This is a genomic window from Streptomyces sp. NPDC006450 (genome assembly GCF_040612195.1).
Lineage (GTDB): Bacteria > Actinomycetota > Actinomycetes > Streptomycetales > Streptomycetaceae > Streptomyces.
In genome coordinates this window covers 1-44576 of the sequence record NZ_JBEXPT010000048.1, presented here as the reverse complement: position 1 = coordinate 44576, position 44576 = coordinate 1, and the positions used below count along the sequence as shown (strand labels likewise).

Annotated in this window: 42 protein-coding genes; 33 read left to right on the top strand and 9 right to left on the bottom strand. The window is 71.6% G+C overall.

All coding sequences use genetic code 11. The features are described 5' to 3' along the window. Window positions 1–306: 306 nt before the first annotated feature. Window positions 307–1431 (top strand): ABC transporter substrate-binding protein, encoded by a 1125-nt coding sequence (locus ABZY57_RS17010; RefSeq protein ID WP_356512604.1) that lies wholly within the window; start codon window positions 307–309, stop codon window positions 1429–1431. Window positions 1432–1453: 22 nt separating this feature from the next. Here ABZY57_RS17010 and ABZY57_RS17005 read toward each other — a convergent pair whose 3' ends face one another. The 4 genes from ABZY57_RS17005 to ABZY57_RS16990 form a co-directional block, all read right to left on the bottom strand. Then, a complete protein-coding gene (locus tag ABZY57_RS17005) occupies window positions 1454–2395 on the bottom strand; it encodes an NAD-dependent epimerase/dehydratase family protein (RefSeq protein ID WP_356512602.1) in 942 nt (313 codons plus the stop codon). A gap of 151 nt (window positions 2396–2546) precedes the next feature. Further along, complete coding sequence (locus ABZY57_RS17000) at window positions 2547–3311, bottom strand: SDR family oxidoreductase (RefSeq protein ID WP_356512600.1); 765 nt, start codon at window positions 3309–3311, stop codon at window positions 2547–2549. Window positions 3312–3402: 91 nt separating this feature from the next. Beyond that, the gene (locus ABZY57_RS16995) at window positions 3403–4665 is read right to left on the bottom strand and encodes a cytochrome P450 (RefSeq protein WP_356512598.1); all 1263 of its coding nucleotides are present in this window, start codon (window positions 4663–4665) and stop codon (window positions 3403–3405) included. A 150-nt stretch (window positions 4666–4815) separates the two neighbouring features. Then, window positions 4816–5760 (bottom strand): ScbA/BarX family gamma-butyrolactone biosynthesis protein, encoded by a 945-nt coding sequence (locus ABZY57_RS16990; protein WP_356512596.1) that lies wholly within the window; start codon window positions 5758–5760, stop codon window positions 4816–4818. A 167-nt stretch (window positions 5761–5927) separates the two neighbouring features. On the opposite strand from ABZY57_RS16990, the gene ABZY57_RS16985 reads away from it, so the two are divergent. The 18 genes from ABZY57_RS16985 (at window position 5928) to aroA (ending at window position 26718) form a co-directional block, all read left to right on the top strand. After that, the gene (locus tag ABZY57_RS16985) at window positions 5928–6623 is read left to right on the top strand and encodes a ScbR family autoregulator-binding transcription factor (protein WP_356512594.1); all 696 of its coding nucleotides are present in this window, start codon (window positions 5928–5930) and stop codon (window positions 6621–6623) included. 224 nt (window positions 6624–6847) lie between these two features. After that, window positions 6848–8461 carry a class I adenylate-forming enzyme family protein gene (locus tag ABZY57_RS16980; RefSeq protein ID WP_356512592.1) on the top strand — a complete coding sequence of 538 codons (1614 nt, stop codon included), beginning with the start codon at window positions 6848–6850 and terminating at the stop codon, window positions 8459–8461. Further along, window positions 8458–8841 (top strand): hypothetical protein, encoded by a 384-nt coding sequence (locus ABZY57_RS16975; RefSeq protein WP_356512590.1) that lies wholly within the window; start codon window positions 8458–8460, stop codon window positions 8839–8841. Before ABZY57_RS16980 ends, ABZY57_RS16975 begins: the two co-directional genes overlap by 4 nt. 196 nt (window positions 8842–9037) lie before the next feature. Then, window positions 9038–9316 (top strand): LysR family transcriptional regulator, encoded by a 279-nt coding sequence (locus ABZY57_RS16970; protein WP_356512588.1) that lies wholly within the window; start codon window positions 9038–9040, stop codon window positions 9314–9316. 342 nt (window positions 9317–9658) lie between these two features. Further along, window positions 9659–11197, top strand: coding sequence for a 4-hydroxyphenylacetate 3-hydroxylase family protein (locus ABZY57_RS16965; RefSeq protein ID WP_356512586.1), 1539 nt, complete (start codon window positions 9659–9661; stop codon window positions 11195–11197). Between the two features lie 77 nt (window positions 11198–11274). Then, entirely contained in the window at window positions 11275–11772 is a 498-nt protein-coding gene (locus ABZY57_RS16960; RefSeq protein ID WP_356512584.1) for a flavin reductase family protein, read from the top strand. Between the two features lies 1 nt (window position 11773). Beyond that, complete coding sequence (locus ABZY57_RS16955; protein WP_356512582.1) at window positions 11774–12817, top strand: hypothetical protein; 1044 nt, start codon at window positions 11774–11776, stop codon at window positions 12815–12817. A 213-nt stretch (window positions 12818–13030) separates the two neighbouring features. Then, entirely contained in the window at window positions 13031–14575 is a 1545-nt protein-coding gene (locus tag ABZY57_RS16950) for an FAD/NAD(P)-binding protein (RefSeq protein ID WP_356512580.1), read from the top strand. A 91-nt stretch (window positions 14576–14666) separates the two neighbouring features. Then, window positions 14667–15479: a class II aldolase/adducin family protein gene (locus tag ABZY57_RS16945; protein ID WP_356512578.1), complete on the top strand. Its 813-nt coding sequence runs from the start codon at window positions 14667–14669 to the stop codon at window positions 15477–15479. Between the two features lie 66 nt (window positions 15480–15545). After that, window positions 15546–16193: an NAD(P)H-binding protein gene (locus ABZY57_RS16940; RefSeq protein ID WP_356512576.1), complete on the top strand. Its 648-nt coding sequence runs from the start codon at window positions 15546–15548 to the stop codon at window positions 16191–16193. 28 nt (window positions 16194–16221) lie between these two features. Next, window positions 16222–17484 carry a multidrug effflux MFS transporter gene (locus tag ABZY57_RS16935; RefSeq protein WP_356512574.1) on the top strand — a complete coding sequence of 421 codons (1263 nt, stop codon included), beginning with the start codon at window positions 16222–16224 and terminating at the stop codon, window positions 17482–17484. 157 nt (window positions 17485–17641) lie between these two features. Then, window positions 17642–19033 carry a class II 3-deoxy-7-phosphoheptulonate synthase gene (locus tag ABZY57_RS16930; protein ID WP_356512572.1) on the top strand — a complete coding sequence of 464 codons (1392 nt, stop codon included), beginning with the start codon at window positions 17642–17644 and terminating at the stop codon, window positions 19031–19033. A 48-nt stretch (window positions 19034–19081) separates the two neighbouring features. Continuing rightward, window positions 19082–19459 carry a chorismate mutase gene (aroH, locus tag ABZY57_RS16925; protein WP_356512570.1) on the top strand — a complete coding sequence of 126 codons (378 nt, stop codon included), beginning with the start codon at window positions 19082–19084 and terminating at the stop codon, window positions 19457–19459. After that, window positions 19459–20583: a prephenate dehydrogenase gene (locus tag ABZY57_RS16920; protein WP_356512606.1), complete on the top strand. Its 1125-nt coding sequence runs from the start codon at window positions 19459–19461 to the stop codon at window positions 20581–20583. The genes aroH and ABZY57_RS16920 overlap by 1 nt, the downstream gene beginning before the upstream one ends. Window positions 20584–20704: 121 nt before the next feature. Beyond that, window positions 20705–21892 (top strand): chorismate synthase, encoded by a 1188-nt coding sequence (gene aroC, locus ABZY57_RS16915; RefSeq protein WP_356512568.1) that lies wholly within the window; start codon window positions 20705–20707, stop codon window positions 21890–21892. Continuing rightward, a complete protein-coding gene (gene aroB / locus ABZY57_RS16910) occupies window positions 21889–22980 on the top strand; it encodes a 3-dehydroquinate synthase (RefSeq protein WP_356512566.1) in 1092 nt (363 codons plus the stop codon). The genes aroC and aroB overlap by 4 nt, the downstream gene beginning before the upstream one ends. Before the next feature lie 307 nt (window positions 22981–23287). Continuing rightward, on the top strand, window positions 23288–25423 hold the full coding sequence (gene tkt, locus ABZY57_RS16905; RefSeq protein ID WP_356512564.1) for a transketolase: 2136 nt from the start codon (window positions 23288–23290) through the stop codon (window positions 25421–25423). Between the two features lie 5 nt (window positions 25424–25428). Further along, window positions 25429–26718, top strand: a complete 1290-nt coding sequence (gene aroA / locus ABZY57_RS16900; protein WP_356512562.1) for a 3-phosphoshikimate 1-carboxyvinyltransferase — start codon at window positions 25429–25431, stop codon at window positions 26716–26718. Window positions 26719–26791: 73 nt separating this feature from the next. On the opposite strand, the gene ABZY57_RS16895 is transcribed toward aroA, so the two are convergent. Both ABZY57_RS16895 and ABZY57_RS16890 read right to left on the bottom strand, forming a co-directional pair. Next, window positions 26792–27364: a dihydrofolate reductase family protein gene (locus ABZY57_RS16895; RefSeq protein ID WP_356512560.1), complete on the bottom strand. Its 573-nt coding sequence runs from the start codon at window positions 27362–27364 to the stop codon at window positions 26792–26794. A gap of 95 nt (window positions 27365–27459) precedes the next feature. After that, a complete protein-coding gene (locus tag ABZY57_RS16890) occupies window positions 27460–28242 on the bottom strand; it encodes a helix-turn-helix domain-containing protein (RefSeq protein ID WP_356512558.1) in 783 nt (260 codons plus the stop codon). 221 nt (window positions 28243–28463) lie between these two features. On the opposite strand from ABZY57_RS16890, the gene ABZY57_RS16885 reads away from it, so the two are divergent. The 5 genes from ABZY57_RS16885 (at window position 28464) to ABZY57_RS16865 (ending at window position 32471) form a co-directional block, all read left to right on the top strand. Beyond that, window positions 28464–29132 (top strand): DUF4097 family beta strand repeat-containing protein, encoded by a 669-nt coding sequence (locus ABZY57_RS16885; RefSeq protein ID WP_356512556.1) that lies wholly within the window; start codon window positions 28464–28466, stop codon window positions 29130–29132. A gap of 26 nt (window positions 29133–29158) precedes the next feature. Beyond that, a complete protein-coding gene (locus ABZY57_RS16880; RefSeq protein ID WP_356512554.1) occupies window positions 29159–30139 on the top strand; it encodes an ATP-binding cassette domain-containing protein in 981 nt (326 codons plus the stop codon). After that, window positions 30136–30921: an ABC transporter permease gene (locus ABZY57_RS16875; RefSeq protein WP_356512552.1), complete on the top strand. Its 786-nt coding sequence runs from the start codon at window positions 30136–30138 to the stop codon at window positions 30919–30921. Before ABZY57_RS16880 ends, ABZY57_RS16875 begins: the two co-directional genes overlap by 4 nt. Window positions 30922–31662: 741 nt before the next feature. Continuing rightward, a complete protein-coding gene (locus ABZY57_RS16870; protein ID WP_356512550.1) occupies window positions 31663–32151 on the top strand; it encodes a MarR family transcriptional regulator in 489 nt (162 codons plus the stop codon). Beyond that, a complete protein-coding gene (locus ABZY57_RS16865) occupies window positions 32148–32471 on the top strand; it encodes a replication initiation protein, RepL2 (RefSeq protein ID WP_356512548.1) in 324 nt (107 codons plus the stop codon). Before ABZY57_RS16870 ends, ABZY57_RS16865 begins: the two co-directional genes overlap by 4 nt. 24 nt (window positions 32472–32495) lie before the next feature. On the opposite strand, the gene hisC is transcribed toward ABZY57_RS16865, so the two are convergent. The 3 genes from hisC to gap all read right to left on the bottom strand — a co-directional run bounded on the left by hisC (window position 32496) and on the right by gap (window position 35735). Next, entirely contained in the window at window positions 32496–33578 is a 1083-nt protein-coding gene (gene hisC / locus ABZY57_RS16860) for a histidinol-phosphate transaminase (protein ID WP_356512546.1), read from the bottom strand. Between the two features lie 160 nt (window positions 33579–33738). After that, window positions 33739–34653: a pyridoxamine 5'-phosphate oxidase family protein gene (locus tag ABZY57_RS16855; RefSeq protein ID WP_356512544.1), complete on the bottom strand. Its 915-nt coding sequence runs from the start codon at window positions 34651–34653 to the stop codon at window positions 33739–33741. 74 nt (window positions 34654–34727) lie between these two features. Then, entirely contained in the window at window positions 34728–35735 is a 1008-nt protein-coding gene (gene gap, locus ABZY57_RS16850; RefSeq protein WP_356512542.1) for a type I glyceraldehyde-3-phosphate dehydrogenase, read from the bottom strand. A gap of 260 nt (window positions 35736–35995) precedes the next feature. Here gap and ABZY57_RS16845 point away from each other — a divergent pair, with 260 nt between their 5' ends. From ABZY57_RS16845 to ABZY57_RS16805, 9 genes are all read left to right on the top strand, one after another. Beyond that, complete coding sequence (locus ABZY57_RS16845; RefSeq protein ID WP_356512540.1) at window positions 35996–36949, top strand: helix-turn-helix domain-containing protein; 954 nt, start codon at window positions 35996–35998, stop codon at window positions 36947–36949. A 192-nt stretch (window positions 36950–37141) separates the two neighbouring features. Next, window positions 37142–37966, top strand: a complete 825-nt coding sequence (locus tag ABZY57_RS16840; protein WP_356512538.1) for a class I SAM-dependent methyltransferase — start codon at window positions 37142–37144, stop codon at window positions 37964–37966. Continuing rightward, a complete protein-coding gene (locus ABZY57_RS16835; RefSeq protein WP_356512536.1) occupies window positions 37963–39618 on the top strand; it encodes an AMP-binding protein in 1656 nt (551 codons plus the stop codon). The genes ABZY57_RS16840 and ABZY57_RS16835 overlap by 4 nt, the downstream gene beginning before the upstream one ends. Window positions 39619–39699: 81 nt before the next feature. Further along, the gene (locus ABZY57_RS16830; RefSeq protein ID WP_356512534.1) at window positions 39700–40365 is read left to right on the top strand and encodes a TetR/AcrR family transcriptional regulator; all 666 of its coding nucleotides are present in this window, start codon (window positions 39700–39702) and stop codon (window positions 40363–40365) included. A gap of 5 nt (window positions 40366–40370) precedes the next feature. Continuing rightward, window positions 40371–40964: a CGNR zinc finger domain-containing protein gene (locus ABZY57_RS16825; protein ID WP_356512532.1), complete on the top strand. Its 594-nt coding sequence runs from the start codon at window positions 40371–40373 to the stop codon at window positions 40962–40964. Window positions 40965–41146: 182 nt separating this feature from the next. Continuing rightward, window positions 41147–41674 (top strand): toxin-antitoxin system HicB family antitoxin, encoded by a 528-nt coding sequence (locus ABZY57_RS16820; RefSeq protein ID WP_356512530.1) that lies wholly within the window; start codon window positions 41147–41149, stop codon window positions 41672–41674. Window positions 41675–41774: 100 nt separating this feature from the next. Then, window positions 41775–42626, top strand: coding sequence for a DUF4097 family beta strand repeat-containing protein (locus ABZY57_RS16815; RefSeq protein WP_356512528.1), 852 nt, complete (start codon window positions 41775–41777; stop codon window positions 42624–42626). A gap of 70 nt (window positions 42627–42696) precedes the next feature. Then, complete coding sequence (locus tag ABZY57_RS16810; RefSeq protein WP_356512526.1) at window positions 42697–43716, top strand: ATP-binding cassette domain-containing protein; 1020 nt, start codon at window positions 42697–42699, stop codon at window positions 43714–43716. After that, window positions 43713–44504 carry an ABC transporter permease gene (locus tag ABZY57_RS16805; protein ID WP_356512524.1) on the top strand — a complete coding sequence of 264 codons (792 nt, stop codon included), beginning with the start codon at window positions 43713–43715 and terminating at the stop codon, window positions 44502–44504. Before ABZY57_RS16810 ends, ABZY57_RS16805 begins: the two co-directional genes overlap by 4 nt. Window positions 44505–44576: the final 72 nt, after the last annotated feature.

Below are 44576 nucleotides of genomic sequence, written 5' to 3'. Positions count from 1 at the left end.
GGGGAGGAGGGGGAGAGGCACGGCGGTGGGGCCATGGGTCGTGTCGGGATTCGGGCTGTGAGTCGGGTCGGGGGTCGGGGCGGGGGTCGGGCCCGTGTTTGGGTGGGGCATGGGCCGTGCCTGCCTGTTCCGGTCGGGGGTGTGCGGTTCGTACGACGACGTCGGGGGTGGGGGCGCGGTTCCCGGGGCCGGGGATGTATGCGGTTGCCCTGGGGTGGTGGGGGTGGATCCAATGGGCGGGATGATCGAACAGGTGCGTCGGGCGGACTTCGGTCGCGCCGGCGCGGGACAGAGGAGCGCCACACCGTGAACGAGTCGGCATGGTCGTCATCAGCGGTCGTGCGGTTGGGGGCTCTCGTGCCGTTGACGCGGCCCGGCTGGGTCGACGCGGGGCGGCACTTGCTCGCGGGGCTGGAGCTGGCCGTGCGCGAGGTCAACGACGCAGGAGGGGTCGGTGGCCGGCCGCTGGAACTCGTGGTCCGGGACACCGCGGCCGATCCGGAGCGGGCCGCGGCGGCCGTGGAGGAACTGGCCGGTCTGGGTGTGGCCGCCGTCGTGGGGGAGTACCACAGCGTCGTCGCCCGGGCCGCCGCCGCCCGGGCCGACGCCTGCGGCGTGCCGTTCCTCTGCTCCAGCGCGGTGCTCGACGCGCTCACCGAGGAGCCGACGGAGTGGGTCGCGCGCCTGGCCCCGGCCCAGTCCCACGGATGGGGGACGTACGCGGACTTCCTCCTCGGGGCGGGCCACAGCCGGATCGCGGTGGCGACCCAGCCGAGCGTCTACTGGGCTTCCGGGACCCGCATCCTGCGGGATCAACTTGCTTCCCGCGGCGGGGCCGTGGTCGAGATCGACGCCAACGGGCTCACTCCCGAGGGGTTGTGCGACGCGCTCGTCGAGCACGGGGCGACGGCGCTCCTGCTGCTGGTCGGGTATCCGGAGCCGGCGGCGGCGATCGTCCGGGCCGTGCGGGGGGACCGGCGGCTCGGGGAGGTCCTGATCGGCGCCCCGGCCGGACAGCCGGAGTTCGCCGGCTGGGCCGGGGCGCTGGGCGCGGACGGCGCCGGGATCCCCTTCCTGCGCTACCTGCCCGAGCAACTCGGTCCGCTCGGCGACCGGGTGGGGAAGGAGCTCCGCGAGCTGCTGGGCGAGGAGCCCTCGTTCGTGGCCTTCGAGGGCTGGGACAGCGTCACCGTCCTCGCCGAGGTACTGCGTTCGCACGGCACGGACCGGGCGGCCATCGCCGGGGCGTGGCCGCACGTGGCGGTCGGGGGGACCCGTGGGCCGATCCGGTTCTCCCGGCTGCCGGGGACCGGCGTCTGGCAGTGGGCCTGGGCACCGGTTCGTGTGGTCGACCGGGATCCGCAGGACATCGGTCGCTTCCGGATCCTGCACGGTGGGGGCGAGAGCGACGGCGGCGACGGCACGCGCTGACCCGCCCGGTCGGTGGATCCCTTCAGACGCGGGCCAGGTGGGCGCGGTACCAGGGGGCGGCGGAGGGGAGCAGGGCGAGGGGCGTCGGCGTGGGGCGCAGGCCGGTCAGCCGCCAGATGGGGTCGGCGCGCTGGTGGTAGTCGCGGGACAGCAGGGAGAACTGCCGCTCCGTCACCCGGCCGGGGCGCTCGCGGAGTTGTTCCACACAGCGGTCCCACGGCCACTCCTCCCGCACCTCCGGGAGGATCCCTTCGGCGGCCAGGGCCGCCAGGAGGCCGGCGCTGGTCACCGGGGCGGGGTGGCTCGCGTGGTGGATCCCGCCCCGGAGGGGGGCCGGGGCCGTGGCCAGGGTGTCGATCAGGCGGGCCAGTTCGCCGACGTCGACCACGGACAGCAGGGCGCGGCCGCCGTCCCAGCTGGCCGGGACCCGGTCGATCAGCTCGGCCAGGGCCGGGACCACCCAGCGGTCACCGGCGCCCAGTACCAGCCCCGGACGCAGGACGGTCCCGCCGGCGGCCAGCACCGGGGCTTCCGCCGCCAGCCGGCTGCGGCTCGCGGCGGACACCGGATCGGGGGCCACCTCGTCGACCTCGATCCCGCGGTGCGGGAGGTTCCCGTAGACCGCGGCCGTGGACAGGTGGACGATCCGGCGCACCCCCGCCCGCACGGCCTCCGCGAGGAGGGCCGCGCCACCACGGACGTTGACCGTGTGGCAGCGCTCCTCGTCCCGCCCGATGTAGGAGGCCAGGTTCACCAGCGAGGCCGCGCCCTCGCAGACCCCGCGCAGCGAGCCGGGGTCGCCCAGGTCCGCAGGCACCCACTCCACGCCTTCGCGCGCCGCACCGGGGGTGCGGGCGAGGGCCCGCACCCGTACGCCGGGGCGGCGGGTCAGGGCGTCCAGTGCGGCCGAGCCGATGAAGCCGGTGGCTCCCGCCAGGACGATCACCCGGGGGCTCTCGGACATGCGCATGGCCTCGACTTCATCGACGTGGGTACGGCGCCCGGCAAGGTGCTCCGACGCGTCCGTACAGCTCTTCTTCCGTTCTTCGCGCTGGAGTTCCACCGGGTTCCACCGCCCTTTCGGATGCGCGGTCCGACACCGCCGTGCGGATCCCTCAGCGGGCGGTCCAGCCGCCGTCCACCGGGACGGTCGCGCCGACCACGAAGGACGCCTGGTCGCTGAGCAGCCAGGCGGCCGCGTACGCGATCTCGCGCGGGTCCGCCGTACGCGGCAGCGGGGCCATGGTGTGCAGCTCTTCCTCCAGGCCCGGGTTCAGGTCGAACCACTGGGCCATCATTTCGCTGCGCGTGGTGCCGGGAGCGATGGCATTGACCCGGACGCCCTGGGCGGAGTACTCGGCGGCGGCCTTCGTCAGGCCGATGACGGCGTGCTTCGCCGCGATGTACGCGGCGGACGCCGGGGTGCCGACCAGACCGGCGACGCTGCTGTTGTTCACGATCGCCCCGCCGCCCGGCAGCATCGCGGCGATCTCGTACTTCATGCAGTTCCACGTGCCGAGGACGTTGGTGGCCATGACGGCCTCGAAGTCCGCGTTCTCGGTGAGGTGCAGCGGCGCGGGCACGGTCCCCAGCCCCGCGTTGTTGAAGGCGGCGTCCAGGCCCCCGAAGAGCTCCACCGCCCTCTCCACCGCCGTCTTGACCTCTTCGGCGCGGGCCACGTCGACGACGGCGTAGGCGGCGGTGAACCCCTCGTCCGTCAACTCTCGGGTGAGCGAGGCCAGTTGCTCCTCGCGCCGGGCGGTGAGGAGCACCGAGGCCCCGTTCTCGCAGAACACCCGGGCGGCGGCCGCCCCGATGCCGCTGCTCGCGCCGGTGATCAGGGCGCGCTTGCCCGCGAGGAGGCCGGTCTTGTCGGTCATGGTGAGTCTTCCGTCTTCCGTCTTCCGTCTGGCGCGGCCCGGTGGGTCCGGCACGGGCCGGTGGAGTTTTCAGGGAGGGGCCGCCCCGGGACTATTGGCCGGAAATAGATCCTTCGTGCGGGCGTGACCGGCCCAGGAGTACGGGAACCGCGCGGTGGCCGTTCGAGACGAACGAGAACTTCGGCCGGAGTTCATCGGCCGCCACGGCCAGGGCGATGTCGGGGAACCGCTCGAAGAGCGCCGACAGTGCGATGGCGACCTCCATCCGGGCCAGGTTCACGCCGAGGCAGTGGTGGGCTCCGTACCCGAACGACACGTGATCGGCGCGGGTGTCGCGGGTGATGTCGAAGAGGTCCGCCCCGGCTCCGTGGTGGAGGGGGTCGCGGCCCGCTCCGGCGAAGCAGACGACGATCGGGTCGCCCTGCGGGATCCGCACGTCGTCGTCGATCTCGATCGTCTCGACGGCATAGCGCAGGAGGCTGTGCGCGCCGGGCGGATCCATGCGCAGGGATTCGTCGATCACGTCCTCCCACGAGGCCTTGCCGGCCCGCACGAGTTCGAGCTGGCCGGGATGGGTGAGCAGGGAGACGACAGCGTTGTCGATGAGGTTCACCGTCGTCTCGTAGCCGGCGGTGAAGAGGAGGATGAGATTGTCGAGCAGTTCCTTCTCGCTCATGTCCGCCGCGCCCGAGTCGCGTGCGGAGACGAGGCCGGAGGTCAGGTCGTCGGCGGGATTCTCCCTCTTGTGCGCCACGACGTCGTTCAGGATCTCGTACATGGCGATGCCATTCGCCACCGCGTCCTCGGGGGTGATCGAGGTGGCGAAGAAACTGTCGATGATCCTCTGCAGGGGATCGCGCGCGGAATGAGGAATTCCGAAGAGCTCGCAGACGACGGCGTGCGGCAGAACGTGGGCGAATTCCCTGCGGAGGTCCACGGGCTGTCCCGCCGGGGCCCGTTCCAGGCGGTCCAGCAACCCGGCCGCGATCTCCTCGACGCGCGGCCGCAGCGCCGCCACGCGACGCATGGTGAACTCCCCCGCCACCGGCTTGCGCAGGCGCGTGTGCTCCTCGCCGTAGGCGGTGACCATGTTCTGTACCGAGACCCAGATGGCCAGCGGCCACTCCTGGTCGACTTCTCCGTTGATCCACGCCGGCCAGTGCCGGTAGGCGTCCTTCGACACCCGGGGATCGGTGAGCAGGCGCTTCACGAGTGCGTAGTCGGTGACGGACCACGCCTCCACTCCACCGGGGAGCACGATCCGCACGGCCCGGCCCAGGGAGCGTATTTCCTTGATCTCTCCGTGGATGTCCTGGCCGAGCGGATCGATGACGAACGGGCACTGCCTGCTCACAGGAGTATCCCTCCTACAACTGCTGGTGACGGTGAGTCGGATGACGTCACAGGCTGGCATGCCCACGACCGTGTCGCCACTTCGCGCGGCGGTGTCTCGGCCAGTGGATCGCAGGAAATCGCCGGCCATGTCGTAGGAAGGGGGCGGCGGTCAGGAGGAAACGGCCACGGCGTCCAGCAGGGCGTGGAAGACCCGCTGGCCGCCCTGGTGGCCGGACACGCTCAGGGAGAGGGTGTCGTCCTGGTTCCGCGTCATCGGCTGCGCCTGGACCAGACAGGGGGAGTGGAACTCCACGTACCGGTCGAAGGTCAGGTGGAGCGAGATGGGGTACAGCCGGGTGGCGCCCGCGACGGCGAGGGCGGCCTGGTGGGTGGCCTCCAGGAGGACCATGCCGGGTACATGATCGTTCTCGTGCGCGAACAGCGTCTTGTTCGTGGTGTGCGGCCGCAGGGTCCAGCACCGGGGGTCCATGGTGGGGGCCAGCAGGACGTGGCTCGGCTCGGTCCGCAGGACGAGGGAGGGGGCCACCGGTTCCGGGACGGGCAGGAGCGGCCGGGCGTCCGTGTGTTCACCCCGCATCCGGCGGTAGGCGCCGAGAGAGGTGCACGTCAGGTTGCCGCCGCCGGTCGCGATGACCCGGCCGCCCTGCGTCACGGTCATCCGGCACACCATGCCGGAGAAGCGGGTGCCGCGGCGGTTGACGTCGGTGCAGACGACGTCCATGTGGACGGGTGAGACGCTGTCCGCTGCCAGGAGTCGGGGATCGATCCGGTAGTGGATGTCGGACATCAGGAACTGGTGCCCGAGGGGGACGCCGTACTCGGCGTGGGAGAGCAGGATGCCCGCCTGGCGGATGGCCTCCGCGATGACGGTGGGCGAACGGAAACCGTGGAGGGCGGTATGGAACGGGTGGCTTTCAGGCCAACGCAGCGTCACGTCGAATCGGTCGGGAGCAGTGCGTTCCCAGGCCGAGAGGAACACCTCGGAGGTGTCCGGACGATGCACAAGCCAGTTGGGTACGGCCGGTGGCCTTGTATCTGAGACCCCGACCGACGGTCTTTGGGCGTTTTCGCGGGCATACGACGTGCTTAACATGATTTCTCCTCCGGACTTCGAGGAACATTCGAGCCACTCGTGGTATGTCTTGGTTCGCCGCAAGATACGTGCTGCCTGGTATAATTTGCAACGGCTGTTTTCGGTGACATGCTCAATACCCCCGAGGAGGTGCATCAGTGGCCGCCAGCACCGTGGAAGGAGCGAAGGTGTCTCAGAGGGAGGCTTCTCGGCGCACCCGGCAACTCATCGTCGAGGCCGCCGGCGCCGTGTTCGCGGAGAAGGGCTTCAACGGGGCCACGATCGCGGACGTCTACCAGCGGCTCGGCCTGACCAAGGGTGCTTTCTACTACTACTTCAAGGGCAAGGAAGAGCTGGCCCAGGCCGTTCTGGCCAGTCAGATCGATACGGTCGGCTTCCCGATCCTCCCGCGGAGCACCCGCCTCCAGGAGTTGATCGACAAGGGCATGCTCTTCGCCGTCCAGATCCGCAGTGATCCGATCGTGCAGGGCAGCCTGAGGCTCTCCCTGGAGCGCGGCAGCCACCACGAGCACCGCCTGAGGCCCTATCAGGACTGGATCGACCACAACCGGTTCGCCCTGGGGCAGGCCCGCGAGTGCGGCGAACTGCACGCGCACGTGGACCTGGACGCGGTCGCCAACCTCCTCGTCGGCGCCTTCACCGGAGTGCAGGTGCTCTCGGAGGTGATGGCCGACTGGGAGGACCTGGAGGTACGGGTGTCCGTGCTGCTCAGGCACATCATGCCGATCATCGCGCTGCCGACGGTGCTGGCAGAACTGGACATGGCTCCCGGCCGCGCCGAGCGGGTCGCCGCCGACCTGGAGAAGCACCTGCGCGGGCGGGCCGAGGCCGAGCTCGTCGAGCAGGCCGAGCTCCCGGCCTAGTACGCCCCCCGGCCGCGACGTCCCGCGGACCACACCCTTTCCCCGCTTTCCGCCTCCGCCGGGCGTCCTCGACGCCCGGCGGAGGTTTTTGCGTCTCCGCATCGGTGCTCAGGGCGTCGACATCAGATCTTCCGATGACGGTTGCCTACCTTCATGCAGGTTTGTTTCCATGGGCGCGGCCCCGAGCCACATACGAGGCTCTTGACCGACCACGGAGAACCCACATGATCAAGCTCGATGACATCCGCCGGCACGCGGCGGGCGGCACGACGCGGGATGCCTTGGTCGACGGCCAGGTACGGCTGACCTGGGGCCAGTTCGCCGAGACCGTGGAGCGGACGGCGGCCGGACTCACCGAGCACCTGCCCCCGGAGGGCACGGTCCGGGCGGTCTTCCTCGCCGGGAACAGCTGGCAGCTCACCGTCGCGATGAGTGCCTGCGCCACCCTCGGCGTCTCCTGCACCGGTCTCGATCCGCAGAGCGGCACGGACGACCTCGGTCAGGTGCTCTCCTGGCTGGAGCCGTCCGTGGTCTTCGTGACCTCGGAGCACCGCGCCACCCTCGACCAGCTCGTCTGGCCCAGCGGCCCGCAGGCCGTGCACGTCCTCCTGGACGGGATCACGGCACCCGGCGCCCCGGCCGCCCCCGGCAGGCACCAGGCGCTCAACTTCGACCTGCTGACCTCGGCCGAACCCCTGCGCACCCTGCCGGCGCCCCGTCCGTACGAGTCCTTCGCGGTCGGCGGGCGCAGTGAGGGCCCCTCCCGGATCGCCGTGCGCCGCACCCCCTCCGAGGGCCGCCACCTGGTCGACCTCGTCGACGAGTTCGGCCTCAACCGGGACGACGTCCACCTGGCCTCCGCCCCGCCGACCGAGCCCACGGCCCTCGCGCTGGCCCGCACGATGCTCGGCATCGGCGCCACCGTCGTCCTCGCGGACGGAGCAGGCCCCGAGACCCTGACCGCCCTGCTCGTCGCCGAGCGCGTCAGCACCGGCGTGATCACCCCCTCCGCCCTGCACGGCGTGCTCGGACTGCCGGAGACCGCCGAGCCCTCGCCGCGCACGCGCCACCTGCGCTTCCTCCTCACCCCCGGCGCCCACCTGGGCCGATGGGCCGTCAACACGGCCTGGGAGCGGCTCGGCCCGGTGCTGCACACCGCGCTCGGCAGCGCGGAGACCGGCCTGACCGCCGTCATGGGCCCCGAGGAACTGCTCGTCTCGCCGCCGCGCTCGGGCCACACCACGCTCGGCGCCACCGTCGCCGTCCTCGGCGAGGACCTGCGGCCGGTGCCCCCGGGCGGGAGCGGGCGCCTCGCCTTCGCGGGCCACCAGGTCATGGACGGCTACCTGGACGGCGAGACCCAGGTCGCCGAGCTGGACCTCGGCTGGGGCGTGGAGCGCTTCCTGGTCACCGACGAGTCCGGGTACGTGGACGAGACGGGCCGGCTGCTGGTCACGGGACGGGTCACCGAAGTGCCCGTGGTGGTCCGCGATTCGGCGGTCGACACCGAGCTGTTCCGGCTGGAGTCGGACCTGCTCAACCTGCCCTGCCTGCGCGACACCGCCGTCATGCGGGTCAGCAGCCCGGTCCTGGGCGACGCGATCGTGGTCCCCTTCATCGCCGTGGCAGTCGGCCGCGAGGCCACCGGGTACCAGGCGCTCAGCGCGGCCTGCGCCCGCCGGGTGCCGTCGCTGCCCGCGCACGTCATCGCCGTCGACACCATCCCGTACAGCCCGACGGGCCGGATCCGCACCGGGGACCTGCTCGACGCGGTGCTGCCCATCATCACTCTGAACCTGCAGCTTGAGCAGTCGATGCAACAGGAGATGTCCGCGTGAACCTGCCCTCCTTCGACGACCAGCCGTACGACGAACTGCTGGTGGAGGACTTCGATACGGCCTTCTTCGCGCTCGAACTCGAACTCCTCGACCTGCCCTGCGTCCAGGACGTCGCGGTGATGCGCACCCGGCTGCCCGAGGTGGGCGAGACGCTGGTGGTGGCCTTCGTACCGCTTCCCGAGGAGGACCAGGAGGCCGGCGGGCGGCAGGCCGCGCTGGCCGCCTGCGAACGGCGCATGCCGTGGGTGCTCTCGCACGCGGTGGCCGTCGACGTGATCCCGCGCGCGGCCGACGGATCCGCGCGGACGGGGGTCCTGATCGACCGCCTGCTCCCGCAGATCGCCCGGGACCTCCTCTCGCCGATGGAGATGTCCGACTAGTCCACTCCGCCCAACCCGCTGTCAACCACGAAGCAGCGGCTGACCTGTGGCCATGCCCTCCCTGCGGGCATGGCCACAGGTATGTCCGCAGTCGTTCGGGAACGTGAAGCCCGGTTCCCCGCTCTGCAATTATACGTGCACCGTGGTATGTTCCTATTCTCCGAGGCTCTGAGCCCCGCAGAAGGGAGCCCCTGCCGTGCAGTTCCAGCAGTTACGCTCGTTCCGTGAGGTGGCCGCCGAGATGAGCTTCACTCGCGCCGCCCGCAACCTCCACTACTCGCAGCCCAGCGTCACCGCCCACATCAAGAACCTCGAGGACTACATCGGGGCCGCGCTGTTCCATCGCGCCGGCGGCCGGGTCCAGCTCACCGAGGCGGGCATGCGACTGCTGCCGCACGCGGAGAAGATCATTCTGATCGCCGAAGCCGCCTGTATCGACGCGGCCTCCGCCGGCACGACCCGTCCCGCGGCCTGACCAGCCGTCGCACATCTCCTTGTATTTTATTTTTCATTCGGCCCGGCTGTGTATCCGAATTACCAGGATCGATGCCGGGCCGAAGTTATGTGCGGGCATTCGGAATTCACGATTCCGCAATATCGGGAAGCCTGGCAGATTCTTCTCCGCGGCATCAACAAGGCTTCGTCGTCAAGCCATTGAGGTACCGCCTCGAACGTCTTGTCGCCAGGGTTGGCGTAGATGGGCAATTGTCCGTGCGCAGCCCAACAAGAGCGGATCGGCGGCCGAGCCTACGCTCGGGGCAATCGAACTGTGCGCCCCGCAGCGGTCGCGTGTATTACCCCTGGAGAGGACACCAAAATGGGTCAGGTCCCGATAGTGGATCAGTCGGCCGGCGAGGCTCCGAACGACCTCATGACGGGCGACTCCTACCTGGAGAGCCTGCGAGACGGTCGCCAGGTCTTCGTGGACGGCGAGCTCGTCAAGGACGTGACGACGCACCCGGCCTTCGCCATGGCCGCGCGGTCGACCGCGCACCTCTACGACGCGCTCCACCACCCGGACACCAAGGACCTGATGACGACGGTCGACCGGTACACGGGGTACCGCGTCCACCGCTTCTTCACCCCGGCGCACTCGCCCGAGGACCTCATCAAGGCCCGCGACGCCATCGAGCACTGGGCCCGCCTGAGCTACGGCTTCATGAACCGCACGCCCGACTACAAGGCGTCGTTCATGGCCGGCCTGGCCGTCACCCACGACTTCTACGAGCCCTTCGGCGACAACGCCCGCGCCTGGTACGAGAAGTACGCCCGTCAGGGCCTCTCGATCAGCCACGCGATCGTCAACCCGCCCGTCGACCGCAACAAGCCGGCGCACGAGATCCGCGACGTCTACCTCAAGGTCGTCGAGGAGCGCGGGGACGGCATCGTCGTCGAGGGCGCCAAGCTCATGGCCACCGCCTCGGCACTGAGCAACGTCGCCTTCGTCGGCCAGATCCACCTGGCCAACCTGGAAGCGGGCAAGGCCGAGGACATGGCGCTGGCCTTCATGGCCCCGCTGAACACGCCCGGCATGAAGGTCGTCTGCCGCACCTCCTACGAGGGCAAGGCCACCAGCCCCTTCGACAACCCGCTCTCCAGCCGGTTCGACGAGAACGACGCGGTGCTGGTCTTCGACAAGGCCTTCATCCCGTGGGAGAACGTCCTGATCTACCGGGACACCGAGAAGATCCACCAGTACTTCCCGCGCTCCGGCCTGCTCTCCCGCGGCTTCTTCCAGGGCGCGATCCGCATGTCGGTCAAGCTGGAGTTCATGGCGGGCGTCCTGGACCGGGGCACCCGCATCAACGGCACCGACGGCTTCCGCGGAGTCCAGGCCGGCCTCGGCGAGCTGCTCGCCTGGCGCCACCAGACCTGGGCCGTCACCAGCGCCATGGCCCTCGACCCGGAGGCCGGCCCGGCCGGCACCGTCCTGCCGCGCATGGACTACTCGGCCGGCTACCGCGCGCTCGCCCCGCTCAGCTGGGAGCGCACGCACCGCTTCTTCGAGGAACACCTCGCGGGCGCCCTGCTGATGACCCCCTCCAGCGGCAAGGACCTGCAGAACCCCGAGCTGCGTCCGCTGCTCGACCGCTACTACCGCGGCACCGGCGCCACCGCCGAGGAGCGCACCAAGCTCTTCAAGCTGGCCTGGGACGCGATCGGCACCGAGTTCGGCGCCCGCCACGAGCTGTACGAGCTCAACTACGCCGGCGGCCCCGACCAGGTGCGCCTCGACACCCTGAACTGGTCGCGCGGCGCCGGTCTGCTCGACAACTACGGCGACCTCGTCCAGAGGGCCATGGACGACTACGACCTCGACGGCTGGACCCGCGGCCGCTGGGCCCAGGACAACTGACCGTCAAGCCCGCGTACGGACGGGTGCCGCGGCGAGCGCCGCGCGCACCCGTCCGCGCCCAGCAGAGAGGCCCGGCCATGAACCACGACCTGCGCGATGTGATGCGTTCCTTCGCCACCGGGGTCTGTGTCGTCAGCACCTACACCGACCAGGACGGCGTGCGCACCCACAACGCGATCACCGTCAACTCGCTCACCTCCGTCTCCCTGGAACCGCCGCTGGTGTCGCTGAGCTTCCGTCACGACTCGGAGTTCTTCGGCGAGCTGCTGCGGACCGGCGTCGTCGGGATCTCCATCCTCGGCGCCGAGGGCGAGTCCACGGCCCGCGCGTTCGCGCGCCGGCGGCCCGAGCGCGACCAGGCGCTGACCGAGGTGGCCGGGGCGCCGGGCGAGGCCACCGGGACGCTCCTGTTCGACGCGGCGGCCTGGATGGAGTGCAGCCTGCGCGATCACGTGGTGGCAGGTGACCACGTGATGGTCATCGGCGAAGTCGTCGCCATGGGTGCCCGCGAGACCCAGACCCCCCTGATCTTCCTTCAGGGCGGATTCCACAGATTCGACCTGGAACAGGTGTGAAGTGCGCGCGAAGAAGCTGCTGAGCTGGCGGGTGCTCCTCGGAGCCGCCCTGGCCATATCAGCCCTGACCCTGCTGATTCTGCCCGGCGACCCGGCCCGGGCCACGGACTCCACCGCGGAGGCCGCGGCGCGCACGTCCGGGTCGGTGACCGTCTGCCTCGTGACGCGGGACGCCCCGACCCGCGAGCGCACCGTCAAGGTCGCGCAGTGGGCCTCGCAGGTGCTGCTCCAGGAGACGCTCTCCTACGCGGGGCCCTGTGCCTCGTACGGCGCCCCGAGCGCCCTCGGCAACGGCACCGTGCGCACGTACGCGCAGGTCAACGGCACCACCCCGCAGACCGTCGGCTTCGTCTTCCCCAAGAACACGCTGACCGGCCTGCCGACCACCATGACCGACGGCAACCACTGCTACGACATGGACGGCAACGGCACGGTCAACGAGCACACCGAGTGCGTCGGCGGCCACGAGCGGCCGCTGGAGCTGCCCTCGCAGCTGACCGCGCTGCCCGGGATGCCGCTCAAGTGGGCCCTGCTGAACTACAACCCGATGGGTCACGGGCCGGAGCACATCTACGACACCCCGCACTTCGACTTCCACTTCTACACGCAGTCCAAGGCGGAGCGCGACGCGATCCGCAGCGGCCCCTGCGGCCTGGCCATCAACTGCGACGACTTCGCGACGGCCGTCAAGCCGATCCCCCCGCAGTACCTGCCGGCGGACTACGTGAACAACAACGTGGCCGAGGCGGCCATGGGCAACCACCTGGTCGACATGAACTCGCCCGAATGGCACTCCACCGCCTTCACCCAGACCTTCATCTACGGGGCCTACGACGCCAAGATCAGCTTCCTCGAGCCGATGATCACGAAGGCCTGGTTCGACGGCATAGCCGCAGGAGTCAACCCGAGCCGCTGCTGGCCCATCAAGCAGCCGCAGGAGTGGCAGATCGGCGGCTGGTACCCGCAGGAGTACTGCATCGACTACCGCGCCAACCGCGGGGACTTCACCGTCTCGATGAAGAACTTCAAGAACTCCCTCGCCTGAGCCGCAGGGCCGAGTCGCACACCTGACTCGCACACCTGAGTCGTAGAGACCCAAAACCCTTGGCCGACCGGCTCCGCCCCCGCCGCACCGGGGGTGGCCGGCGGCTCCCACTGAATCCCCGGAGTAGGCGAGGAAAGGGCCACCGTGATCGCGGACAGCAAGGCCGGCGCACGACGACCCCGCGCCTTCCACGAATTGATAGGTGACTGACACATGTCCCGTGGATTCTCGATCGGTATCGTCGGAGGAGGCGCGGCTGCAGTCTGCTTGATCGACGCGTTGTCGCGAACACAAAGCGAACCGGGCAGCCTCACGGTCTTCGAACCGTCACCGCACCTGTGGCGCGGTCGTGCCTACCAGGTCGACACCGAGACCCTCAAGGTCAACGCGACCCCCGACGACATGTCCGTGCGCGCCGGCGACCTCCAGCACTTCGAGAACTGGCTGGAGACCCGGGACAAGGTCATAGGGGTCCGCACCGGTGTCGACCGCTGGTCCGGGAGCCGCTTCGCCCCCCGGACCGTCTACGGCGAGTACCTGGAGCAGACGGCCTACGCCGCGCTCGGCGAACTGCGCCGCCAGGGCTGGCGGGTCGACCTCGTCGGCGAGGGGGTCACCTCCGCGAGCCGCGCCGCGAACCGGGTGCTGCTGCGCACCGGCAACGGCCGCGCCCGCGCCTTCGACTACGCCATCCTGTGCGTCGGCGGCGACAGCCCCAAGGACGTCTACGGTCTGGGCGACACCCCCGGCTTCGTCGGGGACCCGTACCCGATCGTCAACAAGCTGGCGGACGTCGGCGAGCGCGAGCACGTCGCGATCATCGGCAGCGGCCTGACGGCCATCGACATCATCCTGTCGCTGGCCGCCCAGGGCCACCAGGGCAGGATCAGCCTGCTGTCCCGGCGGGGCGTCCTGCCCGGCGTACGGCAGAAGGCGGTCCCCTTCGAGCTGCGGCACTTCACCTCGCACCGGATGGAGGAGCTGGCCGCGATCCACCCCGAGGTCACCCTCGAGGACATCGCCACCATCATGCGGGCCGAGTTCCGCGACGTGGGCGCCGACCTCGACGCGGTGGTCTCGGAGATCATCCGGGTCGACCTGGAGGACCCGGTCGACCGGCTGCGCCGGCAGATCGACGAGGTCGACTCCCCCCACATGGGCCTGCGCATCCTCCAGCGCGCCGTCCCCGAGACCGGACCCGACGTCTGGCCGATGCTGCGCGAACAGGACAAGGTCCAGCTGCTGCGCGCCCACTACCGCACGATCATGAGCCTGTGCTGCCCGATGCCGCCCGGCAGCGCCGGAGTCCTCCTCGACCTCGTCGAGGCGGACAAGCTGGAGATCGTCGCCGGGCTGCAGAACATCACCCCGAACCCCGAGGCCGGCTTCGACGTCGTCACCGCCGAGGGACACGACTTCACGGCCGACCGCGTCATCAGCGCGGTCAACGCCTCCGAGGGGCGCATCCCCACCAGCGCCGCGCCCCTGGTCACCTCGCTGATGCGCAGCCGCGTCGCCAGCCGCCACCCGCACGGCGGCCTGCACATAGCGCGCCCGACCAGCCAGCTCACCACCAACGGCCGGCCCGACCCGCGCCTGTACGGGCTCGGCAACATCGCCGCCGGCTCGCTCTTCTTCACCTTCGGCATCCCCTCCCTGGTCGACCGCAGCCAGGACATCGTCGGCGCGATCCTGCAGCACGCCGAGACCGTCACGGCCGCGACGCAGGAGAACGAGGACGTCCTGCTCACCGTCTAGCCGCGCCCGCGCCCGCGCCCCGTAGCCGTAGCCCCACCGCCACCGCCACCGGAAAACGATCCGGAGACTCCGGAGATGAGGACCACCGAGCATGAGCATCACCGAGACCGACCGGCCCGCCTACCTGGCGGACACGCACACCGGCCTGCCGATCCCGAGCGAGCCGGTCTTCGCGACCCACGAGGAGACGCGCCGCCACCGCAAGCAGCGGCTCGCCGCCGCGCTGCGGCTGTTCGGCAAGTTCGGCTTCGGTGAAGGCGTCTCGGGCCACATCTCGGTCCGCGACCCGGAGCACGAGGACCGGTTCTGGGTGAACCCCTTCGGCGTCTCCTTCAACCTGGTCCGCGTCGCCGACCTCATCTGCGTCGACTCCGCGGGCACCGTCGTGGAGGGCAGGCACCGGATCAACCCCAGTGCCTTCGTCATCCACTCGGCCATCCACGAGATGCAGCCGGGCGCCACGGCGGCCGCCCACGGCCACACCGCGCACTCCCGCGCGCTGGGCGCCCTGGGCCGCCTGCTGGACCCCATCGACCAGGAATCCGCGGCCTTCTACAACCGCCAGGTCCTCTACGAGGAGTACGAGGGCCCCTCGGTCTCCGCCGAACTCGGCCGCGACATCGCGGAGAAGCTCGGCGACAACCGGGCGATCCTCCTGCGCCACCACGGCCTGATAACCGTCGGCGGATCGCTCGACGAGGCCGTGCACTGGTTCTTCACCTACGACAGCTGCGCCCAGGTGCAGCTGCTCGCCCGGGCGGCGGGCACGCCCAAGAGCTTCACCCATGAGCAGGCCGTGGCCGCGGGGGACGGCTTCGGCGACGAGCAGCTGGGCTGGTTCAGCTTCCAGCTGCTCTGGGACGAGATCGTCCGCGAGCAGCCCGACTTCCTCGAAGAGGACTAGCCCGCGGAACGTCTCCTCGTCCGGCACCACCCCCCGAAGAATCACCGAGGAAGAAGAGGCACCACCATGAACATCCTGCTTTTCGGAGCCAGCGGACACATCGGCAGCGCCATCGCCGGCGAACTGCTCTCCCGCGGCCACGCCGTCACCGGCGTGACCCGCACCGGCGAGATCGCGGGCACCGGCCACCAAGGCCTCAAGGTGATCGCGGGCGACGCCACCAACGCCGACACCGTGGCGGAACTGTCCGCGGCGGGCTACGACGCCGTCGCCTCGGCCGTCGGACCCAAGCTCGGCGTCGACGACGACCACAAGATCATCGTCGGTGCGGCCCACGCGCTCATCGACGGCCTCACCCGCAGCGGCGTACGCCGTGTCGTGGTCCTCGGCGGCGCCGGCAGCCTGGAGGTCTCCCCGGGCGTCAAGGTCATCGACAACCCGAACTTCCCGGCCGTGTGGAAGCAGAACGCCCTCGCCCAGAGCGAGGCGCTCGCCCTCTACCGCCAGGCCGGCTCCCTGGACTGGACGTTCATCTCCCCGGCCGCCCAGATCGAGCCCGGTGAGCGCACCGGTACCTATCGCGTCGGCGGTGACCAGCTCCTGGTGGACGCCGAAGGCAAGAGCCAGATCAGCATCGCGGACTACGCGGTCGCGTTCGTGGACGAACTGGAGCGCGGCGACGCGATCCAGGCCCGCATCACCGTCGCCTACTGATTCCGCGTCCCCGGAGGGGATCAGACACATGACTTCACCCGCCACACCCAAGAGCGCCGGCGTCGTCCGGTTCGCCATCATCCTCGGTGCACTCACCGCTCTCGGCCCGCTGGCCAACGACGCCTACATGCCGGGCCTCCCGCAGATCGCCGAGGACCTGCACACGAGCGCCTCGGCGGCCCAGCTCAGCCTCACCGCCTGCCTGCTCGGCCTCGGCATCGGCCAGCTCATCGCCGGACCCGTCAGCGACGCGCTCGGCCGCCGCCGTCCGCTCATCGCGGGCCTGGCGCTGTTCGCCGTCACCGCGCTGCTGTGCGCCTTCGCCCCCAACATCTGGACGCTGGTCGGGCTGCGCGCCCTCCAGGGCCTCGGCGGCGCCACCGGCATCGTCATCGCCTCCGCGGTCGTGCGCGACCGGCACACCGGGCCCGCCGCGGCCCGGTTCTTCGCGATGCTGATGCTCATCACCGGCATCGCGCCGATCCTGGCCCCCGTCCTCGGCGGCCAGCTGATGCTCGTCACCTCCTGGAAGGGCATCTTCATCGCCCTCGCCGTCATCGGCGCCGTGATGCTCTTCGGCGTCGCCGGCGCCCTGCCGGAGACGCACCCCGCCGAACGGCGCGTGCGCGGCGGCCTCAAGGCCACCGGCCCGATCTTCCGCCGGCTGCTCGGCGACAAGGTGTTCGTCGGCTACAACCTGGCCTGCGGCTTCGCCTTCGCCGCGATGTTCGCGTACATCTCCGGCTCGACCTTCGTGCTCCAGTCCATCCACGGGATGTCCCCGCAGGGCTACAGCGCCGTCTTCGCGGTCAACGCCCTCGGCCTGGTCATCGCCGCGCAGGTCAGCGGCCGCATCGTGCACAGGACCGGCCCGCGCGCCCTGCTCGCCACCGGCCTGGCCGTCTCCGCGGCCGGCGGCCTCGGACTGCTCGCCGTCGTCCTCACCGACGCCGGTCTGGCCCCGCTGCTCGTCGCGCTCTTCCTGGTCGTCTCCAGCGTCGGCCTCGTCCTGCCGAACTCCTTCGCGCTGGCGCTCCAGGACCACGGCGACGTGGCCGGCTCGGCCGCCGCGCTGCTGGGCCTGTCCCAGCACCTGATCGGTGCGGCCGTGGTCCCGCTCGTCGGCCTCGCCGGCGAGGACAGCGCGGTCCCGATGGGCATCGTCATCGCCGTCCTCGGCGTCGGCGGCCTGCTCTTCTTCGGCCTCACCAAGGGCCACCAGGCCGCCGGTGAGGAAGCGGGGGACCAGGCGCCCGAGACCCTCCCCTCCGGGGTCCGCGAGCCGGTCTAGGCCCCTGGCGGGACAGGCTCCAGCAACGGTTTGCCCACCGGGGGTCCGTACGGCCGCACCACCGTACGGACCCCCGGCACCCGGGGCCGCCATCCCGGGCGGCGACAGGCCCACACCTCTTCCCTTTCCCACCGAAACCGATCGAGGCACAGCCACCATGACCCTCGCCACGCACGCCACGGCCGTCGACACCTGGCGGCTGCTGCCCGCCGCCCAGCAGCCGTCCTACCCCGACCCGGTCGCCCTGCGCTCCGCGCTCGACGACCTCGCCTCCTACCCGCCCCTGGTCTTCGCCGGCGAGTGCGACCGGCTGCGCGACCGGCTCGCCGACGTCGCCCGGGGCGAGGCCTTCGTCCTCCAGGGCGGGGACTGCGCCGAGACCTTCGACGCCGTCAGCTCCGACCAGGTCCGCGACAAGGTCCGCACCCTGCTCCAGATGGCCGCCGTCCTCACCTACGCGAGCTCCGTGCCCGTGGTGAAGATCGGCCGGATCGCCGGGCAGTACTCCAAGCCCCGCTCCAAGCCCACCGAGATCCGTGACGGCGTCGAACTGCCCGTCTACCGCGGCGACTCCGTCAACGGCCTCGCCTTCACCCCCGAGTCCCGCACCCCGGACCCCGAGCGGCTCAAGCGGATGTACCACTCCTCCGCCGCCACCCTGAACCTCGTACGGGCCTTCACCACGGGCGGCTACGCCGACCTGCGCCAGGTCCACGAATGGAACCGCGACTTCGTCGCCGCCTCCCCGGTCGGCGAGCGCTACGAGCGCCTCGCCGGGGACATCGACGACGCGCTCACCTTCCTCGCCGCCTGCGGCGCCGACCCGGCCGCCGTCCACTCCTCCGAGATCTTCGCCAGCCACGAGGCGCTGCTCCTGGACTACGAGGCCGCGCTCACCCGCGTCGACGCCCGGACCGGCCGGCCGTACGACGTCTCCGGCCACATGATCTGGATCGGCGAGCGCACCCGCCAGCTGGACGGCGCCCACGTCGAGTTCGCCTCCACCGTGCAGAACCCCATCGGCGTCAAGCTCGGCCCCACGACCTCCGCCGACGAGGCCCTGCGCCTCATCGACAAGCTGGACCCGGACCGCGAGCCCGGCCGCCTCACCTTCATCACCCGGATGGGCGCCCGCAACGTCCGCGAGATCCTTCCCGAGCTCATCGGCAAGGTCTCCGCCGAGGGCGCGCGCCCCGCGTGGATCTGCGACCCGATGCACGGCAACACCTTCGAGGCGCCCAGCGGCCACAAGACCCGGCACTTCGACGACGTGCTCGACGAGGTCACCGGCTTCTTCGAGGTCCACCGCGCGCTCGGCACCCACCCCGGCGGCATCCACATCGAACTCACCGGCGACGACGTCACCGAATGCGTCGGTGGCGGCGCCGAGGTCCGGCTCGCCGACCTCGGGCGGCGCTACGAGTCCGCGTGCGACCCGCGCCTGAACCGCAAGCAGTCCCTCGACCTGGCCTTCCGGGTCGCCGAGCTGTACCGGGACCGCCAGGCGCCCGGCGCGGCCCGCCGCGAAGCCGTACCGGCCGCCGCCTGATCCCGCGCGACCGATCGACGTACCGTCCTGAAGCAAAGGGAGAAGCCCATGTCCGTGCGTGCCCTGCGCGGTGCCATCCAGCTGGAAGTCGACGAGCGGGGCCACCTGCTGGACGGGGTCCGCAAGCTGTTCCAGGAGATGCTCCTCGCCAACGGGCTCGACCAGGACGACCTGGTCAGCGTGCTCTTCACGGCGACCCCGGACCTGGTCAGCGAGTTCCCGGCGGTCGCCGCCCGGGAACTGGGCGTGATCGACGTGCCCTTGATGTGCGCGCAGGAACTGGACATCGCCGGGTCCCTGCCCCGCGTGGTGCGGATCCTCGCGTACGCCGAGACGGACCTGCCCAAGCCCGAGGTCAAGCACATCTACCTGGGCGGCGCGGCCGCCCTGCGCCGGGACCTGGTCACCGCCGGAGAATCCAGATGATCCGCTCCGCCGCGGTGGTGGGAACCGGCCTCATCGGAACCTCCGTCGCCCTGGCCCTGTCCCGCCGCGGGGTGGCCGTCCACCTCATCGACGAGAACGAATCGGCCGCCCGCACCGCCGCCTCGCTCGGCGCCGGCACCCTCGGCGCCCCGAAGACCACCGTGGACCTGGCCGTACTGGCCGTTCCGCCGGCCCAGGTCGGCGCCGTGCTCGCCGACCGGCAGCGGCTGGGCCTGGCCCGCTCGTACACCGACGTCGCCAGCGTCAAGACCGAGCCGGAGATCGGCGTCCTCGCCGCGGGCGCCGACCCCGGCAGCTTCATCGGCGGACACCCCATGGCCGGCCGGGAGCGCTCCGGCCCGCTCGCCGCCTGCGCCACCCTCTTCGAGGGCCGCTCCTGGGTGCTGACCCCCACGGCCCACACCAGCCGCGAAGCGCTCAACATGGCGCTCATGATGGTCTCGCTGTGCGGAGCGGTGCCCGTCGTCATGGACAGCGACGCGCACGACCGGGCCGTGGCCCGCGTCTCCCACACCCCGCACGTGGTCGCCTCGCTGATGGCCGCCCGCCTCCAGCACCTCCAGGAGGACGCCTGCCGGCTGGCCGGGCAGGGGCTGCGCGACGTGACCCGGATCGCCGGGGGCGACCCGCGGCTGTGGAGCGACATCCTGGAGTCCAACGCCACCGCGGTCGCCGACGTGCTCACCGAACTCGCCGAGGACCTCCAGGTCACCGTGTCGGCCCTGCGGGGCCTCGCCACCGACGACGCCGACGAACGCGCCCAGGGCACCACGCTCCTGGCCGACCTGCTCGGCCGCGGCATCAGCGGCCGCGACCGCATCCCCGGCAAGCACGGACACCCCGTGCCCGCCTGCGCGCCGATCCGCGTCCTGATCGGGGACCAGCCCGGCGAACTCGCCCGGCTCCTCGCGAACGCCGCCGAACTCGGCGTCAACATCGAGGACATGACCATCGACCACTCGCCCGGCGACGAGAGCGGCCTGGTCGAGCTGATGGTCGCCCGCGGGACCGCCGTGCCCCTCTCCCAGGGCCTGATGGGCGCGGGCTGGCGGGTCCAGCGGATGGGGCCGATCGAGGCTCCGCCGGTGGCCGTCGGGGTCTGACCCCGCGTCCGCGCGTCCCCGCACGCCCGTGTACCCGTACGACTCCTTCCGTCACACCACGCCGTCACCGCGGGCCGGCCCACCACGCCGGCCCACCACGCCGCATGACAGAGGATCACCCTTGAGTACTTTGCGATGGCTCACCGCGGGCGAGTCGCACGGCCCCGCGCTCACCGCCGTTCTCGAAGGCCTGCCCGCCGGGGTGGAGATCTCCACCAAGGCGGTCGCCGACTCCCTGGCCCGACGCCGCCTCGGCCACGGCCGGGGCGCCCGGATGGCCTTCGAGCGGGACGAGGTGACCTTCCTCGGCGGCGTCCGCCACGGCCGCACCCAGGGCGGACCGGTGTCGATCCGGGTCGGCAACACCGAATGGCCCAAGTGGGAGACGGTGATGGCCGCCGACGGCGTGGACCCGGAGGTGCTGGCCGGCCGGGCGCGCAACGCCCCGCTCTCGCGCCCCCGCCCCGGCCACGCCGACCTCGCCGGGATGCAGAAGTACGGGTTCGACGACGCCCGGCCGGTGCTGGAGCGGGCCAGCGCCCGCGAGACCGCCGCCCGTGTCGCCGTCGGAGAGGTCGCCCGCGCCTTCCTGCGGCAGGCGTACGGGATCACCGTCGTCAGCCACGTCGTCTCGCTCGGCGCGGCCGACGCCCCCGAGGGCGTGGTGCCGGGGCCGGACGACACCGAGCGGGTGGACGCCGACCCGGTGCGCTGCCTGGACCCGGAGGCCTCCGCCGCGATGGTCGCCGAGGTCGACCGGGCCCACGAGAACGGCGACACCCTCGGGGGAGTCGTCGAGGTGCTCGCGTACGGACTCCCGCCGGGCCTGGGCAGCTACGTCCACGGCGACCGGCGCGTCGACGCCCGGCTCGCGGCCGCCCTCATGGGCATCCAGGCCATCAAGGGCGTCGAGTTCGGTGACGGCTTCGGCCTCGCCAAGGTCCCCGGCTCCCGCGCCCACGACGAGATCGAGCGGGACGGGGAGGGCGCCATCCGCCGCCGCACCGCCCGCTCCGGCGGGGTGGAAGGCGGGATGACCACGGGCGAACCGCTGCGGGTGCGCGCCGCCATGAAGCCCATCGCCACCGTGCCGCGCGCCCTGGCCACCGTCGACGTCGCCACCGGCCGGCCGGCCGTCGCCCACCACCAGCGCTCCGACGTCTGCGCGGTGCCCGCCGCGGCCGTCGTGGCCGAGGCGATGACGGCGCTGGTCCTCGCGCACGCCGCGCTGGAGAAGTTCGGCGGGGACTCCCTCGCCGAGACCGCCCGCAACCACCGGGGCTACCTCGACCACCTGGCCGTCCGATGAGCGCCCCGACGCTGAACACACCGGTCCTGACGGGGAGCACCCGGATCCGGATCGGGGGCGAACGGCCGTACGAGGCCGTCGTGGGCCACGGGCTGACCGGCGAGACCGGCCGCGTACTGGGCCCCGATCCGCTGCGCGTGGCCGTCGTGTACTCCCGCACGCTGCTGCCCACGGCCCGCCGGATCGCCCGGGAACTCAACCGCGAGGGACGCATCGTGGTCTCCCTCGAAGTGCCCGAGGGCGAGGCCGCCAAGGACATGACCGTGGTGGTCGGCCTGTGGCGGGCCCTCGCCGACGCCGGGTTCACCCGCTCCGACGCCGTCGTGGCCGTCGGCGGCGGCGCCACCACCGACCTCGCCGGCTTCGCCGCCGCCGGCTGGCTGCGCGGCGTACGCCTCGTCCTGGTGCCGACCACCCTGCTGGGCATGGTGGATGCCGCCATCGGCGGGAAGACCGCCGTCAACCTGCCCCAGGGCAAGAACCTCGTCGGCGCCTTCCACCCGCCCGCCGGGGTGCTGTGCGACCTCGACCTGCTGGACACCCTGCCGCCCGCCGACTACGTCAGCGGCCTCGCCAAGGTCGTCAAGGCCGGGTTCGTCGCCGACCCGGAGATCCTGCGTCTGGTCGAGGAGGACCCCGCCGGCGCCCTCCACACCCGGGAGCTCGTGGAGCGCGCCATCCGCGTCAAGGCGGAGGTCGTCACCGAGGACTTCCGGGAGGACGGCCGCCGCGAGCACCTCAACTACGGCCACACCCTGGGCCACGCCATCGAGCGGGTCGCCGGCTACCGGGTACGGCACGGCCACGCCGTGGCCGCCGGCATGGTCTTCGCCGCCGAACTCGCCCGGCTCGACGGCCGGCTGTCCGCCGCCGACGCCGAGCGCCACCGCACCCTCCTCGCCGCCGCCGGCCTGCCCACCACCCACGCCGGAGCCTGGGCCCCGCTGCGCGACGCGATGGGCATCGACAAGAAGACCCGGGGCAACCGGCTGCGGTTCGTCGTCCTCGACGCCATCGCCCGCCCCGCCCTGTTCACCGCCCCGGACGAGGCGCTGCTCGCCGCCGCCTACGAGCGGATCTCCCGGTGAAGCGGGCCCCCGTCCGCTACGCCCGTGCCCGCGCGGTCCGCCGTGCCCGCGCGGTCCGCCACGGCGGGGTGGTCCGCCCGACCGGGCGGGCCGGCGGGGGCGCAGCACCTGAACGCACCGCAGGCCCCGTACTCCCAGGCTCCGTGCTCCCAGGGCCCGTACTCCCAGGCTCCGTGCTCCCAGGGCCCGTACTCCCAGGCCCCGTACTCCCAGGACCCGTAGGGCCCGTGCCCGCCGGGGTTCTCGCACCCGCACGCGCATCCGTACGCCCATCCGTACGCGCATCCTCCGAACAGGAAGGCCCGTCATGACCGTCGCCACCGCCCCGCAGGCGCCCGCCCTGCTCTGGGAGGACGCCGACCGCCGGGCCGTCGAGGTCGCCCGCGCGCTGACCGTGGACGCGGTCGAGGCGGCCGGACACGGACACCCCGGCACCGCCATGAGCCTCGCGCCGGCCGCCTACCTGCTCTTCCAGCGGCTGCTGCGGCACGACCCCCGGGACCCGGGCTGGGCCGGCCGCGACCGGTTCGTGCTCTCCTGCGGCCACGCCAGCCTCACCCTCTACACGCAGCTCCTTATGTCGGGCTACGGGCTCACCCTCGACGACCTCAAGGGCCTGCGTACCGAGGGCAGTCTGACCCCCGCGCACCCCGAGTACGGGCACACCCCCGGCGTGGAGACCACCACCGGCCCCCTCGGCCAGGGCCTCGCCAACGCGGTCGGCATGGCCATGGCGGCCCGCCGCGAACGCGGACTCTTCGACCCGGACGCCGCCCCCGGCACCTCCCCGTTCGACCACACCGTCTGGGCCATCGCCTCCGAGGGCGACCTGGAGGAGGGCGTCGCGCACGAGGCCAGCTCGCTGGCCGGCCACCAGCGCCTGGGCAACCTCGTCGTCCTCTACGACGAGAACCGCATCTCCATCGAGGACGACCGGCAGATCGCGCACTCCGAGGACACCCTCGCCCGCTACCGGGCGTACGGCTGGCACGTCCAGGAGGTCGACTGGACCGGGGGAGGCGAGGCCACCGAGTACACCGAGGACGTCCAGGCCCTGCACCGGGCGCTCACCACCGCCCGCGAGACCACCGACCGGCCCTCGCTCGTAGCGCTGCGCACGATCATCGGCTGGCCCGCTCCGAAGAAGCGCAACACCGGCGGCATCCACGGATCGGCCCTCGGCGCCGAGGAGGCGGCGGCCGCGAAGGCGGCGATGGGCCTCGACCCCTCGCTCTCCTTCCAGGTTCCCGCCGAGGTACTGGCCCACGCCCGCCGGGTCGCCGATCGCGGCGCCGAGGCCCACCGCGCGTGGGACAAGACGCTCGCCGACTGGCGTGCCCTCGCCCCCGGGCGCGCCGAGCTCTTCGACCGGCTCTCCGAGCGGCGGCTGCCCGAGGGCTGGCAGGAGAGCCTGCCGGTCTTCCCCGCGGGCGGCGAGATGGCCACCCGCAAGGCCTCCGGCGAGGTGCTGAACGCGCTCGCCCCCGTGCTGCCCGAACTGTGGGGCGGCTCCGCGGACCTCGCCGAGTCCAACCTCACCACCATGAAGGGCGAACCCTCCTTCATCCCCGAGGAACTGGCCACCGAGGCCTACGCCGGCCACCGGTACGGCCGGACCCTGCACTTCGGCATCCGCGAGCACGCCATGGGCGCCGTCCTCAACGGCATCGCCCTGCACGGCGGCACCCGCCCCTACGGCGGCACCTTCCTCGTCTTCTCCGACTACATGCGCCCCGCCGTCCGCCTCGCCGCCATGATGAAGCTGCCCGTCACCTACGTCTGGACCCACGACTCCATCGGGCTCGGCGAGGACGGTCCCACCCACCAGCCGGTCGAGCACCTCTGGTCGCTGCGCGCCATCCCGGGCCTGGACGTGGTCCGGCCCGCCGACGCCAACGAGACCGTCGTCGCCTGGCGCACCATCCTGGAGAACGACGACCGCCCGGCGGGCCTGTGCCTGTCCCGGCAGAACCTGCCCGTCCTGGAACGCAACCAGGACAGCGGGCTGTCCCCCGCCGAGGGCGCCGCGCGCGGCGGCTACGTCCTGGCCGAGGCCGACGGCGGCCGCCCCGAGGCCATCCTCATCGCCACCGGCAGCGAGGTGCCCATCGCCCTGGACGCCCGCCGCATCCTGCAGGACGGGGGCCTCGCCACCCGCGTGGTCTCCATGCCCTGCCTGGAGTGGTTCCAGGCGCAGGAGGAGGAGTACCGCGAGGAGGTGCTCCCCGCCGCGGTGGCCGCCCGGGTCTCCGTCGAGGCGGGCTCCACCCTCGGCTGGTATGCCCTGGTCGGCGCGGCCGGCACCTCGCTCGGCATCGACTCCTTCGGGGCCTCCGCTCCGTACCGGTCCCTGTACGAACTCCACGGCCTGACGGCGCCGAAGGTCGCCGCGGCCGCCCGCGCGAGCGTCGAGCGCGCCCAGCGCAGAGGCTCCGTACGGTGAGCGGCGTGACGACTCCCGTACTGGACGCCCGGATCCCCGGCTCCAAGAGCATCACCAACCGGGCGCTGCTCCTCGCGGCCGCGGCTCCCGGCCGCAGCCGCCTGGCCGCGCCCCTGGTCAGCGACGACACCCTCGCCTTCCGGGCCGCGCTGACGGACCTGGGCACCGGGGTGCGCGACATCGGAGACAGCGGCTACGGGTACGGAGACGGCTCCGGCTACGGCGACGGCTCCGGCGAGGTCTGGGAGGTCACCGGACGCGGCGCCGGACCGGCCGGCCCCGGCCGGGTCTGGTGCGCCGACGCCGGCACCGCGGCGCGCTTCCTGCCGCCCTTCGCGGCCACCGGGCGCGGGGAGATCGCCTTCGACGGCTCCGACCAGCTACGGGCGCGCCCGCTGCGGCCGCTGCTGGAGGCGCTCACCGGGCTCGGGGCGAAGGTGCGCGGCACGGGGCTGCCCTTCGCCCTCACCGCACGGGGGCTGGCCGGCGGCCGCATCGAGCTGGATTCCGGGCTCAGCAGCCAGTACCTCTCCGGGCTGCTGATGGCCGCCCCGCTGATGGGCGGGCCGCTCACGGTGGACGTGCCGCGGCTGGTCAGCCGTCCGTACGTGGACATGACCCTGGCACTGATGCGGCATTTCGGCGCCCGGGTCGAGGAGGAGGGCAGCGCGATCACGGTCCACCCGGGCGGGTACCGGCCCACCGACCTCGCCATCGAGCCGGACGCCTCGACCGCCTCGTACTTCTTCGCGGCGGCGGCCGTCACCGGGCGCACCGTCCGGGTGGCGGGCCTGGGCACGGGGAGCCTCCAGGGCGACACCGCGTTCGTGGAGGTGCTGCGGCGCGCCGGGGCCTGGGTCACCAGGACCGCGGACTGGACCGAGGTCGCGGGCACCGGTACGGGCACGCTGAGCGGCGGATTCACCATCGACATGGGCGACATCTCGGACACCTTCATGACGATGGCCGCGATCGCCCCGCTCGCGGACGCCCCGGTCACCATCACGGGCATCGCGCACGCCCGGCTGAAGGAGTCCGACCGGATCGCCGCCGTCGCGGGGAACCTCCGCGCGCTGGGCATCCGGGTGGAGGACGGCCCGGACCGCATCACCGTCCATCCGGGCGTCCCCGCCCCGGCGACGGTCGACTGCCACCGCGACCACCGCATCGCGATGTCCTTCTCGGTACTGGGCCTGCGCGCCGCCGGCATCACCCTCGACGACCCGGCCTGCGTGGCCAAGACCTTCCCCGGGTTCCACGAGGAACTGCGTCGCCTCTTCGGCACCTTCGGCTGAAACGCGCGGAGCGGCGCCCGAAAGGGGCGCCGCTCCGCGGTCGCGGGGGTGCGTGTGCTCGTGCTCGTGCGCCTCAGCGGACGACGTCGAAGACGTTCAGCTGCAGGCCGTTGGCGTAGGTCTCGTGCTCGACGAGCTTCAGCTTCTGCGCGTCCTTGTCGGTGGTGCTGAAGAGCCGCTTGCCGGCGCCGAGCAGCAGCGGGAAGACCATCAGGTGGTAACGGTCGATCAGGCCGGCGTCGGAGAGCGCCCGGTTCAGGGCGGCGCTGCCGTGCATGATGATCGGGCCGCCCTCGGTCTCCTTCAGCGCGGCGACCTCGTCGAGGGAGCGCAGGATCGCGGTCTCGCCCCAGTTCGACACCAGGTCGTCCTCGGTGAGCGTGGTGGAGACGACGTACTTCGGCATCACCTTGTAGTCGGCGAAGTCCTCCATGGCGGGCCACACCGGGCTGAACGCCTCGTAGCTGGTGCGGCCCAGAAGCATCGCGGAGGCTTCCTTCTGCTCCCGGCCCTTGATCTCGTAGGCCTCGGGCAGGAACTCCACGTCCTTGAAGGTCCAGCCGGAGTTCCGGTAGCCGGGCTCGCCGCCCGGGGCCTCCACGACGCCGTCGAGGGAGATGAAGGCGGAGCTGATCAGGGTGCGCATCGTGTGTTCCTCGGAATCTCGTGGCTGGCTCTCGGTGATGCGTCCAGCGTGCCCCGCGACCACGTGCGTGGCTGCTGCGGCGCGCCTTCCATGAGTTAAGACCGCGGGCTTCCGGGAAACTCATCGGTCCCCGCGACACTTCTTTCGGCGGCGGTGTCCGAGGGTGCCTCCGGTTTCGTGTGGAGGATCGCGCGGGCCTGTTCCGCGGCGCGGGCGATGCTCTCGGAGACGAAGTCGAGGAAGCGGGCGATGTTCTCCATGCGGGTGCCGGCCGGGGTGTCGGCGCCGAGGACGGCGACGCCCTGCCGTGCCGTCTCCACTATCTGGGCGGCGGAGCGGGCGCTGGCCATCATCGACCGGTACCAGATGTCGTCGTCGACGACGTAGCGCTCGCGCCGGCCTTCCTCGCGTTCCCGGCGGACGAGGCCCTGCTCTTCCAGGAACGTGATCGACTTCGACACGGACGCCGGGCTGACCTGGAGGCGCTGGACGAGTTCCGACGCGGTGAGGCTGCCCGTGTCGGTGAGGGTGAGGCAGGTCATCACCCGGGCCGTCATGCTGGGCATCCCCGAAGCCATCATGACGGTGGTGAACACCTCCTCGTAGGCGCGTACGGCCTCGGCGTCCCGTCCATAGGCCTGCGGGGCCGCCTGCGGTCCGCGGGGCGCGGTGTGCTTGCGCCGCTGCGCGCGGGCTTCGGTGGCGCGGTGGGCCAGGTCGGCGCGATAGGCGCCGGGTCCGCCGTTGCGCATGACCTCGCGCGTGATGGTGGAGGTCGGTCGGTCCAGCTGTCTGGCGATCTCCGCGTAGGCGAGGCCGTCGGCCACCCCCAACGCGATCTGCTGGCGTTCCTGCTGGGTGAGCCTGCCTCCCGGCATCGCGGTCTCCTTCGTGGTCGTCGTGCCTCCAGTATAGCGTTCAGTTCCAGTTCATTGCAACGTTCTGAGTGTCTGTCGTTGCATTCAATTCCAGCCCTTCGCAACGATTACATGCCTCTGACCTGCAATTTTCGAGTTCCATCGCAACGAACTTCTTGCCGAGACTTGGAAAGCAACGTAGCTTTTCCCTCATCGGAAACAACGAGTCGCAGGAGAGAATCATGCAGAACTTCGCCACCACCGCCCCGATCTCCACCGTTCTGGACATCCCCGCCGGCACCATCCGCTTCATCGCCGCGGACCGCGCGGACACCGCGGTCGAGGTCCGGCCCGCGGACGCCTCGAAGAGCCGCGACGTCAAGGCGGCCGAGCAGACCCTGGTCGAGTACGCCGACGGGGTCCTGCGGATCGCGGCCTCCGCGAAGAACCAGCTCCTGGGCGCCACCGGCGCTATCGAGGTGACCGTCCAGCTGCCCGCCGACTCCCACGTCGAGGCGAAGGCGGCCAGCGCCGAACTCCGGGGCGTCGGACGCCTCGGTGACGTCGTCTTCGAGGCCGCGCAGGGCTCGGTCAAGCTCGACGAGGCCGCGAGCGCCCACCTGACCCTCGCCGCCGGCGACGTCTCGGTCGGCCGCCTGGCTGGCTCGGCCCGGATCAGCACCCAGAAGGGCGACCTGAGCATCGTCGAGGCCCTGCGCGGCACGGTCGAACTGCACACCGAGTACGGCGACATCTCGGTCGGCGCCGGCCGCGGGGTCAGCGCCACCCTCGACGCCGGCACCGCCCTCGGCCGGATCAACAACTCCCTCGGCAACACCGAAGGCGCCGCGGCCGGCCTCGCCATCCACGCGACCACCGCCTACGGCGACGTCACCGCCCGCAGCCTCTGACATCCCTTCACGAAGGAGCACCACTCATGACCACCTGGGCCATCACGGCGAACGGTCTGCGCAAGTCCTACGGCGACAAGACCGTCCTGGACGGCATCGACCTGGCAGTCCCCGAAGGAACGGTCTTCGCCCTGCTCGGCCCGAACGGCGCGGGCAAGACCACAGCCGTCAAGATCCTCTCCACCCTCGTCTCCCCGGATCCCGCCTCCGGCGAGATCCGGGTCGGCGGCCCCGACCTGGGCGCCCACCCCACGGGGGGCCCGCGCGCGATTGGTGTGACGGGTCAGTTCTCCGCGGTGGATGGGTTGATCACGGGTGAGGAGAACATGCTGCTGATGGCGGATCTGCACCATCTGTCGAAGGGTGAGGGGCGGCGGGTGGCCGCCGGGTTGCTGGAGCGTTTCGACCTCACCGAGGCGGCGAAGAGGCCTGCTTCCACCTACTCGGGCGGTATGAAGCGGCGGCTGGACATCGCGATGACGCTGGTGGGTGATCCGCGGATCATCTTCCTCGACGAGCCGACCACCGGTCTCGACCCCCGTTCCCGGCACAACATGTGGCAGATCATCCGCGAGTTGGTCGCCGGCGGCGTCACGGTCTTCCTCACCACGCAGTACCTGGAGGAGGCCGACGAACTCGCCGACCGGATCGCGGTGCTGAACGGCGGCAGGATCGCCGCCGAGGGCAGTGCCGAGGAGTTGAAGCGGCTGATCCCCGGCGGGCACGTCCGCCTGCGGTTCTCCGACCCGGCCGCTTACCGGTCCGCCACCGCCGTGCTCGGCGAGGTCACCCGGGACGACGAGGCGCTTGCACTGCAGATCCCCAGCGACGGCAGCCAGCGCGCGCTGCGCACCGTCCTGGACCGGCTGGACTCGGCCGGCGTCGAAGCGGACGAGCTGACCGTGCGCACCCCCGACCTCGACGACGTGTTCTTCGCCCTGACCGGCACCGACCCCCGCCCCGGCTCCTCCACCCTGCCTGCCCAGTCGAAGGAGAACGTCCGATGAGTTCCCTGTCCCTCGCGGTCCGTGATTCGTCCACGATGCTGCGCCGCAACCTCCTGCACGCCCGGCGCTACCCGTCCCTCACCCTGAACCTGCTGCTCACGCCGATCATGCTCCTGCTGCTCTTCGTCTACATCTTCGGAGATGTGATGAGCGCGGGCATCGGCGGCGGCAGCCGCTCGGACTATGTCGCCTATCTCGTGCCGGGTCTGCTGCTGATGACGATCGGCTCGACCACGATCGGTACCGCGGTGTCGGTGTCCAACGACATGACCGAGGGCATCATCGCCCGCTTCCGCACGATGGCGATCCACCGGGGTGCGGTCCTCATCGGGCACGTCGTCAGCAGCGTGCTGCAGTCGATCGCGAGCGTGGTCCTGGTGGGCGCCGTCGGTGTGGCCATCGGGTTCCGCTCCACCGACGCGACGGTCCCGGAGTGGCTGGCGGCGTTCGGGCTGCTCGTCCTGTTCGCCCTGGCGTTCACCTGGATCGCGGTGGGTATGGGTCTGATCAGCCCGAACGCGGAGGCCGCCAGCAACAACGCGCTCCCGATGATCCTGCTGCCACTGCTGTCGAGTGCGTTCGTCCCGGTCGAGGGGATGCCGGGCTGGTTCCAGCCGATCGCCGAGTACCAGCCCTTCACCCCGGCCATCGAGACGCTGCGCGGGCTTCTGCTCGGCACCGAGATCGGCAACAACGGGTGGATCGCGGTCACCTGGTGCCTGGGCCTCGCGGTGCTCGGCTACTTCTGGTCGGCCGCGAAGTTCAACAGTGACCCGAAGTAGCGGCCGAGGCGGCACAGGCTCCCCCCTCCCCCCTCCCCCCTCCCCCCTCCCGCACCCCGCTCCGCCCGAAGGCGGCGTACCCGACGACACGTCGGAGTGCGCCGCCTCGTTCGTGTGCGCCGGGAGAGCCGTCGGCGCAGGAGCCGGGCTGACGGTAGGTGCAGGGAACCTCATTGCCCCGCCAGGACGGACCGGAAAAGACCCCGGCCACAGAAGGTGTGCCCAGACGAAACCTGTCACCGCGATCACCGGCGCCCACGGATTCGCTCAGCCCCAACCGGTGCCGGCCACGCTGCTGCTTGTTTCGGGCAGTGACCACGACGATCCGTGCGATGGGGTCCCGGCGGCGGACCCACCTGGGAGCGCTGGCGCGGAGCGACAGGGCGAGCAGCCGCCGACCAGGGCCCGCAGGTACTCACCACCTTTCCAAGTATGAAGAACGCGCAGCCCCCGCACCCTCTTGACCTGCGTAAACGTCGAGCACAACCCGATCCTGGGGTCGGGTAACCCGATCCTGGAAGCGGGTTACCCGATCCTGGGAACGGGTCGATTAGCTATGTGCACATTGCTGACGGGGTCGGTGGCGGGTGGGGCCCGGGGTCGAACTCATTAGCAATGAGCAAAGGAACCTTTCCTCGGGGCGAGGTCGGTTGGCTATGCGGTAATGTGCAATGTGCTAATTGCGGGGCCCTGGAGCGGGGCGCGCGGCTCGTGGTGACGAGGGGCGGGGCGGATTCAGGCATGGCGGAGTCGGCGCGGAGCAAGATCCTTGCACTGGTGGATCCGGACACCGGAGTCATGGAAGAGGTCCCCCGTGCCCCGTACGCCTTCGACGGACCTCACATCAACGTCGGGATCCGGCGCGGCCGGCAGCTTGCCTCCGGGGCTTCGGGACTGAGTGACCGTGAGTTCCGCGTGCTGGTCTGGTACTGGTTCGCGACGGAGGAGCGACAGGGGCCCGTGCAGATGACCGGCGTGGCCGTCGCATCAGAGCTCGACATGAGTCCGGACGCGCTGTCGAGGGCCATCAAGGTCCTCAAGGGTGCTCGCCTGCTGGTCGAGTCCGGCGGGATCGGCCGTACGACGTTCTACCGAACGACCCCGTACCTTGCGTTCATCGGGACGGGCTTCGAACATCGTGAGGCGGTTTCCGACTGGAATCCTCCGGAGATGCGCATCCCGAAGCCGGGCGATCGCGAACGCAGGAAGATCAAGGGAGACGCGACATGAAGATCCACCGCAGCGAGGACGTGCTGTACGTCCTCAAGCGCACGGGACGTGTCCTGAACCCGAACCAGCGGATCGTCGTCATGCTGTACGCAGCCTCCGAGCAGCGGCCGGACGGGTCGGTCTGGATCAAAGCCACCGAGCTCGCCGAGACCGCGGGTATGAGTGCCCCGGTCTTTTCCCGGACGCGCAAGGAGCTGGAGGCTCTCGGGTGGCTCGAAGAGGTGGACAGCGTCGGCCCGGTCCGGGTCTTCCGGCTGACCCCGACGATCGAGGCGGAGCGTGACCAGCCGGCCGCCAGGCTGAGGGTCATCAGCGGCTGACCCCGTTGCTGTCGGCCGGTGTGGTCACTGGTCCCAGTCGGACGCCGTCTTCAGGAGGCGGTCGTTCGCGTCCGGGGAGCCGATCGTGATGCGGACGCCCTCTTCGCCGAAGGGGCGGACCATCAGGCCGGCCGCTTCGCAGGCGTCCGCGAAGTAGGAGGTGCGGGAGCCGAGGCGCAGCCAGATGAAGTTGGCGTGGCTCTCGGGGACTTCGTAGCCCTCCGCGCGCAGGGTGGCGCTGACGCGGTCGCGTTCCGCGACCAGGTCGGCCACGCGCTCGCGGAGTTCCTCCGTGGCCCGCAGTGAGGCCAGGGCGGCGGCCTGGGCGGGGCCGCTCACGCCGAGGGGTACGGAGCAGGCGCGCAGGGCGGCCGTCACGCGCGGGTGGGCCACCGCGTAGCCGACGCGGAGCGCGGCCAGTCCGTAGGCCTTGGAGAAGGTGCGCAGCACGGCCACGTTGGGGCGGTCCCGGTAGAGGTCGATGCCGTCCGGGATGTCCTCGGCGGTGTCGACGAACTCACGGTAGGCCTCGTCGATGACGACCAGCACCTCGGGGGGCACGCGGTCCAGGAAGCGTTCCAGTTCGGCGCGGCGCACGGCGGTGCCGGTCGGGTTGTTCGGGTTGCAGACGAAGATCAGGCGGGTGCGGTCGGTGACCGCGTCGGCCAGTGCGTCCAGGTCGTGGGTCTCGTCGCGCAGCGGGACCTGGACGGAGGTGGCCCCGGCGGCCCAGGCGAGCAGCGGGTACGCCTCGAACGAGCGCCAGGCGAAGACGACCTCGTCGCCCGGGCCCGCGGCGGCGGCGACCAGGTGCTGGGTGATGCCGACCGAGCCGGTGCCGAGCACCAGGTGGTCGGCGGGTACGCCGAGGCGTCCGGAGAGCTCCGCGACGAGCTCCGCCGCGGTGGGGTCGGGGTAGCGGTTGAGGCGGCCCAGCCAGGTCCCGGCCGCGGCGATCACCGACGGGAGCGGCGGGTACGGGTTCTCGTTGGAGGAGAGCTTGTCGACGAACTCGTCGCGGGCCGCGCGGCCCGGCACGTAGGCGGGGAGCGTCGAGACGTCGGCGCGCAGACGCGGGAAGGTCGTGTCCGGGTCGGCAGCGGGCATGGCGCGATCCTCACATGTGGAGTCCCTCGACGGGACGGGGACGGGGAGGGTGCCGGGCAGGGCGTACAACACCGTCCGGCCGTGCCGACGGGGGAGGCGGCACGGCCGGACGGTGACCGGGGGACAGCGGCGGAGGGGGAACGGCGCGGGCTGTGGGGGGTCAGCCGCGCGCCGGTGCCGGCGGGTTGTAGGGCGAGGGACCGCCGAACGCCCAGCGCAGCCGGGTCGCCCCGTCGATCTGCACCACGCGCTCGATGTCGAACTCGCACATCCGCAGGGCTCCGGGCACGTCGGCCCGGTCCCCCTCGGCCCAGTTGATCCGAGCCTTGCCCGTCAGTTGCAGGGTGTGGCCGGACTCCCAGTCCAGGAAGAGCAGTCCGCAGTTCTCGTTGAGCTGCAGATTGCCCAAGGTCATGTAGAAGGAATTGCCGAAGTAGTCGGGCCATACCAGCCTGCGCGGTCCCGCCACCGTGACGAAACCGGGGTCGCCGCCCCGGTGCGAGGAGTCCGCGCCGTAGCCGTCGGCCTGGCTGGCGATGAAGAAGGTGTCCGCCCCGGTGATCCACTTCTCCTGCTCGGGGGTGAGCACGTCGCCCTCCCGGGTCTCCCGGGGCGTCGAGGCGGGCCCGTCCGCGACCGGGACCCGCACCTGGAGGTACTTCGGGCAGTTGCCCAGCACCTGCTCGGTGCGGATGTGCAGCGACTCCCCTTCGCGCCGCGCCACGCCGTTGATCCGGATCCGGGTCGTCGTGTGGGGTTCGAGCGCGAGCAGTCCGATGTCGGCCGTCTCGGCGAAGGCTTCCGCGAGCGGGTCGCCGGGCACGGGCAGGGAGGACAGGGTGATCGTGCGCCGGCTCGTGGGCAGGGCGAAGCCGGGGTCGCCCGTGACCAGCGAGGACCACATGGCGCCCGTGGCGTCGGCGCCGCCCAGGAAGAGCATGCGCTGGCGCATCAGGTACTGGTCGAAGCCGGGCTGGATCACGTCGTCGAACATCGGCGAGCCCCAGCCGGGACCGCCTTCGCCGGCCTGCTTCTGGACGGCCTGTTCACCCTCGTGATGGGGTGTCTTGATCACGGGAACCTCCGGTCGGGACGGGCGCCGCGGCCGACGGGGTGGCCGTCGGCGGGCGCCCGTCTACGGGGCGCCGGTCAGCGGGCGCCGATCAGCAGGGCGGTGTCCACGACACGGTTGGAGAAGCCCCACTCGTTGTCGTACCAGCCGACGATCTTGACCTGGCGGCCGTCGCCGATCACCTTGGTCAGGCCCGAGTCGAAGATGCACGACGCGGGGTCGGTGACGATGTCGCTGGAGACGATCGGCTCGTCGGTGTAGGTGAGGATGCCCGCGAGAGCGCCTTCGGCGGCCTTCGCGAAGATCTCGTTGACCTCCTCGACCGTGGTCGCGCGGCCGACGCGGACGGTGAGGTCGGTGGCCGAGCTGGTCGGGATCGGCACGCGCAGCGCGTACCCGTCGAGCTTGCCCTTGAGCTGCGGCAGGACCAGGCCGATGGCCTTGGCGGCGCCGGTGGTGGTCGGCACGGTGTTCGTCGCCGCCGAGCGGGCGCGGCGGAGGTCGGTGTGCGGACCGTCCTGGAGGTTCTGGTCCGCGGTGTAGGCGTGGACCGTGGTCATCAGGCCGTGCTCGATGCCGAGCGCGTCGTCGAGGACCTTGGCCAGCGGGGCCAGGCAGTTGGTCGTGCAGGAGGCGTTGGAGACGATGTCGTGCACGGCCGGGTCGTAGAGGTCGTCGTTGATGCCGAAGGCGATCGTCAGGTCCTCGTTCTTCGAGGGCGCGCTGATGATGACCTTGCGGGCACCGGCCTCCAGGTGGGCGCGGGCCTTGTGCGCGTCGGTGAACACCCCGGTGGACTCGATGACCACGTCCACCTCCAGCTCGCCCCACGGCAGCTGGGCCGGGTCGCGCTCGGCGGTCACGCGTAGGGTGCGCCCGTCGATGACGAGCTCGCCCTCGACCGCGCGGACCTCGTGGCCGAGCTTGCCGAGGGTGCTGTCGTACTTGAGCAGGTGGGCCAGCGTCGCGGCGTCGGTGAGGTCGTTGACGGCGACCACCTCCAGGCCGGTGCCCCGCTGAAGGGCGGCGCGGAAGAAGCTGCGGCCGATGCGGCCGAATCCGTTGATGCCGACCTTGATCGTCACGTGATACCCCTCGTTCGGAAACTACATCCATGACCGCACGTGAAGCCGCGTTGTCCGGCCAGTCCTCGTCCTCAACTGTACGGGGCGACCTGTCGGCTGGCTTGCGTAAATGCGCCTTCTCCTGGCCTGTTTGCGCATCAAAGCCGAGGTGGAGCCCTGCTGATTGGAACTTCTGATGGTGTTCGAGTACCTGCATGCAGGTATGTTTTTATGGGCCTGCCTGTCACGATGGCATGACGCTTCCCGGAGCGAGGAGAACGATGGACATGCTGCCCCTCCGCGGGCCGAGCGCATCCGTGCCGGACCGCAGTCCACCGCTCGCCGCGCCCGCCCCCGGCACGGCGCGGGTCATCCGGGCACACGGCGAGTCCGTGTACGGGACCACCGTCCGCCGCGAGTTCGGCGACGTCACCATCTCCCTCGTCACCGGGGAGGCCCACGAGGCCGTACGCCCCGGCCGCCACATCCGCCCCGACCCCTCCGAATCCCTGCGGGTGTTCCGGGCGCTGGCCGGCGAGATCCACGTCCACCAGGACGGCCGCCGGGGCCAGGCGAGCGGCCCGCAGATCATCTGCTGCGACACCAGCCGCCCGTACCGCCTCCTGCTGCCCCGGCCCTTCCACCTGGTCGAGGTGCAGCTCCCGCACCGGCACCTGGGCATGGCGGCGGGCGACACCGCGAAGCTCACCGCCACCGGCTGGTGCGGGCGGATGGGCGCGGGCGCCCTGCTCTCCCAGCTCCTCGCCGGACTCCACGACCACGGCACCGAGATCCACTCCGCCGTCGACCGGGTCGGCGCCACCGTCGCGGGCCTGACCGCGGCCGTCCTCGCAGACCGGCTGCGCCACGTGGCCGCCGAGGACGAAGTGGCCCGGCACGACCTCATGCTGGCCATCCAGGCGTTCATCCGCGCACGGCTCTCCGACCCCGAGCTCACCCCGCAGGCGGTCGCCGAGCACCACAACATCTCGCTGCGCTACCTCCAGCGGATCTTCCAGGAGCACGGCACCAGCCCCGCCCGGTGGATCAGGGACGAACGCCTCGCCCGCTGCCGGTCGGAGCTGCGCGATCCGCGGCTCGAACACCTGCCCGTCGGGGTGATCGGCGAACGGTCAGGGCTCTACCAGGCCTCGCACTTCAGCCGGCTCTTCCGCGACCGGTACGGCCTCACCCCGCGCGGCTACCGGACCATGCGCGAGGCCGTGACCAGGTAGGGGACGGCCCCGAAGAGCACCGGGTACCGACCACCGGATACCGGCGGGCACCGAAGAGCACCGAGAACCGACCACCTGGTACCGACGGGCACCCGGTACCGACGGGCACCCGGTACCGACGACCACCTGGTACCGACGGGCACCGACGACCGACGAGCACCGACGACCGACGAGCACTGACATCCGAGGAGGATGACGGAATTGACCGGCACGAGCTTCGAATTCCCCGGTGAGTACTACGAGATCATGCGGAAGGACTTCCGCAGCCTCGACGCCGAGACGGAGTTCCTCGCGTCCCTGCTCCCCGACGCGGGCACGGTACTCGACCTGGGCTGCGGCACCGGCTCCAACCTGCGCGCCCTGCGCGAGCGCGGCCACCGCGGGACCGGCGTCGACCAGAGTGCCGCGTTCCTTGAGTACGCCCGCGCCGCCGGTGACGAGGGCATCTCCTACGTGGAGAACCGCGTCGAGGAGTACCGCACCGACGAGCGCTACGACCTCGTGTACAGCCTCTTCATGACGCTGAACTACCTGGACCGCGGCCGGCTCCCGGCCGTCCTGCGCTCCGTCCGCGAGCTCCTGAACCCCGGCGGGCAGGTCGTCCTGGAGTTCGGCCACCTGCTGAACTTCGTCGACTCCTTCCAGCCCAACAGCGTCGGCCACCACCGCCGGGACGGGGTGCTCATCACCCGCCTCGCCCGCCAGTTCATCAACGCGCACGCCGCGAACTGGCGCAACGAGGAGACCCTGCTGGTCCGCACCGCGGACGGCAGGGTCGCCATGTACGACAACTTCTTCGACCAGGCCGTCCTGACCGGGCCCGAGGTGCGCGAACTGCTGGCCGCGGCGGGACTGACCATCACGGCCGAGTACGGCGGCTTCCGCAAGGAGCCCGCGCCCTTCCATGGCCGGGGCCCGCTGGTCATCGTGGCCACCGCGACGCCCGCCGCCACCGCATCCGACACCGCGCCGGACACCGCGTCCGACACCGCTCAGCAAGAGGAGAACCAGGCATGACCGGCACCGGCATATCGCTGCTCGACGGCGGGCCCGCCCCCGAAACCGGCGTCGCGCACCTCGGCGCGGCCCTCGTCCGCGCCGTCGCCGCGAGCGAGGGCCGCGGGGTGACGTACATCCGCGCCGACGGCACCGAAGCCCACCAGAGCTACGCCGACCTCCTCGACGACGCCTCGCGCGTCCTGACCGGTCTGCGCGCCTCCGGCGCCGCGACCGGCGAGAAGATCATCCTCCAGTCCGCCGACGACGCCGACCTCCTCGCCGGTTTCTGGGGCTGCGTCCTCGGCGGCTTCCTGCCCCTGCCCGTCAGCGCCGACGCGGTCAACGGCCCCGGCCTGCTGGAACGCGTCTGGGCCGGGTACGGCCGCCCCCGCGTCCTGACCGGCACCGGCCAGGAGATCGCGCCCGCCGTCACCGCCGACGCCGCCTGGGCCGCCGCCCACCTGGGCGACGTGGCGAGCCTGCGCGCCACCCACGAGCCGGACCTCGACTGGCACGAGCCGGACGCCGCGGACCCGGCCGTCCTGCTGCTCACCTCCGGCAGCACCGGCGTGCCCAAGGCCGTCAGCCTCACCCACCGCAACATCCTCACGCGCAGCGCGGCCACCTCCCGCGTGAACAGGCTCGACGCGGACACCCGCACCTTCAACTGGATGCCGCTGGACCACATCGGCGGCCTCGTCATGTTCCACGCGCGCGACGTCTTCCTCGGCGCAGCGCAGGTCCACGCCAAGATCCAGTGGGTGCTGGAAGACCCGCTGCGCTGGCTCGACGCCGTCTCCACCCACCGGGCCGACACCACCTGGGCGCCCAACTTCGCCTTCGTGCTCGTCAACGACCAGGCCCACCGCTTCGAGGGCCGCGGCTGGGACCTCAGCCCGCTGCGCTACATCATGAACGGCGGCGAGGCCGTCCGCTCCGGCGTCGTACGCCGCTTCCTGGACCTCCTGGCCCCCTACGGGCTGCCCGCCACCGCCATGTTCCCCGGCTGGGGCATGTCCGAGACCACCGCCGGCGTGGCCGACTGCCAGTTCACCGAGGCCGCCGCCGGCGACGACCGCTACGTGCCCGTCGGCCGGCCGCAGCCCGGCACCCGCATCCGCGTCGTCGACGAGCACGGCAACCTCGTGCCGTGGGGCGTCACCGGCCGCCTCCAGGTCACCGGTTCGACCATCACCTCCGGCTACTACGACAACCCCGTGCAGAACCGGCAGTCCTTCACGGACGACGGCTGGTTCAAGACCGGCGACCTGGCGTACGTGGAGAACGGCATCCTCACCGTCACCGGCCGCACCGACGACGTCATCCAGCTCGGGGAGATCGCCTACCACGGCCACGAGATCGAGGCCGCCGTCGAGGAACTCGACTTCATCGAGCCCTCGTACACCGTCGCCTCCCTCGTCACCGCCGAGCCCGGCGGCCCCGAGGAGCTCGCGGTCTTCTTCAGCCCCCGCGCCGGCGCCCTCACCGGGGAGCAGGGCGAGCGGATCCGCGAGCGAGTCCGCGAGCGGCTCGGAGTCGACGTACCGCACCTGCTGCCCGTCGACCGGTCCGAGATCCCCAAGACCGGCATCGGCAAGCTCCGCCGCGCCCAGCTCCGCAAGAGCTTCGAGGACAGCCTGGCCTCCGTCCCGGCCGGCTCCGCGGCCTGACCGTGCGGGTGGTGCGGTGCGGGCGGGCCGGCCCCGCCGCACCACCCGCACGTCTCCATCCCCTACGCAGGAGGAGCGCCCATGGCGCAGCAGGAGCGAGCCGAGCGGACGCGCCGGGCTCTGATCAACGGCGCCGCCAAGGCCATCGACCTCTACGGCTACGAAGGGGCCTCGCTCGCCGTCATCTGCACCACCGCGGGAGTGACCAAGGGCGCCTTGATGTACCACTTCCCCGCCAAGGACGACCTGGTCAGGGCGGTGCGAACCGAAGCACGGCAGACGGTCGTCGGCGCGCTGGGCGCGGTACCGCACCGCGGGATCAGGCCCTTGCAGGCCGCCGTCGACATGACGCACGCCGTCGCCGGGCAGCTCGGGCACGACCCCGTCGTACGGGCGGGGGCCCGGCTGACCCGGGAGTTCGCGCACTACCCCGACGGCGGCGTCTCCTGGACCGATGCCGTCCGCGAGGAACTGGCCGACGCCCTGGCCGGCGCGGCCGACCCCTGGGGCACGGCCGCGCAGCTCGTGTACTCCCTGATCGGGATGGACGTGTGCCTGCGCGGGGAGGAACACCGACCGGGCCGTTCCTGCGGGCCGCTGCGCGGGCACCTGACCCGGCTGTGGCAGCTGATCCTCCCGGGGATCCTCGCGGCGCCGCAGGCAGTTGAGCTGTACCGGGCCGAGGGCTCGTCACCGTACTGCGCCTTCACCCCCGCCCCCGAACCCGTGCGCCTCGGGCGGCGGTGATGGGCGTGGACCGCGCCGGGGCGGGCGTGGGGGCGGGCGTGCCCGACCCGCGTCCGCTGACCGGCGAGCCGCTCAGCCTGGACCTCCTCAACACCCACTGGCACGACCGGTACGGCCGCTACGACCTGCTGGACTCCACCGACGGCCTCGCGTGCTGGCTGGCCGGGTCCCGGGCGGCCGCCGCCTACGCCGGCGGCGAGCTGCGTGCCGACCGGACCACCCTGGCCGCCGCCCGGGCCGCCCGCTCCGCGCTGGCCGGTGTGGCCGGGCGAGCCGACGCGGGACCGGCGGCGCTCGGCGCCTTCAACCGGCTGCTCGACGGGGGCCGGATCCGCCGGCTGCTCACGGCCGCCGGGCCCGTCGAGCGGCTGGAGGCGCCCGACTCGGGCCGCCTGCTCGGGTACCTCGCGGCGGCGGACTACCTCCGGCTGCTCAGCACCGCGGGGGACCGGGTGCGAAGTTGTGCGAACCCGACCTGTGGGCTGCGCTTCCACGACGTCAGCCGCAACGGCACCCGGCGGTGGTGCTCGAGCACGGGCTGCGGCAACCGCGCGAAGGCGGCCCGGAACTACGCGCGGCGGACGGCGTCCCCGTCCTGACCCTGCCCCCGGACCCCGGCTCCTCACACGCCGGAGGTGCCGAGTGTGCCGCCTGGTGCCACTGTGGCGCACGATGGCGCCATCGCCCTGACCAGTGTGTTTGCGCATGATGACACTGCCACTCAGGGGAGTGGTGCCACATTGGCTCGACATGGCGCCATGTCTGTGCCATGCTGTGCGACATGGACCTCACGCCCTACGTCACCACCCTCCGCCAAGAGCTCGCCGTCGCCGCCGAGGCCGGCGGCGACGAAGCCCGCAAGCTGGCCGAGAGGCTCACCGCTCCCCTGGAGTCGGCGACACGGTTGACCCTTCTCAATGTGCTCTCCGCCGCGATGGACGAGATCACCCGCGAACTCGCCCCCGGCTCGGTCGACGTACGGCTGCGCGGACTCGACCCCGAGTTCGTGGTGACGCCGCCGTCGACCGAGGGCCGCGCCCCCGCGGCGGAGCCGTCCGCCCCGGAGTACGCCGAGCCGCTCGCGCCCCAGGCGCCCGCGGAAGGCGAGGAGGGCGGCACCGCCCGCGTCAACCTGCGGCTGCCGGCCCACCTCAAGGCCCGCGCCGAGGAGGCCGCGAGCCGCGAGGGGCTGTCGGTCAACGCCTGGCTGGTGCGCGCCGTCTCGGCGGCGGTCGACGGTGGCACCCGGCCCCGTACGACGGAGAAGTCCCAGAGCGTGGGACAGAGCTTCACGGGCTGGGTGCGCTAGACGCGCCTCCCGCCGCTTCCATCCGCCGCACCGCATCAGTTCGCCCACACCACGTCCCACCAGCGGGGACGCCCAGAAGACCCAAGAGGACGGGACAGTCATGCCTTCTTTCGACACCTCCGAAGCGATCTCGGTCACCGCACACGTGGAAGCCGGCTCCATCCAGTTCACCGCGGGCGAGCGCCTCGACACCGTCGTCGCGGTGCAGCCCCGGGACCCGAAGCGGGACAAGGACGTACGGGCGGCCGAGCAGACCGAGGTCGCGTACCGGAGCGGTGTGCTGACCGTCAGGACGCCCAAGTCCAGCCCGTTCGGCCGCCCCGGCATCGTCGACGTGACCGTGGAACTGCCCACGGGCTCGCACATCGACACCACCGGCTCCTGGACCCAGGTGCTCGGCGAGGGCCGGCTCGGCGAGGTCCGGGTGAAGACCTCGTCCGGCGACGTCCGCCTCGACACGACCGGCCCGCTCAAGCTGACCGCTTCGCACGGCTCGATCACCGTGGACCGGGCCGAGGGCGCGACCGAGATCACCACCAGCTCCGGCAGCCTGCGCCTCGGCTTCGTCGACGGCCCCGCCGTCCTGAAGAACTCGCACGGCACCACGACCGTCGGCGCCGCCATCGGCGAGCTGCGGGTGAGCGGTGCCAACGGCGACATCGAGATCCGGCGCGCCGAGGACTCGGTCACCGCCAAGACCGCCCACGGCACCCTGCGGGTAGGTGAAGTCGTCCGCGGCACTGTGGAGTTGGAGACCTCCTACGGGGCCATCGAGGTCGGCGTCCGCGAGGGCACGGCCGCCTGGCTCGACGTCAGCTCGGGCTCCGGCCAGGTGCGCAACACGCTCACCGCGTCCGGGAGCCCGGAGGGGAGTGCGGACACCGTCAAGGTCCGCGCCCGGACGAAGTACGGCAACATCGACGTCCGCCGCGCCGTCGTCGCCGGGGCCTGAACCCCGCAGGCACCCGCTCGCCCAGCTCCCTCCCACCCCCCGTCACTTCCGCCTTCGAATGGAGGGCTCCATGCCTTCTTCTGTCATGCCCACGTCACGTCGAGAGGGTGGTCGCCCGTCTCCGGCCGCCGTCTCCACCACCGGTCTGCGCAAGTCCTACGGCGACAAGACCGTCCTCGACGGCATCGATCTGAGCATCCCGGCCGGTTCCGTGTTCGCGCTGCTCGGCCCGAACGGCGCCGGCAAGACCACCGTCGTGAAGATCCTCTCCACCCTCATCACGGCCGACGGCGGACAGGCCTCGGTCGCGGGCCACGACATCGCGGCCTCCCCGGACGGGGTGCGGGCGGCGATCGGTGTCACGGGTCAGTTCTCCGCTGTGGACGGGCTGATCACGGGTGAGGAGAACATGCTGCTGATGGCGGATCTGCACCACCTGTCGAAGGGTGAGGGGCGGCGGGTGGCCGCCGGGTTGCTGGAGCGTTTCGACCTCACCGAGGCGGCGAAGAGGCCGGCTTCCACCTACTCGGGGGGTATGAAGCGGCGGCTGGACATCGCGATGACGCTGGTGGGTGATCCGCGGATCATCTTCCTCGACGAGCCGACCACCGGTCTCGACCCCCGCTCCCGGCACAACATGTGGCAGATCATCCGCGAGCTGGTCGCCGGCGGCGTCACGGTCTTCCTCACCACGCAGTACCTGGAGGAGGCCGACGAACTCGCCGACCGGATCGCGGTGCTGAACGGCGGCAGGATCGCCGCCGAGGGCAGTGCCGAGGAGTTGAAGCGGCTGATCCCCGGCGGGCACGTCCGACTCCGCTTCTCCGACCCGGCCGCCTACCGGTCCGCCACCGCCGTGCTCGGCGAGGTCACCCGGGACGACGAGGCGCTTGCACTGCAGATCCCCAGCGACGGCAGCCAGCGCGCGCTGCGCACCGTCCTGGACCGGCTGGACTCGGCGGGCATCGAGGCGGACGAGCTGACCGTGCACACCCCCGACCTCGACGACGTGTTCTTCGCCCTGACCGGCACCACCCAGCAGGCCCACCAGGCCCGCCAGACCCACCAGACCAAGGAAGACGTCCGATGAGCTCTCTCTCCTTCGCCGTCCGCGACTCGGCCACGATGCTCCGGCGCAACCTGCTGCACGCCCGGCGCTACCCGTCCCTCACCCTGAACCTGCTGCTCACCCCGGTCATGCTGCTCCTGCTCTTCGTCTACATCTTCGGAGATGTGATGAGCGCCGGCCTCGGTGACGGCGGCGGGGGACGGTCCGAGTACCTCGCCTACCTCGTCCCCGGCATCCTGATGCTGACCATCGGCGGCACCACGATCGGCAGTGCGGTGTCCGTCGCCACGGACATGACCGAGGGCATCATCGCCCGCTTCCGCACGATGCCGATCCACCGCGGGTCGGTGCTCATCGGGCACGTCGTCGGCAGCGTGATCCAGTGCGTGATGAGCGTGGTCCTCGTCGGGGCCGTCGCGGTGGCCATCGGCTTCCGGTCCACGGACGCCACGGCCGTCGAATGGCTGCTGGCGCTCGGCCTGCTGGCGCTCGTCTCCCTGGCGCTCACCTGGATCGCGGTCGGGATGGGTCTGACCAGTCCGAACGCCGAGGCCGCCAGCAACAACGCGATGCCGCTGATGATCCTGCCGCTCCTCTCCAGCGCCTTCGTGCCGGTCGACGCGATGCCGGGCTGGTTCCAGCCGGTCGCCGAGTACCAGCCGTTCACCCCGGCCATCGAGACGCTGCGCGGGCTGCTGCTCGGCACCGGGATCGGCAACAGCGGGTGGATCGCGGTCGCCTGGTGCCTGGGGCTGGCCGTGCTCGGTTACCTCTGGTCCAAGTCCCTGTTCCACCGCGACCCGAAGTAGCGGTGCGGGGGCACGGGCGAGGGGGGTGTCCGCCCCCACCGAGGCGGGCCCCCACCGAGGCGGGCGCCCGCC

Coding starts and splice junctions, on each gene's coding strand:
- ABZY57_RS16820 (WP_356512530.1), top strand. CDS start 41,147: ATGGACCTCACGCCCTACGTCACCACCCTCCGCCAAGAGCTCGCCGTC.
- ABZY57_RS16990 (WP_356512596.1), bottom strand. CDS start 5,760: ATGTTAAGCACGTCGTATGCCCGCGAAAACGCCCAAAGACCGTCGGTC.
- ABZY57_RS16895 (WP_356512560.1), bottom strand. CDS start 27,364: ATGCGCACCCTGATCAGCTCCGCCTTCATCTCCCTCGACGGCGTCGTG.
- ABZY57_RS16885 (WP_356512556.1), top strand. CDS start 28,464: ATGCAGAACTTCGCCACCACCGCCCCGATCTCCACCGTTCTGGACATC.
- ABZY57_RS16950 (WP_356512580.1), top strand. CDS start 13,031: ATGTCCCGTGGATTCTCGATCGGTATCGTCGGAGGAGGCGCGGCTGCA.
- ABZY57_RS16835 (WP_356512536.1), top strand. CDS start 37,963: ATGACCGGCACCGGCATATCGCTGCTCGACGGCGGGCCCGCCCCCGAA.
- ABZY57_RS16960 (WP_356512584.1), top strand. CDS start 11,275: ATGAACCACGACCTGCGCGATGTGATGCGTTCCTTCGCCACCGGGGTC.
- ABZY57_RS17005 (WP_356512602.1), bottom strand. CDS start 2,395: ATGTCCGAGAGCCCCCGGGTGATCGTCCTGGCGGGAGCCACCGGCTTC.
- ABZY57_RS16945 (WP_356512578.1), top strand. CDS start 14,667: ATGAGCATCACCGAGACCGACCGGCCCGCCTACCTGGCGGACACGCAC.
- ABZY57_RS16805 (WP_356512524.1), top strand. CDS start 43,713: ATGAGCTCTCTCTCCTTCGCCGTCCGCGACTCGGCCACGATGCTCCGG.
- aroB (WP_356512566.1), top strand. CDS start 21,889: ATGAGCGCCCCGACGCTGAACACACCGGTCCTGACGGGGAGCACCCGG.
- ABZY57_RS16890 (WP_356512558.1), bottom strand. CDS start 28,242: ATGCCGGGAGGCAGGCTCACCCAGCAGGAACGCCAGCAGATCGCGTTG.
- hisC (WP_356512546.1), bottom strand. CDS start 33,578: ATGCCCGCTGCCGACCCGGACACGACCTTCCCGCGTCTGCGCGCCGAC.
- ABZY57_RS16845 (WP_356512540.1), top strand. CDS start 35,996: ATGGACATGCTGCCCCTCCGCGGGCCGAGCGCATCCGTGCCGGACCGC.
- ABZY57_RS16865 (WP_356512548.1), top strand. CDS start 32,148: ATGAAGATCCACCGCAGCGAGGACGTGCTGTACGTCCTCAAGCGCACG.
- ABZY57_RS16880 (WP_356512554.1), top strand. CDS start 29,159: ATGACCACCTGGGCCATCACGGCGAACGGTCTGCGCAAGTCCTACGGC.
- ABZY57_RS16810 (WP_356512526.1), top strand. CDS start 42,697: ATGCCTTCTTCTGTCATGCCCACGTCACGTCGAGAGGGTGGTCGCCCG.
- ABZY57_RS16870 (WP_356512550.1), top strand. CDS start 31,663: ATGGCGGAGTCGGCGCGGAGCAAGATCCTTGCACTGGTGGATCCGGAC.
- ABZY57_RS16840 (WP_356512538.1), top strand. CDS start 37,142: ATGACGGAATTGACCGGCACGAGCTTCGAATTCCCCGGTGAGTACTAC.
- ABZY57_RS16980 (WP_356512592.1), top strand. CDS start 6,848: ATGATCAAGCTCGATGACATCCGCCGGCACGCGGCGGGCGGCACGACG.
- ABZY57_RS17000 (WP_356512600.1), bottom strand. CDS start 3,311: ATGACCGACAAGACCGGCCTCCTCGCGGGCAAGCGCGCCCTGATCACC.
- ABZY57_RS16830 (WP_356512534.1), top strand. CDS start 39,700: ATGGCGCAGCAGGAGCGAGCCGAGCGGACGCGCCGGGCTCTGATCAAC.
- ABZY57_RS16935 (WP_356512574.1), top strand. CDS start 16,222: ATGACTTCACCCGCCACACCCAAGAGCGCCGGCGTCGTCCGGTTCGCC.
- ABZY57_RS16875 (WP_356512552.1), top strand. CDS start 30,136: ATGAGTTCCCTGTCCCTCGCGGTCCGTGATTCGTCCACGATGCTGCGC.
- tkt (WP_356512564.1), top strand. CDS start 23,288: ATGACCGTCGCCACCGCCCCGCAGGCGCCCGCCCTGCTCTGGGAGGAC.
- ABZY57_RS16930 (WP_356512572.1), top strand. CDS start 17,642: ATGACCCTCGCCACGCACGCCACGGCCGTCGACACCTGGCGGCTGCTG.
- ABZY57_RS16940 (WP_356512576.1), top strand. CDS start 15,546: ATGAACATCCTGCTTTTCGGAGCCAGCGGACACATCGGCAGCGCCATC.
- ABZY57_RS16815 (WP_356512528.1), top strand. CDS start 41,775: ATGCCTTCTTTCGACACCTCCGAAGCGATCTCGGTCACCGCACACGTG.
- aroH (WP_356512570.1), top strand. CDS start 19,082: ATGTCCGTGCGTGCCCTGCGCGGTGCCATCCAGCTGGAAGTCGACGAG.
- ABZY57_RS16965 (WP_356512586.1), top strand. CDS start 9,659: ATGGGTCAGGTCCCGATAGTGGATCAGTCGGCCGGCGAGGCTCCGAAC.